This window comes from Jeotgalibacillus sp. R-1-5s-1 (genome assembly GCF_004405105.1).
Lineage (GTDB): Bacteria > Bacillota > Bacilli > Bacillales > Jeotgalibacillaceae > Jeotgalibacillus.
The window spans coordinates 312,321-361,103 of record NZ_SORW01000053.1 but is presented as its reverse complement, the minus strand read 5'-3'; the positions used below and the strand labels follow the sequence as shown (position 1 = coordinate 361,103).

The following is a 48,783-nucleotide window of genomic DNA, read 5'->3' as shown; positions in this document are numbered from 1 at the left end:
CCATCTGATCCACCTTCATTATACAAATAAAACATGTATAACAGAGGAACCAGAGAAAAATCTGGTTATCTATACTATACGAGCGCAGGGGGAGGGCGGTCCGGCTCTTTGTAAAATCCCCCACTCAATTGTTTTCAGAAAAATTAAACTTCTATCTTTTTCATGAATAACTATTGCATCTTCATAAAAACGCTGATATGATACATTCATCATAAAGAGAATAAATATACATTATTATTAATAAAAATACGAAAGAGGATGATATACATGTCAAACAAAAAAGTAGTTCTTGCATACTCAGGCGGACTTGACACATCAGTAGCAATTCAATGGTTAAAGGATCAGGGCTACGACGTAGTCGCATGCTGCCTTGACGTAGGCGAAGGAAAAGACCTCGATTTCGTAAAAGAAAAAGCATTAACGGTTGGAGCCGTTGACAGCTATGTCATTGATGCAAAAGATGAATTTGCACAGGACTTCGCATTGATTGCTCTTCAGGCACACACGATGTATGAAGGAAAATATCCACTCGTTTCAGCATTATCAAGACCGCTGATTGCAAAAAAGCTTGTTGAAGTAGCTGAAAAAACAGGTGCATCAGCTGTTGCGCATGGTTGTACAGGTAAAGGGAACGACCAGGTACGTTTTGAAGTTGCCATTAACGGCCTGAATCCTGAATTGGAAGTTCTTGCACCGGTTCGTGAGTGGGGCTGGTCTAGAGAAGAAGAAATCGACTATGCGAAAAAACACAATATCCCGATTCCGATCAATCTGGACAGCCCGTATTCCATTGACCAGAATCTTTGGGGGAGAAGTAATGAGTGCGGTATTTTAGAAGATCCATGGGCTGCGCCTCCTGAAGGATCTTACGATCTGACGGCATCCCTTGAAACAACACCAAACTCACCGGAAACGATTGAGATCACATTTGAAAACGGAGTGCCGGTTGCGTTGAACGGTCAGGGGATGGCACTGGCTGATATGATCCTGAAGCTCAATGAGGTTGCTGGTAAGCATGGAGTCGGAAGAATTGACCATGTGGAAAACAGACTCGTAGGGATTAAATCAAGAGAAGTATACGAGTGTCCGGGTGCGATCACATTGATGAAGGCGCATAAAGAGCTTGAAGATTTAACGCTTGTAAAAGAGATGGCTCATTTCAAGCCGGTCATTGAGAAAAAGCTGACTGAAATCATTTATGAAGGACTTTGGTTCTCCCCGTTAACAGATGCATTGAAGGCGTTCCTTGAAGAAACGCAGCAGTATGTAAACGGCGTTGTAAGAGTGAAGCTGTTCAAAGGACATGCCATTGTGGAGGGAAGAACGTCACCAAATTCCCTATACAACGAGAAGCTTGCGACTTATACATCAGATGATGAGTTCGATCACTCAGCTGCTGTTGGATTCATTAAGCTGTGGGGACTTCCGACAAAGGTTCACTCCATGGTTCAAAAAGAAAGCAAAAGTGTGAAGAGCTTATGAGTAAATTATGGGGAGGCCGCTTTTCTCAATCCCCTGAAGAATGGGTAGACGAATTTAATGCTTCCATCGGATTTGACCAGCAGCTTGTCATGGAGGATTTGGAAGGTTCGGTGGCCCACGTTACGATGCTTGGGGAATGCGGAATTTTAACGACAGAAGAAACAAATGAAATTTTACATGGACTGTCTGTATTGAAAGAAAAGGCAGCCGAAGGAAAGCTGCCGTTCTCGGTACAAAATGAAGACATTCATTTAAACCTTGAGCACTTTCTGATTCAGGAAATCGGACAGGTTGGTGGAAAGCTGCATACAGGACGAAGCCGGAATGATCAGGTTGCCACTGATATGCACCTGTATTTGAAGCGTCGCGTACTTGAAATTCAGGAGCTGATCCGCTCCGTACAGTCTGCGATTTTAAAGCAGGCAGGTGAGCATGTTGAAACCATTGCGCCGGGATACACGCATTTGCAGCGGGCCCAGCCGGTTTCATTTGCCCACCACCTGATGGCTTATTTCTGGATGCTTGAGCGCGACTACGGACGATTTGCCGATTCGATGAAGCGTATTGATCTATCACCACTTGGTGCAGGAGCACTTGCCGGGACAACCTTTCCGATTAACCGTCAGCGTTCAGCAGAACTGCTTGGATTTTCTTCGATCTATGAAAACAGTATGGATGCAGTCAGTGACCGCGATTTTATTATCGAATTTTTATCCAATGCATCGATGACGATTATGCACTTATCCCGTTTTGCAGAGGAAATGATTATCTGGTCCAGTCAGGAATTTCAGTTTATCGAAATGGCGGACGCTTTTTCTACCGGAAGCAGTATTATGCCTCAAAAGAAGAATCCTGATATGGCGGAGCTTGTACGTGGGAAAACAGGCAGAGTGTTTGGAAACCTGTTCTCACTTCTGACTGTGCTTAAGGGGCTACCGCTTGCCTACAATAAAGATATGCAGGAAGACAAGGAAGGCATGTTCGATACGGTTCACACACTAATGGGATCCTTAAAAATATTTGCCGGCATGATCGATACGATGAAGGTCAAGACGGAAAGACTGAGTCAGGCGGTCAACGAGGATTTCTCAAACGCGACAGAGCTTGCTGATTATCTCGCAGCAAAGGGGCTTCCATTCCGGGAAGCGCATGAAGTCGTTGGAAAGCTCGTGCTTACGTGTATTCAGCAGAATATTTATTTGAAGGACCTTTCATTGAAAGAAATGCAGGAGGCCTCTTCACTCATTGATGAGGAGGTATTTAACGTACTGGAACCTTCTGAAGCAGTGAAAAGAAGAGAGTCTGAGGGTGGCACAGGATTCAGCCAGGTGCGAAACCAGATTGAAAAAGCAAAAATCATACTGGAAGCATAAAAATGGGACAGGCATCGCGCCTGTCCCTCTGTTATTTTTAAATGTTGTATTCTTCGGTGTGTTCTTCTTTTTCAGGAGGTTCATCCGTCCGGACAACCAGCACATCGCATTTTGCAGCACGGACAATATGCTCAGAAATACTTCCTATCAGGAAACGTTCCATGGCATTTAATCCTGTGGCACCGCAAATAATCAGATCAGCTTCGACTTTCTGGGCGAACTCTTTTGGCACAAGCACTTTCGGAGATCCGTACTCTACAAAAATATTAACCTTGTTAACACCTTTGTTTAACGCTTCTTTCTTGTAATCTTCGAGCATTTCCTCTGCAAAAGATTCTGCGCGTTTTGCCACACTTCTGTCATACGCCTCAACAACGGCGAAAGAACGTGTGTCAATGACGTGAAGCAAATTCAGTGTTGCATTGTTACGTTTGGCAATCCCGATTGATTTTTTAAACGCCCACTCAGCTTCCTTAGAGCCATCAACTGCAACGAGAATGTGATCATAGCTTAATGTCATTGTTATCGCCTCCTTAGTTATATATTACCCCGGAGAGCGACAAAATTCCTGCTTATTTTTTTGAAATTACAGACATTTTGTGACTTTTTATGTTTTTCGTGATTTAAGTCCTGCATATAAAAGAGAGGCTGCGAGAAATACCGTGAAACCGGGTGATGCCTGATCAGGGATCAAGAGATAAAGTGGAATACATATGATCACGGTCAATAATGCAGGTGTATTGGCCAGTGATGTTCCTGTCATCAGTTTCAGTAAGTCATCTTCCTGAATAGCCAGACGTTTAAAAAACAAATAGTCCGTAACAATAATTGCTGACAGCGGAATAATGGCTGCCCCTAACAGTGAAATATAAAATTCTGCCTGTTCTACAATGACTGGAAAAAGGCTCAGCAGCGTAGCCGCTATGCCGAACAACATCGCACTATTGACCCGTCCAATTCTCGGAAAAGCATTCAGCAGACTGTAACCTCCCGTGTATGCATTACTGAGATTAATGGAGATCATGGAAATAACGGCGCCGGCTGCAATCAAAAGAATCAGTAGGGTGGAGTCCGTTAATTCACTTGCTGTTACAAACGGATTCACAGAACCGAGTGATGCGGCATAAAGCGTCCCGATCAGTGCAACAACTGTAAAGCCAACCGCATTTCCAATGAAGACGCCTGTAAACCCTTCGCCTGGGCTTTTAGCGTAACGGGTAATATCCGATGATGCACTGACTCCTGAAACATACTGAACAAAGGCAAGTCCTGCGAAAAATAAAAACATACCGGATGAAAACTCACCGGTGTTCATGTTAATCGCATCGGCGGAAGTCATATAGCGGATAATTAAATAAATCATCAGCCCCTGACTCAAAAAAAGTACAGGGATAAACCATTTAATCGTTTTTTTAACAGCGTCAAACCCGATCAGTGCAAGGACCGTCATCATAATTGAAAAGAGGGATGTCAGTAACAGTAAAGGAACGCTAATGTTAAAATACTCCCTCAAAATAAACTGAATCACCATTGAACCGCCGATGGTCTGGACACTGAACCAGTAAAGAGAGGTGATCGAACGGACTGGAGAAGCAAAGTACCTGGACAGTCGAGTACCAATCATCGTGCGGATGACGTACTGAGCGGGAAGTCCGTGGCGGGCTCCAGGTAAAGAGAGTAGAGAAACGAGTAAAAAAGCAAGCAATGCTCCGGACATGGTGGAAGCCATTGCCCATCCGGCTGACAGTCCTCCAGTCAAAACAGCCAGTGCAGGCACAAGGACATTCCCTGTATTGACCGAAAAAGCGATCTGGATAAACGCGTACTCATACCAGCGGGTCTGCTTCAGTGAAGAAGGGACTTCATCTAACCCGATCTTTTCGATTTGTATTTTTCGAACTGCATTTGTTTTTTGCATAAGAATCTCCGTTAAATTTAATTAGCTTGTCTAAACAATAGTTAGTTTAACACACTAAAGGAAGTACGAAAACGCCATCAAAAAGTGCGAATAATTTGTTAATTCAGAAGCGTGAAATAAGTAACGACAAGGGATTGCGGATTTGTTAAAATGGAACTGGACATTTACAGCCTGATTAATACGGGCTTTTCACACAATTTTATACAGAGAAATGAAGGAGGAACAATCATGCGTATTGGTATTCCAATGGAAATTAAAAACAATGAAAACCGAGTTGCCATCACTCCATCAGGCGTGTACAACTTCGTTAATCAGGGACACGAAGTACTGATTGAAGATGGAGCGGGACTGGGATCCGGTTTTACAAATGAGGATTATACAGCAGCAGGAGCTTCTATTGCCTCAAGTGCATCAGAAGCATGGGCATGTGACATGGTCATGAAAGTGAAAGAACCGATTGCGAGTGAATACGGATATTTCCGTGAAGGATTAATTCTTTTTACATACTTACATTTAGCACCTGAGCCGGAACTGACTAAAGCACTCATTGATAATAAAGTGGTTGCGATTGCGTATGAAACTGTTCAGCTCCCTAATGGATCTCTGCCGCTGTTAACGCCAATGAGTGAGGTTGCAGGAAGAATGGCCACTCAAATCGGTGCGCAGTTCCTTGAAAAAATCCACGGCGGAATGGGCATCCTTCTAGCAGGAGTTCCAGGCGTTGCACGTGGTAAAGTAACGGTTATCGGCGGAGGTGTTGCCGGTACAAACGCAGCTAAAATGGCAGTAGGCCTCGGCGCGGATGTAACCATTCTTGACCTCAACCCTGAAAGACTGCGCCAGCTTGATGATCTGTTCGGTAATGACGTAACCACGCTTATGTCCAATCCGCTGAATATTGCTGAAAGTGTCGCGCAGGCAGATCTTGTTGTAGGTGCTGTATTAATTCCGGGTGCCAAAGCACCTAAATTAGTCACAGAAGACATGATTAAAGCGATGAAGCCGGGGGCAGTTGTTGTTGATATTGCAATTGACCAGGGTGGAATCTTTGAAACGACTGATAAAATTACAACGCACGATAATCCGACCTATACGAAGCATGACGTTGTGCACTATGCGGTAGCGAACATGCCTGGTGCGGTTCCGCGTACGTCAACGATTGCGCTGACAAACGTGACGGTTCCGTTTGGCATCCAGATTGCGAATAAAGGATATAAGCAGGCGTGCCTTGATAACGAAGCGCTGATGATGGGGATCAACTGTCTTGAAGGTTTTGTAACGTACAATGCTGTTGCGGAAGCGCACGGCCTTGAATATGCGAATGTTCGTGATTTGCTGACTCCTTAATTTTATTTACCGGGATCTGCGCTTTGGCGTGGGTGCCGGTTTTTTATTTCAAAGCCGGGCCGAACTCATCCTACGCTTTCCGCGGCCGCGCGGTGAGCCAGCTGTGCTGCGCACATCTGTCTCACCTGTCGCTTCACTGCCGCAGGAGTCTTCGGATGAGTTCGACCCTAATGATTTTTATAAAAAATTTATAACGAATCCTTTCATCCAAATGGATGAGGTTCATAAGATTTTGTGGAAGGTTCGCAAAAAAAGCGGTCTGTTTCGCAAAATATACGGTGAGGTTCATGGGATTTTGCCTCTGTTTCACAAGATTTTGCGAGACTTTCGCAGGATCGTGTCAATTTGCTTGTGTGGGACAAACTTTATTTAGTCGTCACTTCCTCTTCACATCAATAAAACAAGCTGCCTTCACGATAAAGGCAGCTTGTTTTGTTTAAAAGACCTGTAATGTTTTCGGGAATTTAGTCAGCGTTTCATAACCGTCTTTTGTTACGAGTACGTCATCTTCAATCCTGACGCCGGCTATGCCGGGAACATAGATGCCCGGCTCAATGGTAAAGGTCATGCCTTCTTCAAGAACCAGGTCGTTTTCTGATGTGATGGACGGATATTCATGCACGTTTAAGCCTAAACCGTGACCAAGGCGGTGTGGGAAATAATCTCCGTAACCTGCTTCTTGAATTACTTTACGCGCTGCAAGATCAAGCTCTTTTACCGCAACGCCTGGCTTAACCATTTCAAGCGCCGTCATCTCTGCCTTCAATACAGTATCATAAATTTCTTTTTGTTTATCGCTGATTTCACCGAACGCAACGGTTCTGGTGATGTCAGAGCAATAGCCTCTGTACACGACACCGAGGTCAAAGAGGACAAGGTCTCCCCGCTGAACTTTCGTCAGACCAGGTGTGCCATGTGGAGATGAAGCGTTTGCTCCGGTTAACACCATGGTTGAAAAGGACATCTCTGTGATGCCTTTTTTCTTCAGCTCGAATTCAATAGTTGCGAGGATTTCAAGCTCTGTTTTTCCTTCAGCGAGCTCCCGGCAGGCTGTTTCAATTGCGAAGTCGGCTAGTCTGGCCGCCTCACGCAAATACTGGATTTCCTGTTCGGATTTAATTACGCGCATAGAATTCAGCAGGCTGGATGCATCGAGAATCTCCCCATCTCCAAATACAGTCCGGATAGCTTCAAGTCTTTCAACGGTCAGATGATTTTTTTCAATCGCAATACTTTCAGGTGCACCTGTTACTTCATACAGCATAACCAGAGGGTTTTCAGTATCACTGTAACCAATGATCTGACCTTCCCATCCAGCCTTGCGTACATCTTCTGTCTCCATTCCGGGACAGACTAAAACAGGTTCACCGGATGAAGGGACATAGACAGCCAGCCACCTTTCGTGCGGATTGCTTCTGAATCCCGTCGTATAAGCTACATTTTCAGTGGAGGTTAGAAAAGCCGCTCCGATTTTATGTTCTTTTAAATAGTCCTGAATTTTTTTATACAAAGCTGCACGATCCTTTCTGTTTATCTATTTATCAAATTAGCACGATTCCAAAAAGAAGTAAACGCATTCAGACGTTTCTCGGAAAACAGAATAGGGTATCATGAAATGGTGTAAAATACTTATCCGGGAGGAATCAGACGTGCACATATCCTATCATGGACATTCAGTTGTAAAGATCGAAACGAACGGAAAAAAGATTTTAATTGATCCATTTATCAGTGGGAATGAATTGACGGATCTCACAGCATCAGATGAAACGCCGGATTTCATTATTCTGACCCATGGGCATAACGACCACGTAGGGGATACAGTTGAAATCGCGAAAAGAAACGATTCCCTTGTTATCGCACCCTTCGAACTGGCAAACTATATGGAATCACAAGGTGTTAAAGCACACCCGATGCATATTGGCGGTGCTTATCAGTTCGAATTTGGTAAGGTAAAGTTTACTCAGGCTTTCCATGGTTCGTCCTTTACAGAGGAAAATGGTAATGTCGTTTACACAGGTATGCCTGCAGGCGTTCTCGTAATGGCAGAAGGTAAAACGGTTTACCATGCCGGTGACACAGCTTTATTCAGTGATATGAAACTGATCGGTGACCGTCATCCGATTGACCTGGCATTCCTGCCGATCGGCGATAATTTTACAATGGGACCTGAGGATGCAGCCTACGCAGCAGAATTGCTTCAGGCTAAAACAGTCGTCCCGATCCACTTCAACACATTCCCGCCAATTAAACAGGACCCGGACAAATTTGCCGCATCCCTCAAAGAAGGACAAGGCAAAGTCATGCATGCCGGAGACTCAATCGAACTATAAAAATTACAACCAAAAGACTTCCATTCACTGGGGGTCTTTTTAAATGTTCTTTGATATAAAGACTGGCTTAATAGAGACTAAAGAGTAAGTTGGGATTTATGTTGTTAATTTTGAAATCAATTAATTTTAATGGCATTATATTCGAATATCTATGTTTATAGGATTTAAAATAGATTTCCCCATATAACTTGGAAGGGTTAATGATTGCACGTAACTTTGAAAAGTAGATTAAATGTTATAAATATTATAGGGTCGGATTCCCCCGAAGACTCCTACGGCAGAGAAGCGACAGGTGAGACAGCGTATTGCGGAGCAATAGCTGGCTCACCGCGCGGCCGTGGAAAGCGAAGGGGGAATCCGAACCGGTTCTCAACATTCACATTGAACCTTCTTCCGATAAACGGTTATAATAAAAAGACGAACAAATGACCGTATGGAAAGAGAGGACGAAGCCCGTGGCAACTAAACATGAACAAATCCTGCTTCATATTCATTCGCTTCCGGTTGGAAATAAAATATCCGTCCGGCAGATCGCGAAAGATATGACCGTCAGTGAAGGGACGGCTTACCGTGCCATTAAAGAGGCGGAAAACAAAGGGCTGGTCAGCACGATTGAGCGTGTGGGAACGATCCGGATTGAAAAAAAGGAACGCGAAAATATTGAACGTCTCACCTATGCCGAAGTCGTTAATATTGTAGATGGGCATGTTGTGGGTGGAAGAACCGGACTACATAAAACATTAAATAAATTTGTAATTGGCGCTATGAAGCTTGAAGCGATGATGCGTTATACGGAAGCCGGAAACCTGCTGATTGTCGGAAACCGTACAAAAGCACATGAGTATGCGCTGAATGCAGGTGCAGCTGTTTTGATTACCGGAGGTTTTGATGCAGAGGAATCGATCAAGAAGCTTGCAGATGAGCTTGAGCTTCCGGTTATTTCAACGAGCTATGATACGTTTACCGTGGCGGCGATGATCAACCGGGCGATTTATGATCAGCTGATCAAAAAAGAAATTGTCCTTGTCGGCGATATTTTAATTCCTGTTGAAAAGTCCTACTACCTCACATCTAAATCAACAGTGAAGCAGTGGGGGGAACTGAACACTGAAACGAAGCACAGCCGATTCCCTGTTGTTGATCCAAATTCAATGAAGGTACTTGGCATGGTAACATCGAAAGATATACTGGGTCGTAAAAAAGACGAATTCATTGATAAAGTAATGACCCGGCATCCACTTACTGTCAGCATGAAGACAAGCGTGGCTTCAGCTGCTCACGTTATGATCTGGGAAGGGATTGAATTGCTCCCGGTTGTGAATGAGACAAATCAGCTTCAGGGTGTCATCAGCCGTCAGGATGTACTGAAGGCGATGCAGATGATTCAGCGTCAGCCTCAAATTGGTGAAACGATTGACGATTTAATTTTAAAGGAAGTCAAAATTGAAAAAAATGAGCAAAAGCGTCAAACCTTCCAGGTTACGCCACAGATGACGAATCATTTAGGGGCGATTTCGTACGGTGTATTTACAACACTTGTGACTGAATCAGCCAACCAGCTTTTAAAAGAATATAAGCGCAGTGATCTCGTTGTTGAAAATATGACCATATACTTCATCAAACCGGTCCAAATGGAGAGCATGATTGAAATTGTGCCAAGGCTGCTTGATGTCGGCCGCAAGTTCGGGAAGGTGGACGTGGAAGTATTCAGTGAAGGGAATCTTGTAGGAAAAGCGATGATGATGTGTCAGCTTCTTGAAAAGTAAAAAACCGGCGGTCAGCCGGTTTTACTTTTTCTCAAATTCAGCCCAATCTTTTTCTTCCTGGGCTAACAGAGGCGTATAATGTTTGTAAGCTTTAAAGCGGGCAACGGCACTCGTAAAACCGATCACCATGAATAGCAATGCAATAATGTAAGTGAAGATCAGGTCAGAAGCCAGTTCGAAATTAAAAAGAAACAATGTATTTAATCCGACTAATCCCATTCCAACTCCCAGAGCCATACCGGCCCGGCTTTTATGCCACATTTTTTCAACAGGGCGCGGAGTGCGGATCTGTTTGGTTTTAAAATAAAGATAGGCAACAGCTGACATAATAATCAGGAAAACAAAAATAGGCATTCAAATTCCTCCATCAATAAACTACCTTTTATTGTAGCGGGAGTGAACAATAAATTCCACTGTTGGATGTAAAGGAGCATATAAATGAAACAGGAAATTATTAATTTGATTAAACAATATGAAACAATTATTTTACATCGTCACGTCCGTCCAGACCCGGATGCATATGGATCACAGGCAGGCCTCGGAGCCATTATCCGTGAAACATTTCCGGAAAAAAAAGTGTATCTTGCAGGACAACCGGAGCCAACACTGAATTTTCTGGCAGAGCTTGATGAGATTAAGGATGAAACATTTGAAGGTGCGCTCATCATTGTCTGTGACACGGCCAATACGGAGAGAATTGACGATCAGCGTTATCTGAAAGGTGCCAAAGTAATTAAAATTGATCACCATCCTAATGAGGATCCATACGGTGATCTCCTTTGGGTCGATACTTCTGCAAGTTCAGCTAGTGAGATGATTTATGAATTATATTTATCAGCTGATGGTGAACTGAAAATGAGTGATGAAGCAGCCAGGCTCATTTATGGAGGCATCGTAGGAGATACAGGGCGTTTTCTTTTCCCGAGTGCGACACAGAAAACGTTTGATTATGCAGGGGAATTAATTAAGTATAACTTTGACCGTACAGCCCTTTATAACGATTTATATGAAATGGATGCGCATGTTTTGAAGCTTCAGGGATATGTCCTTCAAAACTTTGAGATGTCCGAAAACGGTGCAGCCTATTTAAAGTTAACAAAGGAGAAGCTCTCGGAATTTGGTGCACTCCCTTCCGAGGCATCATTACTTGTCAGTACATTAGGCAGTGTAAAAGGTATTAAAGCATGGGTGTTTTTTATCGAAGAGGATAAGGAAATTCGCGTACGCCTTCGCTCGAAAAAACCTGTCGTCAATGAACTGGCGAAGGAATATAACGGCGGTGGTCATCCGCTCGCAGCAGGTGCTTCCATTCAGGAATGGTCTGATGCTGATATCATTATCGAAAAGCTGGAAACACTTTGCCGTAACTAAAAAGAGGTGAGGAACGATGTCATTTGTTCATTTACAGGTTTTAAGTTCATACAGCCTCCTCAGCAGCACCATTACCATTCCGGAGCTGATCAGGCGGGTAAAGGAACAGCGGATGTCTGCTGTCGCGCTGACGGATCATAATGCAATGTATGGCATGGTTCCTTTCTATAAAGCGTGCAAAAAAGAAGGCATTAAACCGATTGCCGGATTAACAGCAGACATACAGACAGAGGATGGCCAGACATTTCCACTCGTTTTGCTTGCTGAAAATCAGGAGGGCTTCCGCAATTTAATTAAGATTTCCAGTGCCATACAGACGGCATCCGATCAGGGTCTCCCAATTAAATGGCTGAAGTCCTATCGCTCAGGACTGATTGCACTTACACCTGGAACAGAAGGGGAAATAGAACATTATCTTGAAACCGGAAACCTGGAAAAAGCGATGGAACGATCGGTCTTTTACAGTGAACTATTTGGCGAACAACATTTTTATCTCAGTCTGCAGGCACAGGCATCAGCTGAATCGAAAATAAAAATGGCAGATCTTTCGGAAAAGACGAATATCCCCTTAGCTGCTGCAGCAGAAGCGCGGAGCCTGTCAAATGAAGAGAAGACCTCCCTTGAAGCGTTGTTCGCTCTTCGGGACGGCTTACTGCTCGATGATGTTTCGATCCAGTCGGATTATTCGTTCCGGTCAGCAGAGCAGGCAGTCAGCGAGCTTGGAGATTATCCTGAAGCGCTGGAGCAGACACTGAACATTGCAGCGCGGTGCCACTTTGAAATTGATCTGGAAGGTTCTCATTTACCTGTCTATCCGTTACCTGATGATGTGTCATCCGGTGAGGTGCTGTCGCATTTATGTAAAACCGGCCTCGGGAAACGAGTGCCCGGTTTTTCTGACGTTTACCGTAAAAGGCTTGAATACGAACTGCAGACAATTGAACGGATGGGGTTTAATGATTATTTCCTGATTGTCTGGGATTTTATGAAGTTTGCAAGAGACAATCAGATCCTGACCGGACCAGGGCGGGGCTCGGCTGCGGGCTCACTTGTCGCTTATGCACTGTACATCACCCATGTAGATCCGATTGAGCATGGGCTGTTGTTTGAACGGTTTTTAAATCCTGAACGGATTACTCTCCCGGATATTGATATTGACTTTCCTGACCACAGGAGGGATGAAGTGATTCAGTATACCGCAGAGAAATACGGGATCAGACATGTCGCGCAGATTGTGACGTTTGGCACTCTTTCAGCAAAAGCCGCAGCACGTGATACAGCAAGGGTATTCGGAATGTCTACAGGTGAGATGGAAGTAATCTCAAGATCCATTCCGTCAAAACCGGGTATTAAACTCGATCAGGCTTTTGCTGAATCGGAGCCGCTCAGAAGATTTGTGAATCAGTCAGCACGTTACATGAAATGGTTTGAAACCGCCAAAAATCTTGAGGGTCTTCCCCGGCATACGTCCACGCATGCGGCAGGTGTCATCATCAGCGGGCTGCCACTTGCTGAAATCGTGCCGCTTCAAAAGGGAACCGATTACGCTCATCTCACTCAGTGGCCGATGGGAATATTAGAGGAAATCGGCCTTTTGAAAATGGACTTTCTTGGACTGAGAAACCTGACGATACTTGAGCGGGTTATTCAATCCATTAAGAAAGCTAACCCCGGCTTTACACTTGATCGAGTTCCATTTGATGACAGTAAAACCTTCGAGCTTTTGGGAAAAGGGTGGACCAGCGGCGTTTTTCAATTTGAAACAGAGGCGATGCAGAAGGTTTTGACTGCTTTAAAGCCGACGGAATTTGAGGATCTAGTGGCCGTAAATGCCTTAAACCGTCCCGGACCGATGGAATTTATCCCTCAGTATATCCGCAGAAAGTATAAGCAGGAAGAGACGGTTTATCTCCACGAAGACCTGGTGCCAATCTTAAAACCTACGTTCGGTATTATTGTGTATCAGGAGCAGATTATGAGGATTGCAGCCGTTTTTGCAGGTTTTTCACTCGGTCAGGCAGATATGCTCAGAAGGGCGGTCAGCAAAAAGAAAAAAGAAGATCTTGATCGTGAACGGAGCCGTTTTGTGGAAGGCTCTGTTAAAAAAGGCTATACAGCAAAAACAGCAAATGAGCTGTACGATTTAATAGTCCGTTTTGCTGACTACGGATTCAACCGGAGTCATGCTGTGGCATACAGTATTATTGCCTATCAGCTTGCCTACCTGAAAGCCAATTATCCGGCCGAATTTATGGCTGCCCTGATGACGACGTCTACAGGGAATGAAGATAAACTTGCAATTTATATCCGTGAGTCCAAACGGTTAAATATTCTCATACAACCACCGTCTATCAATCACAGCATGCGATATTTTAAATGTTCGGGAAACAGTATTTTATTCAGTCTGAGCGCCATCAAGGGAATCAGTTCCGCTGCTGCTGCAGAAATCATTGAAGTACGGAAGGAAAAACGATTTATTGATCTTTTTGATTTCTGTGCAAGAATGCCAGCCAAATATTTAAATAGAAAGTTTCTTGAATCACTCGTGCTGTCCGGTGCGTTGGATGAATTCGGAAAAGATCGCTCCGTTTTACTTGCCACCATCGATGTGGCGATTGAGCACGCGTCCCTTGTGCGCTCAGATGGAGACAGTCTGTTTGAAGATCTTGACATCCGTCCGAAGCATATTCAGGCTTCACCTATGCCTGCGATTGAGAAGCTCACTTTTGAAAAAGAGGTCCTGGGCATTTATTTATCTGCACATCCGTTATCCGCTTATCAGGACAGTCTGAAGAAGATGAGTACAGTTTCCATTTCTGAATTAAAAGCAGGGCAGAAGACTGTGACGGTTGGAGTGCTTGTCTCTTCCGTCAGGGTGATTCGTACGAAAAAGGGAGAAAATATGTGTTTTGCTTTACTGGGAGATGAGACAGGTGACGTTGATGCTGTTGCATTTCCCGAAGCCTTCAGAAAATATTCTGCTGTCTTACAAAAAGGGCAGCTGCTCGTTGTAAAAGCAAAGATTGAAGACCGTGATGGAAAGCTGCAGCTGATCTTACAGCAGGCACTTCCCGCTGAGCAGTTCAGGGAGATCGCAGAACAGAAAACCGTTTATCTGCGTATTCCTGCAGGTGCTGACCGCGAACAGATTAAGCTTGAAATACTGGCGCTCAGCAAAAGGTACAGGGGTAATCAGAAGGCTGTTATATTTATTGAAGAAACGGGTGAGAAAACGATTCTCCAGGGCCATAACGGAATCAGTGCTGACGCTGACAGTATCGCGGAATTTAAAAAGTTACTCGGCAGCCGTCATGTTGTTATCCAATGAATTGCAATACATTCTCTATATTTGATATAGTTAGAAAGAGTTTTATGTGGTCAGACCAATTGTAAAATACAGGTTAACTTTTTGGAGTTATGAATATTAATCTTTGTTAAAGCCATTGCTGCTGATCCGTTTCCTTTATACATTCAGCACAATTCCATTTAGCACAGCAAAATTTAGGAGTGAAAACCGTTGTCTTTAAGAGATGAAGCACTGCATATGCACAGAATTAATCAGGGAAAACTAGAATCTAAATCAAAAGTACTCGTTCGGAATGCAGAAGAACTAAGTCTTGCGTATTCCCCGGGAGTAGCTGAGCCCTGCAAGGAAATTTACGACAAACCGGAAACCGTCTACGATTATACGATGAAAGGCAATATGGTGGCGGTTGTTTCTGACGGCACTGCTGTACTTGGTCTTGGGAACATTGGTCCTGAAGCCTCTTTGCCGGTAATGGAAGGGAAAGCGGTTTTATTTAAAAGTTTTGCAGGAGTCGACGCATTCCCGATCTGTCTGAATACAACAGAGATTGATAAAATCGTTGAAACCGTTAAACTGATGGAGCCAACTTTCGGGGGAGTGAACCTTGAAGATATAGCTGCTCCACGCTGCTTTGAGATTGAGGAGCGTCTGAAAAAAGAAACGAATATCCCGATTTTCCATGATGATCAGCACGGCACAGCGATCGTTACCGTTGCAGGACTTGTGAATGCGCTGAAAATTACGGGAAGAGAATTTTCGTCAATTAAAGTTGTCATGAACGGTGCCGGCGCAGCCGGGATTGCGATTATTAAACTTTTGTACAGCTATGGTGTCCGTGACATTATTATGTGCGATTCAAAAGGTGCTATCTATGAAGGTCGTCCTTATGGAATGAACGAAGTTAAGCATAACGTCGCTAAAATTACAAACCGTGAGAAGCTTGATGGTTCCCTTGGTGATGTAATCAAAGGCGCTGATGTATTCATTGGTGTATCTGTTGCGGGAGCTCTGACTGAGGAAATGGTGTCAGAAATGAATGATGATGCCATTTTGTTTGCAATGGCAAATCCGGTTCCTGAAATCATGCCGGCATTGGCTAAATCTGCAGGCGCACGGGTAGTTGGTACCGGCCGCTCTGATTTTCCAAACCAGGTTAACAATGTACTTGCATTCCCGGGAATTTTCCGTGGGGCATTAGATGTTCGTGCTACACATATTAATGAAAAAATGAAAATTGCAGCCGTTGAAGCGATTGCTTCCCTCATTTCAGAGGATCAGCTGAATGAGGATTACGTAATTCCTGCACCGTTTGATCCGCGTGTGGCACCTGCCGTTGCGGCAAGTGTAGCCAGAGCAGCGATGGAAACGGGTGTAGCGCGTATAAAGGTTGATCCTGAAGAAATTCGGGAAAAGACGGCGCGGCTTTCGTTAATTGGAAAGAGTGAGTGAGAATAGTTTGAATCAGTCAAAACCGCAGAAAAAAGTATTTATCTCTGTTGTTCATCAGCTTAAGAGTATCATTCAGCAGGACCGTTTAACGGCTGGGGATCGTCTGCCGTCAGAACGTGAATTATCTGACCGGCTTAATGTGGGAAGGTCATCAGTCAGGGAGGCTTTACGTGCACTTGAACTGCTTGGCCTGATCGAGACCCGGCATGGAGAAGGGACGTTCCTTCGGGATTTCCGTGACCACCATCTTGTGGATCTGCTCGGCATGTTTATTCTACAGAGCGGTCGTGCTGAAGAAGATGTTGCTGAGGTTAAACGCTGGATTGAAGAACAAAGTCTCTATCAGCTTTTTCAGCTCTCTGATGAGAAAAAAAATCATTTGTTCGAACAGATATTTAGAAAGTTCGATCAGGGATCCATTCAGCATGCTTCCCAGCTTAAAGCAGAGCTGGTGAATGGTGCAGGCAATCAGCTGGCATTTAAAATCTGGCTGGTGCTTAATGACTTTTACCAGCTTCAGTACGATTCTGAAAAGCTTACAGCCGAAGATCTTCAACACTTACAAAATTATCTAATGTCAGGCACGCCTGAAGAGGCGCTGAGCCTATTATGCAGTCTGGTTAAGAAACAGACTGTCCGTTAAATCCAGATTGGGGAGGATGCTACGTTGCTGAAAGATATTTTTGCCAAAAAGAAAAAGTATGCAACAATTCCATCTGAAAACGCCAAAAATGACGTGCCGGAAGGAATTCTGACGAAATGTCCTAAATGTAAAAAGATTGTCTATACAAAAGAAATTCATAAAAACCTTAAAGTATGCCCGGGTTGCGGCTATCATCATCCAATGAACGCACAGGAGCGGATCAGCAGCCTGGCAGATGAAGGTTCCTTCAAAGAAATAAACCGTGAATTAACTTCGGGAAATCCACTTTCATTCCCTGATTATGAGGAGAAGGTTGAAAAAGACCGTGTGAAGACGGGATTGAATGAAGCGGTTGTGACAGGATCCTGCACGATTGAAGGCCATAAAGCAGTACTGACTATCATGGATTCAAACTTCCGTATGGGAAGTATGGGTTCAGTAGTAGGTGAAAAAATTGCCGCAGCTGTCAAACTGGCAGAACAGCAGCAGGTTCCATTTATCATTTTCACCGCAAGTGGTGGAGCCAGAATGCAGGAAGGCGTATTATCCCTGATGCAGATGGCGAAAACGAGTACGGCACTTAAAAAGTTCAGTGATGCCGGCGGACTGATTATCTCTGTTATGACGCATCCAACAACAGGTGGAGTGTCGGCAAGTTTTGCTTCACTTGGAGATTACAACTTTGCAGAACCGGGCGCACTGATCGGCTTTGCCGGAAGACGTGTGATCGAGCAGACAGTACGTGAGAAGCTGCCGGATGATTTCCAGACGTCTGAATTTCTGCTGGAGCATGGACAGCTTGATCGTGTTATTCCGAGAAACGATATGAAACAGCAGCTGACAACGATTTTATCACTGCATGAACGGGGGGCTAAAGCGTGGTGAATGAACTTGAATTTGAAAAGCCTCTGGTACAGCTGAAGGAAAAGATCAATGAACTGAAGGCATTCACAGCAGACTCAGACGTTGATTTATCCTCTGAAATTGAGCGTCTTGAAGAACGCCTGGCGAAACTGGAGGAAGATATTTATTCATCCATCAAGCCATGGGACCGTGTTCAAATTGCACGTCATCCGGAGCGCCCATCAACTCTCGATTACATAGAGGTGCTGTTCGATCAGTTTATGGAAATGCATGGAGACCGTTTATACGGTGATGACCGGGCGATTGTAGGCGGAATTGCTTACTATAAGGGTAAGCCTGTAACCGTAATCGGACACCAGCGTGGTAAAGACACAAAAGAAAATATTCTTCGTAACTTCGGTATGCCGCACCCTGAAGGTTACCGGAAAGCACTTCGTCTGATGAAGCAGGCTGAAAAGTTCGGACGTCCGATTATCTGCTTTATTGACACGAAAGGGGCTTACCCTGGAAAAGCGGCGGAAGAGCGGGGGCAGAGTGAAGCGATCGCAAGAAACCTTTTCGAAATGGCAGGATTGACCGTACCGGTTGTCTGTATTGTCATCGGAGAAGGCGGAAGCGGTGGTGCACTGGCACTTGGAATCGGTAATCATGTCCATATGCTTGAGAACTCCACTTATTCAGTGATTTCCCCTGAAGGAGCGGCTTCAATTCTCTGGAAGGATTCAACTCTTGCAAAGCAGGCGGCAGAATCAATGAAAATTACGGCACCTGACCTGAAAGAAATGGGTATCATAGACGAGATCATCCCTGAAGTGAAGGGCGGGGCTCATAAAGACGTTAAATCACAGGCGGAATACATCGATGCAGTGCTGTATCAATCCTTAAAGGAACTGACACAGATGGATGAAGAAACACTTGTGATGCACCGTTACGAGAAATTTCAGGAGATCGGGAAGTTTAACGAATACTCAAATGTGTAATAGATAGAAAGCAGAAGAAACAATCCTGCAGCAGCTAGAATGTACCCGGACTTATCCCAGGAGCATACTGCTGAACACCAGGATTGTTTTTCTTTTCCTGAGGTGTGACAATATTGTGACGGATACTTTCGTATAAAGCGTTTTCATTCGAATGATTATTTCGTCTTTTCTTATCCACTGGTACTAATGATTGAGAAGCGGTATGCTTCATGTTATTTTTAAGAAGATGAATTTTACTTGTACATGCAACCTGATGATTTAAAGAATGAACGAGTATAGAATGTCTATTTCTTTCTGTGAAATAGTTAACATATAAACTTAATAAAGGTGGGAACATCCATAATGAAAAAAATTGGCGTGTTAACAAGCGGAGGAGACGCACCCGGCATGAATCCGGCTGTGCGTGCAGTCGTTCGTAAAGCCATCTACCATGGTCTTGAAGTATACGGCATTTATCAGGGCTATCAGGGCCTGATTTCAGGGAATATCGAAAAGCTTGAACTCGGTTCTGTAGGTGATATCATTCACAGAGGTGGAACGAAGCTGTATTCAGCGCGTTGCGAAGAGTTCAAAACACCAGAAGGTCAGAAAAAAGGGATTGAGCAGCTGAAGAAATTTGGCATTGAAGGCCTTGTTGTGATCGGTGGAGACGGTTCTTATATGGGTGCAAAAGCACTGACAGAGCACGGTTATCCATGTGTTGGTGTTCCGGGAACAATCGATAATGATATTCCTGGTACTGATTTCACAATCGGGTTTGATACAGCTCTTAATACAGTCATTGATGCAATTGACAAGATCCGTGATACAGCAACATCTCATGAGAGAACGTTCATCATTGAAGTAATGGGACGCAATGCAGGGGACATCGCTCTTTGGGCAGGTCTTTCAGGCGGAGCGGAGACGATTTTGATTCCTGAAGATCCTTATGATATGGAAAAAATTGCTGACCGTATTCGTAAAGGTCATGCCCGCGGTAAAAAACACAGTATTATCATTGTAGCTGAAGGCGTTATGTCCGGTGGTGATTTTGCTAATCTGTTGAAAGATAAAACATCGATTGATACCCGTGTGTCTGTTCTTGGACATATGCAGCGCGGAGGTTCTCCAACAGCGGCAGACCGTGTCCTCGCGAGCCGCCTAGGTGCCCGTGCAGTTGAGCTTCTGATGGCAGGCAAGGGTGGCCGCGCGGTTGGAATCCAGCGCAATGAACTCGTGGATTATGATATTATTGAAGCACTAAAAATGGAGCACAAGGCAGATTTGGATCTGTACCGTTTATCTAAAGAATTATCAATTTAATCGAAACATCCTTCAGGAGGGTATAAACTAATGAGAAAAACAAAGATTGTATGTACGATTGGACCGGCAAGTGAAAGCGTAGAAAAACTGACACAGCTGATGGAAGCAGGAATGAACGTTGCTCGCTTAAATTTCTCTCACGGAGATTTTGAAGAGCATGGAGCACGCATTAAAAACATTCGCGAAGCAGCTGAAAAGCTAGGCAAAAATGTCGGAATCCTGCTTGATACAAAAGGGCCGGAAATCCGTACAAACACAATGGAAAATGGTGCGATTGAGCTTGTGGCAGGTAACGAAATCATCGTATCCATGCAGGAAGTTGTAGGAACAACAGACAAGTTCTCCATCACTTACAGCGATCTTGTAAATGATGTAACGACGGGATCAAAAATTCTTCTTGACGATGGTTTAATTGGACTTGAAGTATTATCTGTCGACGCAGCAGCTGGTGAGATTAAGACGAAAATTCTTAACACAGGCGTGCTTAAAAACAAAAAAGGTGTAAACGTACCAGGCGTTTCAGTAAACCTTCCGGGTATCACTGAAAAGGATGCCAATGATATTCTGTTTGGCGTTGAGCAGGGCGTTGACTTCATCGCTGCTTCATTTGTCCGCAGAGCGTCTGACGTGCTTGAAATCCGCGAGCTTCTTGAAAAGAATAACGCAGCAAGCATCAACATCATTCCTAAGATTGAAAACCAGGAAGGTGTAGATAACATTGACGAAATCCTTGAAGTTTCTGACGGATTAATGGTTGCCCGTGGTGACCTTGGCGTTGAAATCCCTGCAGAAGAGGTTCCTCTTGTTCAAAAGCAGCTGATCCGTAAATGTAACGCAGTTGGAAAGCCGGTTATTACAGCAACGCAAATGCTTGATTCTATGCAGCGTAACCCGCGCCCGACACGTGCTGAAGCATCTGACGTGGCAAATGCGATTTTCGATGGTACAGATGCAATCATGCTTTCAGGTGAAACAGCAGCAGGGGACTATCCTGTAGAATCAGTTCAGACAATGAACAACATTGCTTCACGTGCTGAAGAAGCACTCGATTATAAAGCCATTCTTTCAAAGCGCAGCAAACGTTTTGACCGCAATATGACGGATGCAATCGGACAGGCTGTTGCTCACACAGCACTGAACCTTGAAGTGAATGCCATCATTGCACCAACAGAAAGCGGACATACTGCTAAAATGATTTCCAAGTACCGTCCGGAGGCTGCTATCGTTGCTGTAACATCTGATGCAGCAGTATCACGCCGTATGGCTCTTGTGTGGGGCGTATACCCGCAACTTGGACGTCAGACGTCTACTACTGATGAAATGCTTGATATGGCTGTTTCTGAAAGCTTAAACAGCGGCTGTGTTAAACATGGTGATCTTGTGGTTATCACCGCAGGTGTTCCTGTTGGTGAATCAGGTACAACAAACCTGATGAAAATTCACATTGTCGGAGATGTGCTGGCTAAGGGTCAGGGAATTGGCCGCAAATCAGGATTTGGACGCGTTGTGACAGCTTCAAACGCTAAAGAAGCACTGGATAAAGTGACAGAAGGATCTGTACTTGTCACGATTGGTACTGATAAAGAAATGATGCCTGCTCTTGAGAAGTGCTCTGCACTGATCGTAGAAGAAGGCGGATTAACAAGCCATGCAGCAGTTGTAGGCTTGAATCTTGGACTACCTGTAATCGTTGGTGTAGACAATGCACTTTCACAGTTTACAGATGGCCAGGAAGTAACAGTAGATGCTGAACGTGGCGATGTATATAACGGACACGCAAGCGTACTGTAATTTCAAAAAACGAAGGTGGGACAGTTCAATCTGTCTCACTTTTTCTTTGAAACGGATCTTTTCAGTGTACAGTCAGGTTATGATACAATTGTCTTAACCTGAATAGAAGGGTGCAATGCTGAATGAAATGGCTTTTTTTACTGATTATAATTGTTCCTGCACTTGAAATTGCCCTCTTGATCACAGCGGGTAACTGGATTGGTGTCATTCCTACCGTGCTGTTAATCATCCTGACGGGAATTCTCGGTGCATATTTAGCGAAAACCCAGGGGATGCAGGCGTTGAGAAAAATTCAGACTCAGCCATTTACCGGCCCACCAGGAGATGCTATTATTGACGGTCTTTGTATATTAGTCGGAGGGGTTGTGCTCTTAACACCGGGTTTCATAACAGATGCAATTGGTTTTTTATTGCTAGTTCCAGCTACCAGAAAAATGTTTAAACCGCTGATTTATAAATGGATCAAAAGAAAAATGAGTAATGGCAGTATGATTATTCACCGATAAATAAAAGAGGGAGAACAACCGAATCAGGTTGTTTTACCCTCTTTTTTTATGTATTCAATCATCAGTTGAAAAATGCCCATTTTGATCGAAACGGCTGCAGTAATTAATATAGCTGGTGCCCAGAGCACCCCCTGCCAGCCCCCTGCTCGGACAGACAGGTAAAGGATAAGGAAAGCCGTAAATGGGTGTATGCCCAGCCGCTGACCAATGATCTTCGGCTCGATCAGCTGTTTTACAATAAAAATGATCACATAGACTGCCATGGCCCCTGCTGCCATGCCGGCTTGTCCAGTCAGCAGGCAGTAAATGATAACAGGAGCAAACAACAGCAGGGATCCCGCTATTGGAATAAGATCAGCTGATGCGACAAGGAAAGCTAGAAGCAGTGGATGCTCAAAATGCAAAATGATCAATCCAATCAGGCAGAGCATAAATGTAATAAGCGACAGAATCAGCTGAGCACCGACATATCCGGCTGTTTCGCGGTAAAGCTGATGAGCGGTTGTGTTAAATATTTGGACGATCTTTTTTTGGTTGGTTCCGGACAAAAATCGAATAAAGAGAGCAGGGTCGTTTGTCAGAAAGTAAGCCGTAAAGAACGTGACAACACATGTGAACGCTAAAGAAGGGAGCGAAACAGCTAGAACTGACCCCTCGTTTAACACAAAGGAACCAGCCTGAATGGACAGCTTCTCAATCATCGGGAAACTTTTATGTTTTATGTAATCTCTTGCTTCTACCGGTAGAAGTCTGAACCAGCCGGAGAGCTGTTCGGAAAAGGGGAAGTCTCCCGAATATAGCCTGATGTGAAGATCGTAAATACGTTCGGGCAGCGTTTTAATCAATGACTGCGCCTCATTGATTAAAAAGTAGCAGATGATAAAAATGATCGTTCCTGCAAACGTGACAAACAAAATGATATTCAGGAGAATACAAAGAGAAAATGGTATTCCTGTATAATGATTAATGCGCTTGGATGCAGGATATAAAAAAAATGAAAACACGATTCCGAAAAATAATGGAGTCAGCCATTTAATCAGCATGTAAAGCAGGATAAGGATGAATAATGCAGCTAACAAAACAGCCAGCAATCTTTTAATATTGAAGGAAGTCATGGCCTCACCTGATCAGTGTTTTTCTCATGATATGATGGTGAAAATAAATTATGAAAAGAGGTGATCGAATGATTGATCAGGCACTCATCTTTTTATTGTTACTGCTCGGGATCGGATTTTTTGCTAAAAATAATTCTTTGATCATTGCAGTGCTCGTTCTGGTTATTCTAAAAATAGCCGGTCTTGATGAAAAGATATTTGGTCTTATTCAGTCGAAGGGTATTAACTGGGGTGTTACCATTATCACGATTGCCGTTCTTGCACCGATTGCAAGTGGGGCAATCGGATTTAAAGAATTGACGGATGCAGTTAAGTCTCCATATGCCTGGGTTGCCCTTGCCTCCGGTATTGCTGTTGCACTGATTGCAAAAGGAGGCATTACTCTTCTCAGAGACGATCCTCACATTACAGTGGCACTTGTATTTGGGACGATTTTAGCGGTAGCCCTGTTTCGCGGAATCGCTGTTGGACCGCTGATTGGAGCGGGGATCGCATACAGTGCGATGAAGGTGTTTGAGTGGCTGGGAAAATGGTGAAATACGGTGGAATGAAGACTGCGCGGGCAGGTTCATTCCACAAATTTTTCAGTCAGAGTAAAATTAATACCAGTAAATTAATGCGTTTTCATTCACAAAGTTCAGATTATTGATTATAATGTGTTATGTAAGCGCATCCTTTGTGACAATATGTTGAAATAAGTTTTTTCCTGTCACGGAACTGAGCAGCCGCTCGGCGCAGCTGATGCGCAGGATTGTGCGTAAACTCTTCTGTATCGTGCTTATTCAGCCCGGAGCAGAAATTAATTATACGAAAAAGGAGAGATTTTGATGACAGCAACCCGGGGATTAGAAGGTGTCGTTGCGACAACCTCATCCATTAGTTCAATTATCGATGACACGCTTACATATGTCGGCTATAACATTGATGACCTCACAGACCACGCAAGCTTTGAAGAGGTTATTTACTTATTGTGGCATCTTCGACTGCCAAAAGAGAACGAGTTAAAGGAATTAAAGCAGCAGCTCGCTGAAAATATGTCTTTACCTGAGGAAGTGATTGCTCAGCTTAAAGCCATGCCTGTAAATAGCGTACACCCGATGGCGGCAGTACGTACGGCTGTTTCTGCACTTGGTCTTTACGATGAAGAGGCAGACGTGATGGAAGAAGGCGCAAACTACCGTAAAGCGATTCGTCTTCAGGCGAAGATTTCCTCGATCGTCACTGCTTTTGCACGTATCCGTCAGGGAAAAGAGCCGGTAGCTCCGAAGGAAGAGCTGAGCTATGCTGCCAACTTCCTTTACATGCTGAATGGTGAACTGCCTGAGGATATTGAAGTGGAAGCGATGAACAAAGCGCTTGTTCTTCACGCTGACCATGAACTGAATGCATCTACATTCACTGCACGTGTTTGTGTAGCAACACTTTCTGATGTTTACTCAGGTGTTACTGCAGCGATCGGTGCGCTTAAAGGGCCTCTTCACGGCGGTGCCAATGAGCAGGTAATGAAAATGCTGACTGAGATCGATTCTGTGGAAAATGCAGAGTCTGTCATCCGTAAAAAGCTTGAAAATAAAGAGAAAATCATGGGCTTTGGACACCGTGTATATCGCCAGGGTGACCCGCGTGCAAAACACCTGCGTGAAATGTCAAAGAAACTGACTGAACTTCGCGGTGAATCAAAGTGGTACGAGATGTCTGTTAAAATTGAAGAAGTCGTTACTTCTGAAAAGAAACTGCCACCTAACGTTGATTTTTACTCTGCATCTGTATACCACAGCTTAGGAATTGACCATGATCTGTTCACACCAATTTTTGCAGTGAGCCGCGTATCAGGATGGCTTGCGCATATTCTTGAGCAGTACTCAAACAACCGCCTGATCCGCCCGCGTGCAGATTATACAGGCCCTGGCATGCAGGAATATGTGCCGGTTGAAAAAAGAGGCTGATTGAAGATCGTTTACAAATCATCAATTTATTGATGTAATGAAAAGGTATGACATGCAGCGAACAGAAAAATAAAGCCATTAATTGAACAATTGAGTGAAAATCCACGAAAGCGAAAAACAACGGTTCTTTAAAGAACGGTAAGGTTTTCGTCCGCTAAGAGCGGGTGGATTTTCTCTGTGCGGTTTCAGGCTGTTTTCTTTCTGCTGAGACAAAGTTAAATCTGGAGGGAATTATTCATGACACAAGGTGAAAAAATCACAGTAACGAACGGAAATCTTAACGTACCAAACCACCCGATCGTACCATTTATCGAAGGTGACGGAACGGGTCCAGATATCTGGGCATCAGCTTCTCGCGTTTTAGATGCTGCAGTTGAAAAAGCGTATAACGGCGAAAAGAAAATTGTATGGAAAGAAGTACTGGCTGGAGAAAAAGCATTCAACGAAACAGGCGAATGGCTTCCTCAGGCAACACTTGACGCAATCAACGAATACTTCATTGCGATTAAAGGTCCTCTTACAACACCAATCGGCGGGGGAATCCGTTCATTAAACGTGGCGCTTCGTCAGCAGCTTGATCTGTTTACATGTCTTCGTCCTGTGCGTTACTTTGAAGGTGTACCTTCACCAGTAAAGCGTCCTGAAGATACTGACATGGTCATCTTCCGTGAAAATACAGAAGATATTTATGCAGGTATTGAATTCGCAGAAGGCTCTGATGAAGTGAAAAAACTGATCAACTTCCTTCAGGATGAAATGGGTGCAACAAACATCCGCTTCCCTGAAACTGCTGGTATCGGTGTGAAGCCGGTATCTAAGGAAGGTACTGAGCGTCTTGTGCGTTCAGCGATCAACTATGCACTGACTGAAAACCGTAAATCTGTCACACTTGTTCATAAGGGTAATATCATGAAGTTTACAGAAGGAGCGTTCAAGAAGTGGGGTTACGATCTTGCAGAGCGCGAATTCGGGGATAAAGTCTTCACATGGAACCAGTATGACAAGATTAAAGACGAGCAGGGCACAGACGCTGCAAACAAAGCGCAAAGCGATGCTGAAGCTGCCGGTAAAATCATCATCAAGGATTCTATTGCGGATATCTTCCTTCAGCAGATCCTTACACGTCCAGCAGAGTTCGATGTTGTTGCAACAATGAACCTGAACGGTGACTATATTTCTGATGCACTTGCTGCACAGGTTGGTGGAATCGGAATTGCGCCTGGAGCAAATATTAACTATGACACTGGACACGCTATTTTTGAAGCTACACACGGAACAGCTCCAAAATATGCAGGTCTTGATAAAGTAAATCCATCATCTGTAATCCTTTCAGGTGTACTTTTACTTGAACACCTTGGATGGAGTGAAGCGGCTAACCTTGTCACTTCAGCAATGGAAAAAACAATTGCATCTAAAGTTGTTACTTATGACTTTGCCCGTCTGATGGATGGCGCAACAGAAGTTAAATGTTCTGAGTTCGGAACAGCTTTGATCGAAAATATGTAAGTCACCTGAATGAGCCGTCCTGTACGGCTCATTCTCGTACATAAAAAAATCCAGAGCACGTTCAAGGAGGAGTTTTTGATGGGCTTTACACGTAAAAAAATCTCAGTAGTAGGTGCCGGTTTTACGGGAGCAACAACAGCATTATTCCTTGCACAAAAAGAACTTGGAGATATCGTTCTGGTTGATATTCCTCAAAATGAAGGGCCGACAAAAGGGAAAGCACTCGATATGCTTGAAGCAGGTCCTGTTTTTGGCTATGACGCACATATTAAAGGGACCTCGGATTATGCAGACACTGCAAACTCCGACCTTGTCATTATTACGGCCGGTCTTCCTCGTAAACCGGGTATGAGCCGTGATGATCTCGTTCAGACAAATGAAAAAATCATGAAGTCAGTAACAGCTGAAATCGTGAAACATTCACCTGAAACAACGATTCTTGTTCTATCCAATCCTGTAGATGCCATGACCTATACCGTTTTTAAAAAATCCGGTTTTTCAAAAGAACGTGTTATTGGACAATCAGGCGTTTTGGATACCGCACGTTTCAATACATTTGTGGCAGAAGAACTGAATCTTTCTGTTAAAGATATTCAGGGATTTGTTCTCGGTGGTCATGGCGATGACATGGTGCCGCTCACCCGCTATTCAAATGCGGGAGGCGTGCCACTGGAAACACTGATTCCTAAGGACCGCCTTGATGAAATCATTGAACGCACAAGAAAAGGTGGCGGCGAGATTGTTGCCCTTCTCGGGAACGGCTCCGCCTATTACGCACCTGCAGCAGCCCTGATGGAGATGGCAGAAGCAATTTTAAAGGATCAAAAACGTATTCTGCCATCCGTTGCCTACCTTGAGGGTGAATACGGCTTCGATGGCATTTACCTAGGTGTCCCGACCGTGCTTGGCGGAAATGGTATTGAAAAAATCATCGAGCTTGAACTGACAGACGATGAAAAATCCCAGCTTCAAAAATCAGCTGACTCCGTTCGCAACGTGATGGGTGCATTATCCGGTAACGAACAGGCGTAATAAGAGTAAGCTGATCATTTTACTTAAAGTGCCGGTGATATCCAAAGACTGCGGTAGGGAAGCGACAGCTGACGCAACGCGAAAAAGTGAAGGATGTCACCGGCACAGCTTTAAATAAAGTGTAAGCGGTTTCTTTTAGCTGCAGATAAATTTTCTGAAAAATGGTACAATAAATCAACAACAGTCAAGAGGGGGAGTTACGGATGCTTCTTGGTAAAAAGAGAAAGCTCGGCAGACAAATAGAAGATATGTCGATTGGTGAGAAACTGACATTAACTGAAAAAATAGAGGATAAAGACCTTCTCCTGTTTCTTGGATTAACCAACGATTCTAATCCTTTATATATTCAACATGATTATGCATCACAGACGCCATACAAAAAACCGATTGTTCCATCTATCATGCTCACAGGTTTTGTTACTTCTGCGGTTTCAAAATATATGCCTGGTCCTGGATCGCATTTAAAAGAACAGAATCTGCGTTTCCCAAAACCGCTTTATCACTATGCGACGATAGACTATACATTTGAAGTTAAGTCCATTGACCGCCCGAATTACGAAGTTGAAATCGCCGTACAGGCGGTTGACGAAAGCGGAGACTTAGTATTGAAAGGAACCGTCATCGTCTGCCCGCCACATAAACTCGAACGCTTTGAGGGCTCAGCGCTCGATAATTTTTAGTATTAGTTTTATACAGAAAATGCAGGGTCATTCCCGCAACCATGACTGTATCAACACGAATCAAAGTGTTGATACAGTTTTTTTATTGTGATAAAGACTGAATTTGCAGCTTGAAAGATTCCTTATCGCCTCACGAAACAGTTTATACTATAATAAAGTTGGGTGAATGGATCGAAATATAGGGGTTAATTACGTTCCTGGAGGTTTAACATGAGTAAAAGAGTCCTTGTAGTAGACGATGAACAGTCAATCGTAACACTTCTAAAATATAACCTGGAGCAGTCCGGGTATGAGGTGTTGACCGCTCTTGATGGCGAGGAAGGATTCAATCAGGCGCTTGAAGGTAATCCGGATCTGATCGTTCTGGATCTGATGCTGCCTAAAATGGACGGGATTGAAGTCTGTAAAAAACTTCGTCAGGAGCACGTGGATATTCCAATCATCATGCTCACAGCTAAGGATGATGAATTTGATAAGGTGCTTGGGCTGGAGCTTGGCGCTGATGATTATATGACAAAACCGTTCAGTCCCCGGGAAGTTGTGGCTCGTGTTAAAGCCATTTTAAGAAGAACGAAACATGCTGAAGTGAAACAGCCGGAACCGGATGAAGCTTCACATTCCATTGGTGAGGTAAAAGTATTTCCGGATCAGTATGAAGCGTATTTCCGGGATGAACCGATTGAATTAACGCCAAAGGAATTTGAGCTGCTTGTTTATCTGATTGAAAACAAAGGACGTGTCCTGACAAGAGATCAGCTGCTTCAGGCCGTATGGAATTATGATTTTGCCGGTGATACGCGTATCGTAGATGTTCATATCAGTCATTTGCGCGAGAAAATTGAAGAAAACACAAAGAAGCCTGTGTACATCAAAACAATTCGTGGCCTTGGCTATAAAATGGAGAAACCAAAAGAAGCGTGAAGATTTCATCCTTTCGCGGAAGGCTTCTCTTTGCGCTTATCACACTCATTTTTCTTGTGCTGATCGGACTCGGCATTTTAATCGGCGAGCTCGTGAAATCATATTATTTAAACGCTTTGCATTCAAGGCTTGAGCGTGAAGTTGATATTGTTATTGACCAGACAGAACGGCAGTCATCTTTTGAAGAACTGAGCTTATCGGAGTTTAATCAGCTGAGCGATGTTCTCGATACCCGGATCTCTATTTTGGATCAGGAGGGTGTCATAATCTATGATTCCGGCACGGGTGTATCCGAGACGGTAAACCATGAGGAAATATTGGAAGAAATCAGTCAGTCATTCCCGGATCGCGAAGAAGGAATTGTTCAGTTTCCGCAAATTGACCAGACCTTTTATTATGCAGGGGCAGTTGAGACGGCAGGAGAAAGCGGTTATGTGATCATGGCAACCTCCTTTAATGAACTTGGGGATGTCTATAGACAAATTTGGATCATTTTGGCCATCACGCTTGGAATCGCGATGCTCATCATCATTTTCCTTGGTGCCAGAATTACTAGTCAATATACGAAGCCGATTGAATCAGCAACCAAAGTGGCGATTGAGCTCGCTAAAGGCAATTATAAAGCGAGGACTTTCGAGGACCGTGTAGATGAAACGGGCATGCTGAGCAATGCGATTAATGTTCTTGCCCGCAATCTTCAGGAGATGGTTAACGATCAGGCAGTACAGCAGGACCGGCTTCAAACCCTGATTGAAAATATGGGAAGCGGACTGATCATGATTGATAAGCAGGGGTATATTGTGCTTGTAAATCGTCCGTTTTTATCATTCTTTCAGATGGATTTGACGGAAATCTTAAATGAACGCTATAAAGATGTGTTTCATGATCCGCGTGTCAGGGAAATCGCAGAAGAGGTTTTCATGACAGAGCAGCGCGTCAGAAAACAGGTCTATACTGAAAGTACGATCCCAAAAAGACATCTTGAAATCTACGGAGCTCCGATCATCGGTGAAAGAAGTGCGTGGCAGGGGATTGTACTCGTCTTCCATGATATCTCTGAGTTGAAAAAACTAGAACAGATGAGAAAAGACTTTGTCGCAAACGTATCCCATGAGGTTAAAACACCGATTACCTCAATAAAAGGGTTCACTGAAACATTACTCGACGGTGCAATGAATGACCGTGACGCCCTTGATTCATTTCTGACAATCATCCTGAAAGAAAGTGATCGTCTGCAAATGCTGATTCAGGACCTGCTTGACTTATCTAAGGTTGAACAGCAGGGCTTTAAACTATCACTTTCTGAGGTGAATTTGGCAGATCTGCTCGAAGAGGTAAAAATGGTCATCGGTCAGCGCGCGGCAGAGAAAAAGATGCATATTGTATTGGAACTCGATCCGAAGTCTGTTATTGAAGGAGATTTTGACCGGCTGAAACAGGTATTTATTAATCTTCTGAACAATGCTATTACCTATTCTTACAATGAAGGCGAAATAAAAGTCAAAACCGTAAGACGCGGTGACAGAATGCTGATTCATGTCATTGATAATGGAATAGGGATGGAAAAACAGGAGATATCCCGAATCTTTGAACGTTTTTACAGAGTGGATAAGGCAAGAAGCAGGAACTCCGGCGGGACCGGACTGGGACTTGCTATTGTTAAGCATATTGTAGAAGTGCATCATGGAGAAATCCAGGCAGCGAGTCAGGTTGGAAAAGGGACCACTTTCACGATTGATCTGCCAGTTGAACAGGATAAATGGAATTAAACGTTCTTTACGTTAAATTTACATCTTTAAGACATTTTCTTAATATTCAATTGATAAGATACAAAGTGAAAACCCCTTCATCCAAGGAACCCCGAAAAAAGCGTGAACAGACCCCGTTCACGCTTTTTTCATGTCCTTTTTTGGAAATCTGTGATTCATTTATCTAGTTATCATCAGTTTTGACATTTTTCTGAAACCTTTCTGTTACATAATCGTATTATAGGCAGTACATAAAGAAAGGAAGAATGAGATGAGCATAAGACGAATAATGGCCGGGATCGGGATTGTGTTTGGTTCTGTCATCCTCCTTATTATATTGTTTACATCCTGGTACACCGTTGATGAATCCGAGCAGGCACTCGTTTTAACATTTGGTGAAGCCAATGAAACCATCACCGAGTCAGGCTTGAAGTTCAAGCTGCCGTGGCCTATACAGCAGGTGGAGGTATTGTCGAAGGAAACCTTCAGTCTGCAGTTTGGATATGAACAGGAAGGCGGAGAAATTCAATCATTTCCTGAAGAAACCGTGATGATTACAGGTGATGAAAACATTGTATTAACGGATCTGGTTGTTCAGTGGAAAATTACTGAACCGCGTGATTACCTGTTCAATGCGGAGGATCCGCGGGAGGTTTTATACGATGCAACGTCCGCTTCCATCCGGAGTATTATCGGAAGCTCCACCATTGATGAAGCGTTGACATCCGGAAAAGCGGAAATTGAAGCAGAGGTTCGGGAACTGCTGGCATCATTGATGGAGAAGTATGAGGTAGGGATTTCAGTGCAGGCAGTCCAGCTGCAGGACGTAGAACTGCCGAATCAGGAAGTGCGTCAGGCATTTACGGCTGTTACGGATGCGCGTGAAACGATGATTACAAAAGAAAATGAAGCTGAAAAATATAGAAATCAGAAAGTGAATGAAGCGCAGGGGGAAAAGGATGCGATTGAATCCCGTGCTCAGGGTGAAAGAGCAGCCAGGATCGAACAGGCACGTGGAGACGTTGCGATTTTTAACGAAATCTTTACCGAGTACCAGAACAATCAGGAAATCACCCGTCAGCGTCTGATCCTCGAAACACTTGAAGAAGTACTTCCGGGAACGAAGCTGTACATTATGAATGACAATGGAGATACGCTGAAGTACCTTCCACTGCAGCCTGACAGTCAGCAGCCGGTTCCGCCACCAGCTGAAGAGAGTGAGGGGTCGTCAAATGGACAATAATGATCAGAATAAAGTTTTTGATTTTAATAAAAAGCCAAAACAGACTAAAAAACATATCGATATTGACTGGAAGAAATACCGTAAAGCAGGGATCATTTCATTTCTTCTCATCTTCCTTCTGATCATTGCCCTTTTGAATGTGTTTATCGTAAAAGAAGGGGAATACCGGGTAATCCGGCAGTTTGGAGAGGTTGTTAATATTATAGAAGAGCCGGGATTACACGCAAAAATTCCATTTGTGCAGTCCGTCACTACACTTCCTAAATATCAGATGACTTACGATGTATCTGAAGCAGAAATTAATACGATGGATAAAAAGCGTATTATTATCGATAATTACGCTGTCTGGCGCATTACAGAACCGATCAGCATGATCTCTAATGCAGGTACGATGGTCAATGCAGAGTCAAGGATGGAGGAATACATTTATTCAGTCGTCCGGTCCGAGCTTGGCCGGTTAAATTACGATGAAATCATTAATGATGAAAACTCTTCAAGAGGAAGTTTGAATGACCGTGTAACGGAACGGGTCAATGAACTGCTCGATCAGGAACAGTTTGGTATTGAAGTTGTGGACGTAAGGATGAAGCAGACGAACCTGCCTCAGGCGAATGAAGAGTCCGTCTATACGAGAATGATTTCTGAGCGTCAGTCAACTGCCCAGGAGTATTTATCGATGGGGGATGCGAATAAAAACCGGATCGAAGCGAATACGGATCGTGAAGTGAGGGAGCTGCTGGCAAAAGCAAATGCCGAAGCCGACGTAATTCGTGCGGAAGGTGAGGCAGAGGCCGCCAGAATCTATAATGAAGCCTTCTCGAAGGATCCTGAGTTTTATGAGCTGTTCAGAACGCTTGAGTCCTATAAAACAACGGTGAATGATGAAACGATGATTATTTTACCTTCAGACTCACCGTACGCTTCCCTCCTTCAGGGAATAACTGAATAAAAGTGTGCAGGTGCCGCTGTTTTCCCTTTCATTTTGGAAATGCTAAAATGAAGGAAGGACAGCGGCTTTTTGCTGTAATTGAACCGGAAAAGGAGTGGATCAGCGTGTCAAAAAAGTTGATGCTGATTGATGGGAACAGTATTGCATACCGTGCTTTCTTTGCTTTACCGTTACTGAATAATGATAAAGGAATACATACGAATGCCATTTACGGCTTCACAACCATGCTAATGAAATTGCTCGATGAGGAAAAACCGACTCACTTAATGGTTGCTTTTGATGCAGGGAAAACGACCTTTCGGCATAAAACCTTCTCAGAATATAAAGGAGGACGTCAGAAAACACCACCTGAATTGTCTGAGCAATTTCCTTTTATCCGCGATCTGCTGGATGCCCATAGTATCGAATATTATGAGCTTGATCAGTACGAAGCGGATGATATCATCGGAACACTGTCGGCACAGGCTGAAAAAGAAGGCTTTGAGACGGTGGTTGTATCAGGAGATAAAGACTTAACGCAGCTCTCCTCTGATAAAGTCAGAGTGGATATAACGAAAAAAGGAATTACAGATCTGGAAAAATATACGCCTGCACATATTGAAGAAAAGTACGGGCTGACACCGGATCAGATCATTGATATGAAGGGACTTATGGGTGACGCATCCGATAACATTCCAGGCGTTCCCGGGGTCGGTGAAAAAACAGCGATAAAGCTCTTAAAACAATTTGGCACGCTGGAAAAAGTATTCGAATCGATCGATGAGGTAAGCGGGGCGAAGCTGAAAGAGAAGCTCGCAGATAATGAGCAGCAGGCAGTCATGAGTAAAAAGCTTGCGACGATCACAAGAACCGCTCCTGTCACAGTAAAACTTGATCAGCTCGGAAAAAAAGAAGCAGACGCTGCGAAGCTGATTAAGCTTTATAAGGAGCTCGGTTTTAATTCACTGCTAGAAAAGCTTGATGGTCCGGCAGAAGAAAAAGTGGAGCTGAAGGAGATAAAGTGGGAAACCGTTTCTGACCTTGATGAAAACAGCCTGCCTGATGAGGCAGAATTATATGTAGAAATGTTCGGAGAGAACTATCATACTGCTCAAATTCTCGGTATATCTCTGCATTTTGATGGAAAGACTTTGTTTATTTCTCCGGAAGACGCTGCAGCATCCACTCATTTTAAGGCGTGGGTTGAAAATGACGCAGTGAAAAAGTCTGTCTATGATGCGAAGCAGTCGATCGTAGCGTTTGGTCGTTTAGGGATGCAGCTGAAAGGAATTGATTTTGACCTTCTCATCGCTTCCTACGTCATTGACGCTTCTGAAGCGGCTGATGATTTTGCCTCCATCGCAAAACGTCACGGAGCCGATGCTGTTCCAACGGATGAATCGGTCTACGGAAAAGGAGCTAAAAAAGCAGTACCTGACAATGAGACGCTTCAGCAGCATGTGGCGAGAAAGGCTGCTGCGATTGGGAACATTAAGCAGACTTGTATTGAAGCTTTAAAGAAAAACGAGCAGTACAGTCTGTTTGAGGAGCTTGAGCTGCCGCTGGCCACGGTTCTCGCTTCCATGGAACAAAAAGGGGTCAAGGTGGATATCGGCCGCCTGAAGGAGATGGGCGTTGAACTGAAGGAAAAGCTTGAAGAAATAGAGCAGAATATTTACCGGATTGCAGGGGAGGAATTTAATATTAATTCCCCAAAACAGCTCGGTGTGATTCTGTTTGAAAAAATGGGGCTCCCTGCACTTAAGAAAACGAAAACAGGATATTCCACTTCTGCAGACGTGCTTGAGAAGCTGAAGCCTGAACATGAAGTGATTGAACACATTTTACATTTCAGGCAGCTTGGCAAACTTCAATCAACCTATATTGAAGGTTTGCTGAAGGTCATTCATGAGGATACAAATAAAATTCACACCCGTTATAATCAGGTGCTGACTCAGACCGGACGACTGAGTTCAACGGATCCAAACCTGCAGAACATTCCGATCCGGCTTGAGGAAGGCCGTAAAATCCGTCAGGCTTTCGTGCCATCTGAAGACGGCTGGGTGATGTTTGCAGCAGATTATTCACAAATTGAATTGCGTGTACTTGCCCACATTTCAGATGATGAAGGGCTGAAGGAAGCATTCCACCAGGGAATGGATGTTCACACTAAAACCGCCATGGATGTGTTTGGAGTGACTAAAGAAGAGGTTACATCCGGCATGCGTCGTCACGCGAAAGCGGTCAATTTCGGTATTGTGTACGGCATCAGTGATTACGGTCTTTCACAAAGTCTCGATATTCCAAGAAAAGAGGCTGCTGAATTTATCAAACGCTATCTGGAGAGCTATCCGAAAGTAAAGGAATATATGGATGATATCATTCATGAAGCAAAGCAAAAGGGCTATGTGGAAACGCTGCTTCACCGCAGAAGATATATTCCTGAAATCACAAGCCGTAATTTTAATGTAAGAGGTTTTGCTGAACGTACGGCGATGAATACGCCGATTCAGGGAACAGCAGCAGATATCATCAAAAAAGCAATGATTGAAATGGATGAAACATTAAAAAACGAAAATCTGAAAGCGCGTATGCTGCTTCAGGTGCACGATGAACTTATTTTTGAATGTCCGAAGGATGAGATAGAGAAGCTTGAAAAACTTGTACCTGAAGTGATGGAAAAAGCTGTTGAATTATCCGTTCCCCTAAAGGTGGATTACTCATATGGCGACACCTGGTACGATGCAAAATAAAGTGGAAGGAGCGGGTAAGGATGCCGGAACTTCCCGAAGTAGAACATGTAAAAAGAGGACTCGCACCTAAAATAACGGGATTGAAAATTGTGGAAACCGTGTTTTCCGATACGGTCATCAACGCCCATGAATCAGGTAGAAAAGCGGTTGTTAAAGGAGAAGGTCTTGACTATTTCAGAAGCTCAGTTATGAATGCCGAGATTGAAACAGTAGACCGGAGAAGTAAATATTTATTATTCAGGCTGAAAAAAGAAGAACGTACTGAATGGATTTTATCTCATTTAGGTATGACCGGCGCCTGGTTTGTCGTGAATACGGTGGAGGAGATTGGGGAAATCAGGTTCCGGAACCATGTTCATGTTATTTTTACGCTCTCCAATGAACAGCTGCTGGTGTATTCGGATATCCGAAGGTTTGGGGAAATGAGGCACCTTAAAAATCAGTCAGATCATCCACCTTTACTGGCTATTGGACCGGAGCCTTTTGATGCCGATACAGAAAGCCGGTTTTTAACCGCACTCGAGTGGCCAAGGTTCAGCCAAAAGCCGATTAAGGAATCGATCATGCATCACTCTGTCATTGCAGGGTGCGGTAATATATATGCCACAGAAGCACTGTTCAGAGCGCGGGTGAATCCGAAAAGAAAAACAGAGCGGTTAAGCCTGCAGAAGAAAAAAGAGCTGTTCCATCATATAGTGGACGTTTTGAAAGAAGGAATCGAAGCGGGAGGCAGCAGTATTTCGGACTACCGTAACGTCAATGGAGAAGCAGGCGGAATGCAGGAAAGGCTGCAAATGTATGCAAAACAAGCGTGTCCATTATGCGGATATGGGGTCAAAAAAGCCGTTATCGGGGGGCGTACCTCTCATTACTGCCCGAAATGCCAGCGTTAACAGAAAGGGTTGTGTCACATGATTATTGGTCTGACCGGAAGTATCGCCACCGGTAAAAGTACGGTAGCAAACGAATTAATGAAAAGAGGTTTTACCGTGATTGACGCAGATCAGTCAGCTAAAAAAGTCGTGGAACCTGGACAGGAAGCAAGCCTGAAAATCAGGGAAGTGTTTGGTAATGATTTTTTCCTTGAAAACGGCGAACTGGATCGTGTCAAAATGGGAAATGAAATTTTCAGTAATCCTGATCAGCGTCAAAAGCTTAATGAGATTGTTCATCCAGCTGTCAGGCAGGACATGCTCAGACAAAAGGATGAAGCACTTGCTTCAGGTAAGACCACGATCTTTTTAGACATTCCATTGCTGTTTGAGAGTGAACTGCAATGGATGGTTGAAAAAATCCTTGTTGTGTACGCGGAAGCGGCTGTGCAAAAAAAGCGTCTGATGGATCGCAATGGATACTCAGAGCAGGAAGCACTGGACCGGATACAGTCACAGATTCCGGCTGAAAAGAAAAAACAGCTGGCAGATGCTTTTCTTGATAATAGCGGTAGTCTGTCTGAGACGATCAGACAGCTGGATGAAGTGATTACGCAGTGGGATCTGCAACCATAATATTGAGATTTGGATTTACGCACATTTAAAAGCCGGAGCCGACTCTTTTTGAGCGGTTCCGGCTTTTTTAATTGCGTAGCATAAGATTGGCAAAATCGTGAAAAATACCAATTAGGTCTTTGCAAACGCTTTTAATATGTTATACTATTTTTAGTTATTTTGATTATAAGTATAACATTATTAGGGGGATCCTCATGAAAAAAACGAACATTGCCATTAATGGATTTGGCCGAATTGGCCGAATGGTGTTTAGAAAAGCGATTATGGAGGACAATTTGAATCTTGTAGCCATCAATGCCAGCTACCCTCCGGAAACACTTGCGCACCTCATTAAATATGATTCCACTCATGGAGCGTTTGCGGCTGAAGTAACCGCTGACGAGGATTCATTAACTGTAAACGGAAAGAAAATACTCCTTGTAAATGACCGTAACCCGGAAAATCTTCCGTGGGCACGTCTTCAAATTGATATTGTGATTGAGGCTACCGGTAAATTTAATGCGCGTGATAAAGCGGCTCTTCATTTAAACGCTGGCGCTAAAAAAGTTGTATTAACAGCACCTGGTAAGCAGGAGGATGTCATGATTGTGATGGGCGTTAACGAAGACGCACTTGATGTTCACCAGCATGATGTCATTTCAAATGCTTCCTGCACGACAAATTGTCTTGCTCCAGTAGCAAAAATTCTCGATGAAGAATTCGGTATCGAAAACGGTCTGATGACGACTGTGCATGCCTACACGAACGACCAGAAAAACATTGATAATCCGCACAAGGATCTTCGCCGTGCACGCTCATGCGGTCAATCTATCATTCCGACTTCAACAGGTGCAGCTAAAGCTTTAGGAAAAGTTTTGCCGAATCTTCAGGGTAAACTTCACGGAATGGCACTGCGCGTTCCAACACCAAACGTATCGCTCGTTGATCTTGTTGTAGATGTAAAACGGGAAGTGACGGTGGATGAAGTGAACGCTGCGTTTAGACGGGCTGCTGAAAACGAGCTTAACGGAATCGTGGCATTTACAACAGAACCACTTGTATCCATTGATTTCAACACAAATCCAAACTCAGCGATCATTGACGGTCTGTCCACAATGGTAATGGGCGCTACAAAAGTTAAAGTACTTGCATGGTACGATAACGAATGGGGTTACTCATGCCGTGTAGTTGATCTGGTTCAGCATCTGGCACACCAGATGGATCAGTCACATAGAGAAGTAACAGCTTCATAAGGTGAAACTCCTGCCAAACGGCAGGAGTTTTTTAATGAATTGATTTATTGGTGTGAGAAGAAATTTTCTCCTGAGACAACCGGTGATTATGGGGTACATGAACCAATGTGATATTCCTATCAACAGACAAAAATAACCTTCAAATATCTCTGTTTCAAAACAAGTTATTGCAAAACCCTTCAAAAAAACGTATACTGTTTTTCGTGATCTTATTTCGGTTCCACACAACATAACTTTCTGCTTAAAGGGTTAGGACCTCATCGGACTAACTTTCCCCCGTGGCAGTCAGTGTCTGACCAACCGGATGAGTTCAAATTTTGTTAAGGGGGAACGATCAATGGAAACTATGGGTCGTCATGTAATTGCAGAATTATGGGGCTGTGACTTTGAAAAGTTAAACAGCATGGAGTTAATCGAACAGACATTTGTCGATGCTGCTCTAAAATCAGGAGCAGAAGTCAGAGAAGTGGCATTTCACAAATTTGCACCGCAGGGAGTAAGTGGCGTTGTGATTATTTCAGAATCACACCTTACAATTCACAGCTTCCCGGAGCATGGTTACGCGAGTATTGACGTATACACATGCGGGGATCTGGATCCGACAATCGCAGCAGATTATATTGCTGAAGCGCTTGGTGCACAAACGCGTGAAACCGTTGAAGTGCCAAGAGGCATGGGTCCTGTTAAAGTTGGTAAACCTGCTATTAGTGCCGTTTAATAGAATATTGACCGTTCATGAGGATGCCTTTGTGCATCCTCTTTTTATATATTGATTAAATGGTGAAGCCGGGCTGGACTCACCCTACGCTTTCCGCGGCCGCGCGGTGAGCCAGCTAGTGCTTTGCACTACGCTGTCTCACCTGTCGCTTCTCTGCCGCAGGAGTCTGCGGGTGAGTCCAGCCCTCTTTGAGGCGTATTTCATTTTCTTAAGACAGAGGTGGTAATAGAAGAATAAAAGGCCGACTCTTGTGGAATCTTCAAATCTCCTGAATTTAAGAAAAGGTGAGGGGGAAAACGGACAAGCAATGATTTTTAACCGTACATATAATTTGAAATGGCTTTTGTGGAGTTTTGACGTCTGTTTTTATTTATTCGACAAAAACTGATAGAATGGATATACAGAGTTTAGAGGAGGAATGACGTTGGCGGGTTTAAAAGGAATGTTTAAACGATTCAGTTCTGAGTGTGAGACGCATGATACGCATGCGGATAAAGAGCTGGAAACGCGTTATTACAAAGCATCATTTGACAAAGTATATGATCAGGTTAAAAAGTATTTTTCGGGTGAAGGATACGAAATTTCGTCGGAATCGAAGGATCACGGAGAGATAATGATCAATCGTACAAAGAAGCCTTCGATGTTTATTATTGCGACTGTTGTGAGTACAAGACCGATTCACACTGCGCTTGACTTAAAGATTTCCACGGACCAGACGATTGTCGGAGGGGCTTATCCGAAATTGAAAGAGGAAGTGCTTGCCTGTTATCAGGCGATGTCAAAAGAATTGAGGGAATCAGATCGTTAAGGGCACCTTGTGATTTCCGTCCATTTTGGCTATCATAGTAAGAAATAGACCCAATTTGGAGCTGGTGAAATGAAATGTCCTTCGTGCCATGAAAATAATACGAGAGTAATTGACTCCCGTCAGATTGATGAAGGCAGATCAATCCGGAGAAGAAGAGAGTGCGAATCGTGTCACTACCGTTTTACGACGTTTGAAAAAGTGGAGGAAGTTCCGCTCATCGTTGTGAAGAGAGATGGCATACGTGAAGAATTCAGCCGCGATAAAATTCTCAGAGGTCTGATTAAAGCATGTGAAAAGAGACCGGTGCCGTTTGAGAATCTGGAGAAGATTTCAGGAGATATTGAACGGGAGCTGCGCAATCAGGGGATTTCAGAGATCCCGTCTGTTGATATCGGCGAGATGGTCATGGACCGGCTGTCAAAGGTTGATGAGGTTGCCTATGTCCGGTTTGCATCTGTCTACAGACAGTTTAAGGACATCAACGTGTTTATTGAGGAATTGAAAGAACTGATGAATAAAGAACGTACATAAGAGAGTGAGAGGTCTTCCTCTTCTCTTTTTTTGTCTGAAAGGAAAGGGTCTGAGTGTATGACAAACAGATGGAAAGAGATACAGCCTTCAGATGAATATAAAGTCCAGCTGAACGGACAGCTGAACAGTCATGATCGGGAAATCCTTACATTTTTGTATCAGCCGCTGGTTGGGCCGGCAGCAGTCAGCCTTTATAATCTTTTATGGATGGAAGTAGACAAAAATCAGCTGGAGAGTAGTGGCTATAGCCATGGTTCTCTGATGGCTATGCTGTCATTTTCCATTGATGAGGTATTTCAGGCAAGAATGCGTCTTGAGGGGATGGGACTGTTGAAAACCTATCGTCATGGAACGGCTGACAGGAAATCCTACCTTTATCAGCTTCAGCCACCTTTAAGTGCACGTCTATTCTTTGAGGATCCGATGCTGAGTGTTTTTCTTTATAAACAGATTGGCAGTACCCAGTTTCAACGGCTCAAAAAGTACTTTTCCGTTCCTTTCGAAAGTCTTGATGGTTATACAGAAATTACGAGGAGTTTTCAGGATGTTTTTGAATCGGATATGAAGCTGTCCCCTGTAAAAGCTGAAGCTCCTGATAAAAACACAACGGTAGTTTACAGGGCTGAAAATGATGGGGTACCTGCAGATTTTCAGGGATTTGATTTTCAACTGCTGCTGGCAGGTTTATCAGAAGCGATGATTCCCCGGAAAGCACTTACTTATGAAGTAAAACAGATGATCGTGAAGCTTTCCGTCCTTTACGGCTTATCTGAAACTGACATGAAAAATCCGATATTATCTGCGCTGAATGAAGAGGACCGGGTTGATGTACATGAACTGCGTAAGGCTTGCCGTGACGTCTTTCAGCTACGGAATAAAGGGACTTTGCCCGGAATTAAAGCAAAAACAGCTGAAAACACTGCGCACGAACCTGTTGAGGAACTGAATACAGAAGACAGTCTTTTGCATTATCTTAAAACGACATCTCCTGTAAAAGTGTTATCAGATGCCTCGAAGGGAGTGGACCCGACAAGATCAGAACTTGAATTGATCGAGACGCTTCTTTACGAAAAAAAGCTTCCTCAGGAGGTCGTAAATGTCCTTCTCCAATTCGTCCTGCTCCGAACAAATATGAAGCTGACGAAAGGCTTCGCTGAACAGATCGCCAATCACTGGGTAAGATCGGGGATTCAGACAGCGGAAGCAGCAATGGATGAAGCAAAAAAAGAGTATAAAAGCTATATGACCTGGAAAAAGTCGGGAGGAAAACAGCCGGCTAAAAAAGGCAAGACAATCCGCAAAGAGAAACTTCCGGACTGGTTTACTTCAAAAGCTGATTCAGAAGAAGATGAGGCCGATCCGGAATTCTTAAAAGAGCGGGAACGGTATTTAAAAGAGCGTGAAATGAAAAAACGCATGGCAGGTGATGAATAATGGATCCAATTAACCGGACGATCAGGCGCCTGTCAGGTTCCGATCAGTTCCAGCAGAGATATGAAATGATGAAAAAAGAGATTGCAGCCAATCCCGAGGTTCAGCATTTTCTTCAGCAAAATGAAGAAAATCTGTCACCGAATGCTGCGGATCAGGGGATGATCAAGCTTTACGAATATATGAATCGCTCTGTAAAATGTGCGGATTGTCCGAGCCTCGGGGAATGTAAAAATACGATGCAGGGATATGAGCCGAAGCTGATCATCCAGAATGGATTTATTGACCTTCAGTATGCACCATGTCCAAGACAGCTGGCAGCCCGGGAGCAGAAGGAAACGGAAAAGCTGATTCAAAGCATGTACGTTCCGAAAGATGTTCTGAAGGCAACCTTTGATCAGGTGGATATAGACAGTCCATCCCGAATGAAGGCGCTGCAAATGGCTGAAGATCTTGTGAAAAGGCTGACAGAAGACCCTGAACATTATAAAGGTCTCTACCTTTATGGACAGTTTGGTGTGGGGAAAAGCTATCTGCTTGGGGCAATCGCCAATGAATTGAAAAATAAAAATAAAGCAAGCTTCATTTTATATTTCCCGGAGTTTCTGAAGGAAATGAAACAGTCATTAGGAGATCAGTCGTTTGCAGGTAAAGTAGATGCCGTGAAAAAAGCATCGATTCTTATGCTGGATGATATCGGTGCTGAATCAATTTCAAGCTGGGCGCGTGATGAGGTGCTCGGTACGATTTTACAATACAGAATGGCAGAGGGGCTTCCGACTTTCTTCACCTCCAATTTCGATTATGAAGGGCTTGAACATCACCTGACATTCTCACAGCGTGGAGAGGAAGAGCCGGTTAAGGCAGCGAGAATCATGGAAAGAATTAAATTTCTCTCTATACCTGTTGAAATGAAAGGGAAAAATAAACGCAATTCTTAAAAAAAGCCTCTTGCTTTTGGAAAAGGACTGCTCTAAAATGTCTTTATACATTTGAATTAGATATTTCTAAAGGCACTGATGGGGACATGAATCATTTTGGCTGATTTTCAGAGAGAGAGGACATGGCTGCAAGCCTCTCATGAAGCGGAATGACTTTACCACCCTTGAGCCGTACGAGTGAACCTTACAGTAATTTGTACCGGATGCAGCCCGTTAGCTGAACCAGAGATTCTGAATGCAGTCTGTTCAGAAAAAAGGGTGGAACCGCGGGTTTGATAAAACTCCGTCCCTTTCCAGGGATGGGGTTTTTTTATATGCATAAAAAGCATGAAGGCGAGAATCCATGCAAAATGAAAAAGGAGTGTTAATGATGGAAGAAAACATGCTGATTACATTTCCAGATGGTAATAGTCGGGAGTATCCGAAAGGAACATCTGTTGAGAAAATTGCTTCCTCCATTTCTTCAGGACTGAAGAAAAAAGCGGTTGCAGGTAAAGTGAATGGGGACCTGATCGATCTTCGCACACCGATCGAAGAAGATGCGACAGTCGCAATCTTAACGCCTGATGATGAAGAGTCTCTTGAAGTCATGCGTCACAGCGCGGCCCACTTGATGGCACAGGCTGTTAAACGTCTGTACCCGGATGCGAAGCTTGGTGTCGGTCCTGTGATTGAAGGCGGATTCTACTACGATATCGATACAGAGTCATCAATTTCAACAGAAGACCTTCCGCGTATTGAAAAGGAAATGAAAAAAATCGTCGGCGATAACATTGATGTGGAGCGTGAAGTGGTCAGCCGCTCAGAAGCGGTTCGCCGTTTTGAAGAGATCAATGATCCTTACAAGCTGGAGCTGATTGAAGCGATCCCGTCTGATGAAGACGTGACAATCTATAAGCAAAGTGAATTTTTCGATCTTTGCCGCGGTATCCACGTTCCTTCAACAAAGCATATTAAAGAATTTAAGCTGTTAAGCGTTGCCGGTGCCTACTGGAGAGGAAACAGCGATAATAAAATGCTTCAGCGTATTTACGGTACGGCTTTCTTTAAGAAAGAGGATCTTGATCACCATCTTCAGATGCTTGAAGAAGCAAAGCAGCGTGATCACCGTAAAATCGGGAAAGAGCTTGACCTGTTTACAAGTTCTCAGCTTGTTGGTCAGGGGCTCCCGATCTGGCTGCCAAAAGGTGCGACCATCCGCCGTACAATTGAACGCTATATTGTCGATAAAGAAATTTCGCTTGGCTATGACCACGTGTACACACCTGCATTAGGCAGTGCTGAACTCTACAAAACAAGCGGTCACTGGGATCATTATGAAGAAGGCATGTTCCCGCCAATGGAGATGGATAATGAAACACTTGTCCTTCGTCCGATGAACTGCCCTCACCATATGATGGTATACAAGCAGGATATTCACAGCTATCGTGAGCTGCCAATCCGTATTGCTGAACTTGGTCTGATGCACCGTTATGAAATGTCAGGAGCCTTATCCGGACTTCAGCGTGTGCGTGCGATGACATTAAATGATGCGCATATTTTTGCGCGTCCTGATCAGATCAAGGAAGAATTCCAGCGCGTTGTGCGTCTGATCGAAGAAGTGTATAAGGACTTCGGCTTAAATGAATATAAATTCCGTCTTTCATACCGTGATCCTGAGGATACAGAGAAGTATTTTGATGACGATGAGATGTGGGAAAAGGCTCAGGCAATGTTGAAGGAAGCCATGGACGATATGGGCCATGACTACTTCGAAGCAGAAGGTGAAGCAGCATTCTACGGGCCGAAGCTTGATGTTCAGGTGAAAACAGCGATCGGTAAGGAAGAAACGCTTTCAACTGTTCAGCTTGATTTCCTCTTACCGGAACGTTTTGATCTGAATTATATCGGGGAAGACGGTAAGCAGCATCGTCCGGTCGTGATTCACCGCGGAGTTGTCTCCACAATGGAACGATTTGTTGCCTTCCTGATTGAAGAACATAAAGGAGCACTTCCAGTATGGCTGTCTCCAGTTCAGGTTCAGGTCATTCCGGTTTCACCATCGATCCACCTTGATTATGCGAAAAAGGTACAGGAACAGCTTCAACTTGCGGGTGCACGTGTAGAGGTGGATAGCCGTGATGAAAAGATGGGCTACAAGATCCGTGAAGCTCAGATGAAGAAGATCCCTTACATGCTTGTTGTGGGAGATAAAGAAGCGGAAAATAACGAAGTGAATGTCCGTAAATACGGAGAACAGGATTCTGAAACAGTTTCCTTAGAGGCGTTTACAGAAGTTATTAAAAGCGATATTAGAAAATAATAAAGGTTTGACACATAAAACCCGGCACTGAACTTGATCAGTCAGCCGGGTTTTTTTTATGCTTCTCGTTCATAATCTTTTTCTGTACCGTCTTCGAATTTAATTTCAATTTCGATAGACTGGAAGCCTTCTTCAATCTCAAACCCTTCGATCACAGCATCTATCACTTCCTCATCGGGTGTATCTACTGTAAATTCAAATCCGCTTAATACAGGCTGCATTTCTTGAAATGCGTCATCCCCTGAGAGCATCATCATATTCTGTTCATCTTCAAAGGAAGCCTCAATCGTTTCACCCTCAGCGTCATAGGTTGTTTCAAAGTCGTTGTCATTACCTTCATAATCCACATCAACATCGAATTCAAGATAAGGGATGTCGGTGTTATCCTGTGGGGTTCCGCCGTCTGTCTGCTGATCGGATTGGCCGTCTTCTGCAGGTTCGGGATTGCTGACAGTTTCATCATCACCGCAGGCTGCAAGAAGAAAAGTCATGGTAGCAATAGTGGTAAAGGTGTATGTTAATCTCAATTGTGTGCCTCCGTTCTGGTTGGTTTACAGTCAGTTTAGCCTGTTTCAGCAAATTTAAACGCAGTTTGAGAAGGAAGACAGATCATCCATCATGATTTTAAGAACATGATAGATCAACTTATGAAAGACTGCTCAAATATCTGGAACACCCTTCGTCAAAAAAATCCAAAAAACTATTGCGTGACCTGAAATGATTTGATATGATCAATCATGTTGATTTAATTACGAACAAGGATTGACAGCAGACTTTTGCTGCGTTACAATAGCAAGAGTGAATTGAATACGAATTTGTGTACAAGAAGAGGCACCCGCTTCTCACCTGACCGGCACAGCAGTAGCTGACAGGTAACACGCAGTACGTGCATACATGAAGTATGTATCGGCATGCATGGATGCGGGGAACTAATGTGGTTTCCGGCTTTTTTTATGTCTTAAAGCACTTATCTTATACGCAAACCGAGTATTCTCAAATCAATCCGGAGGTGGATTACTATTAGCAAAGACGTAATGGTTAACGAAGGAATCCGTTCACGCGAAGTACGCTTAATCGATCAAAACGGCGAACAGCTTGGTATCAAATCCAAGAACGAAGCCCTTGATATTGCAGCGCGTGTAAACCTTGATCTGGTTCTTGTTGCACCAAATGCGAAGCCGCCTGTTGCACGTATCATGGATTACGGTAAATTCAAGTTCGAGCAGCAGAAGAAAGACAAAGAAGCACGTAAAAATCAAAAAGTGATCAATCTGAAGGAAGTTCGTCTAAGTCCTACGATTGAAGAGCATGATTTTAACACGAAGCTTCGTAATGCACGCAAGTTCCTTGAAAAAGGGGATAAAGTAAAAGCGTCCATCCGTTTCCGCGGACGTGCGATCACGCACAAGGAAATCGGACAACGGGTTTTAGAGCGTTTCGCTGAGGAATGTAAAGACGTTTCAACAATCGAGACGAAGCCTAAAATGGACGGCCGCAGCATGTTCTTAATGCTTGCACCAACGAACGAAAAGTAATGATTTAAGGAGGATACTACTCATGCCAAAAATGAAAACTCACCGTGGATCAGCTAAGCGTTTCAAAAAGACTGGATCTGGAAAGCTTAAGCGTTCACGTGCATACACTAGTCACCTTTTCGCTAACAAGTCTACAAAAGCTAAGCGTAAGCTTCGCAAAGGTTCTCTTGTGTCTTCAGGCGATTACAAGCGCATCAAAAACATGATCTAATTTTAAAATACAGAACAAAGATTTATTAGGAGGTAATCACTATGCCACGTGTTAAAGGTGGAATCGTTTCTCGTAAACGTAGAAAAAGAGTTCTTAAACTCGCTAAAGGATATTATGGTTCAAAACATACGCTATACAAAGTAGCTAACCAGCAGGTAATGAAGTCAGGAAACTATGCTTTCCGTGACCGTCGCCAGAAAAAGCGTGATTTCCGTAAGCTTTGGATTACTCGTATCAACGCAGCAGCTCGTACAAACGGACTTTCTTACAGCCGTTTAATGCACGGACTTAAGCTTGCAGGTATCGAAGTAAACCGTAAAATGCTTGCTGAGCTTGCTGTAGCTGACGAAAAAGCATTCACACAGCTGGCAGACGCTGCAAAAGCTGAACTTAACAAGTAATAATGTCAGGGACTGTTCCGATTGATGGAGCAGTCCTTTTTTATTTTAAATGCCTGGTGATCTGTTTTATACTAAGAGAGGTTAAGGCGCATTGATTATATATAAAGAAAGGGAAAATAAATGAACCAGCTATTCTTTGGATACTTAATTTTAATGAATATTGTGGGCTTTGCCACCATGGGGATCGATAAAAAGAAGGCTCAGAAAAATGAGTACCGTATTTCAGAAAAAACATTGTGGCTTGTTGCATTCGCAGGAGGAGCACTCGGCAGCTGGCTTGGTATGCAGCAATTCCGTCATAAAACCAAACACCGCACCTTTTCCATGGGACTTCCATTTCTTGTGATCGTATATGGAGGACTTGTGATTTATACTTACTATTGGCAGTAAAAAAGATAGGAATTTGACGATGTATCAAGTCAAATTCCTATCTTTTATTTTGTGTAATGAAATTGCAGAATGTGATTATATAGATGTGTAGTCTCTTATAAATAACAGACTGAGATGGATCTTTATTACATAAACCTCAGGTTCGCTTTTGGAGAACCGAATGCTGAATGATCTATTGACAGATTGTCAGATGCTATCAATGGATTTAAAAGTGCGATCAGCAGTAATCAAAGATCTATCGACATGATTTTAAGTGCTATCAACAAATCAAGCCGGGACAAGAATAAGGCGAAGATGAAAAGAGGGCTGACCTTTGCCTTCGTTCAGCTTTGACTTATGACCTCGAGAGGCTAGTCGCCGCAGCTGGACAAAGGAAAGAGAAAGGGGAATACGTCCCGTTTTTTAATCCATGTGATCCTTTTCAAGCAGCTCCCTGATTGGACTTTTCCAATCAATCCTGGCATGGGGATAATT

The 48,783-nt window shown here is 43.7% G+C and carries 44 protein-coding genes and 1 other annotated feature (1 of these 45 cut by a window edge); of the genes, 37 read left to right on the top strand and 7 right to left on the bottom strand.

Going from position 1 to position 48,783, the window contains the following annotated elements:
• The first annotated feature begins 267 nt into the window (after nt 1-267).
• The gene (locus E2491_RS17215) at nt 268-1,482 is read left to right on the top strand and encodes an argininosuccinate synthase (protein WP_134376854.1); all 1,215 of its coding nucleotides are present in this window, start codon (nt 268-270) and stop codon (nt 1,480-1,482) included.
• Nucleotides 1,479-2,855 carry an argininosuccinate lyase gene (argH, locus tag E2491_RS17210; RefSeq protein WP_134376852.1) on the top strand — a complete coding sequence of 459 codons (1,377 nt, stop codon included), beginning with the start codon at nt 1,479-1,481 and terminating at the stop codon, nt 2,853-2,855. The genes E2491_RS17215 and argH overlap by 4 nt, the downstream gene beginning before the upstream one ends.
• Nucleotides 2,856-2,892: 37 nt before the next feature.
• Here the strand turns inward: argH and E2491_RS17205 are convergent, their stop codons facing one another.
• Complete coding sequence (locus E2491_RS17205) at nt 2,893-3,375, bottom strand: universal stress protein (protein ID WP_134376850.1); 483 nt, start codon at nt 3,373-3,375, stop codon at nt 2,893-2,895.
• Between the two features lie 87 nt (nt 3,376-3,462).
• On the bottom strand, nt 3,463-4,773 hold the full coding sequence (locus E2491_RS17200) for a cytosine permease (RefSeq protein WP_134376848.1): 1,311 nt from the start codon (nt 4,771-4,773) through the stop codon (nt 3,463-3,465).
• Between the two features lie 228 nt (nt 4,774-5,001).
• Here E2491_RS17200 and ald point away from each other — a divergent pair, with 228 nt between their 5' ends.
• Nucleotides 5,002-6,120 carry an alanine dehydrogenase gene (ald, locus tag E2491_RS17195; RefSeq protein WP_134376846.1) on the top strand — a complete coding sequence of 373 codons (1,119 nt, stop codon included), beginning with the start codon at nt 5,002-5,004 and terminating at the stop codon, nt 6,118-6,120.
• Nucleotides 6,121-6,556: 436 nt separating this feature from the next.
• Here the strand turns inward: ald and E2491_RS17190 are convergent, their stop codons facing one another.
• On the bottom strand, nt 6,557-7,630 hold the full coding sequence (locus E2491_RS17190) for a M24 family metallopeptidase (RefSeq protein ID WP_134376845.1): 1,074 nt from the start codon (nt 7,628-7,630) through the stop codon (nt 6,557-6,559).
• A gap of 139 nt (nt 7,631-7,769) precedes the next feature.
• On the opposite strand from E2491_RS17190, the gene E2491_RS17185 reads away from it, so the two are divergent.
• Nucleotides 7,770-8,450, top strand: a complete 681-nt coding sequence (locus E2491_RS17185; protein ID WP_134376844.1) for a metal-dependent hydrolase — start codon at nt 7,770-7,772, stop codon at nt 8,448-8,450.
• Between the two features lie 455 nt (nt 8,451-8,905).
• On the top strand, nt 8,906-10,216 hold the full coding sequence (locus tag E2491_RS17180; RefSeq protein ID WP_208528092.1) for a DRTGG domain-containing protein: 1,311 nt from the start codon (nt 8,906-8,908) through the stop codon (nt 10,214-10,216).
• A 21-nt stretch (nt 10,217-10,237) separates the two neighbouring features.
• Here E2491_RS17180 and E2491_RS17175 read toward each other — a convergent pair whose 3' ends face one another.
• The gene (locus E2491_RS17175) at nt 10,238-10,570 is read right to left on the bottom strand and encodes a YtpI family protein (protein WP_134376841.1); all 333 of its coding nucleotides are present in this window, start codon (nt 10,568-10,570) and stop codon (nt 10,238-10,240) included.
• 84 nt (nt 10,571-10,654) lie between these two features.
• On the opposite strand from E2491_RS17175, the gene E2491_RS17170 reads away from it, so the two are divergent.
• The 9 genes from E2491_RS17170 to E2491_RS17130 all read left to right on the top strand — a co-directional run bounded on the left by E2491_RS17170 (nt 10,655) and on the right by E2491_RS17130 (nt 22,429).
• Nucleotides 10,655-11,587, top strand: a complete 933-nt coding sequence (locus E2491_RS17170; protein ID WP_134376840.1) for a DHH family phosphoesterase — start codon at nt 10,655-10,657, stop codon at nt 11,585-11,587.
• Between the two features lie 16 nt (nt 11,588-11,603).
• Nucleotides 11,604-14,915 (top strand): DNA polymerase III subunit alpha, encoded by a 3,312-nt coding sequence (dnaE, locus tag E2491_RS17165; RefSeq protein ID WP_134376839.1) that lies wholly within the window; start codon nt 11,604-11,606, stop codon nt 14,913-14,915.
• A gap of 189 nt (nt 14,916-15,104) precedes the next feature.
• The gene (gene ystJ, locus E2491_RS17160) at nt 15,105-16,343 is read left to right on the top strand and encodes an NADP-dependent malic enzyme (protein WP_134376838.1); all 1,239 of its coding nucleotides are present in this window, start codon (nt 15,105-15,107) and stop codon (nt 16,341-16,343) included.
• Between the two features lie 7 nt (nt 16,344-16,350).
• On the top strand, nt 16,351-16,986 hold the full coding sequence (locus E2491_RS17155) for a FadR/GntR family transcriptional regulator (RefSeq protein ID WP_134376837.1): 636 nt from the start codon (nt 16,351-16,353) through the stop codon (nt 16,984-16,986).
• 24 nt (nt 16,987-17,010) lie between these two features.
• Entirely contained in the window at nt 17,011-17,871 is an 861-nt protein-coding gene (gene accD, locus E2491_RS17150; protein ID WP_134376836.1) for an acetyl-CoA carboxylase, carboxyltransferase subunit beta, read from the top strand.
• Complete coding sequence (accA, locus tag E2491_RS17145) at nt 17,865-18,830, top strand: acetyl-CoA carboxylase carboxyl transferase subunit alpha (RefSeq protein WP_134376835.1); 966 nt, start codon at nt 17,865-17,867, stop codon at nt 18,828-18,830. The genes accD and accA overlap by 7 nt, the downstream gene beginning before the upstream one ends.
• Before the next feature lie 342 nt (nt 18,831-19,172).
• The gene (pfkA, locus tag E2491_RS17140) at nt 19,173-20,132 is read left to right on the top strand and encodes a 6-phosphofructokinase (RefSeq protein ID WP_134376834.1); all 960 of its coding nucleotides are present in this window, start codon (nt 19,173-19,175) and stop codon (nt 20,130-20,132) included.
• A gap of 30 nt (nt 20,133-20,162) precedes the next feature.
• Nucleotides 20,163-21,923, top strand: a complete 1,761-nt coding sequence (pyk, locus tag E2491_RS17135) for a pyruvate kinase (RefSeq protein WP_134376833.1) — start codon at nt 20,163-20,165, stop codon at nt 21,921-21,923.
• A 122-nt stretch (nt 21,924-22,045) separates the two neighbouring features.
• The gene (locus E2491_RS17130) at nt 22,046-22,429 is read left to right on the top strand and encodes an FxsA family protein (protein WP_134376832.1); all 384 of its coding nucleotides are present in this window, start codon (nt 22,046-22,048) and stop codon (nt 22,427-22,429) included.
• Nucleotides 22,430-22,452: 23 nt separating this feature from the next.
• Here the strand turns inward: E2491_RS17130 and E2491_RS17125 are convergent, their stop codons facing one another.
• Nucleotides 22,453-23,544 carry an AI-2E family transporter gene (locus E2491_RS17125; RefSeq protein ID WP_134376831.1) on the bottom strand — a complete coding sequence of 364 codons (1,092 nt, stop codon included), beginning with the start codon at nt 23,542-23,544 and terminating at the stop codon, nt 22,453-22,455.
• Nucleotides 23,545-23,612: 68 nt separating this feature from the next.
• Between E2491_RS17125 and E2491_RS17120 the strand changes: the two genes are divergently transcribed.
• From E2491_RS17120 to thrS, 19 genes are all read left to right on the top strand, one after another.
• Complete coding sequence (locus E2491_RS17120) at nt 23,613-24,080, top strand: DUF441 domain-containing protein (protein WP_134376830.1); 468 nt, start codon at nt 23,613-23,615, stop codon at nt 24,078-24,080.
• A gap of 291 nt (nt 24,081-24,371) precedes the next feature.
• Nucleotides 24,372-25,490, top strand: a complete 1,119-nt coding sequence (citZ, locus tag E2491_RS17115) for a citrate synthase (RefSeq protein WP_134376829.1) — start codon at nt 24,372-24,374, stop codon at nt 25,488-25,490.
• Nucleotides 25,491-25,727: 237 nt separating this feature from the next.
• The gene (gene icd, locus E2491_RS17110) at nt 25,728-26,996 is read left to right on the top strand and encodes an NADP-dependent isocitrate dehydrogenase (RefSeq protein WP_134376828.1); all 1,269 of its coding nucleotides are present in this window, start codon (nt 25,728-25,730) and stop codon (nt 26,994-26,996) included.
• Nucleotides 26,997-27,074: 78 nt separating this feature from the next.
• On the top strand, nt 27,075-28,028 hold the full coding sequence (gene mdh / locus E2491_RS17105; RefSeq protein ID WP_134376827.1) for a malate dehydrogenase: 954 nt from the start codon (nt 27,075-27,077) through the stop codon (nt 28,026-28,028).
• 203 nt (nt 28,029-28,231) lie between these two features.
• Nucleotides 28,232-28,708, top strand: a complete 477-nt coding sequence (locus E2491_RS17100) for a MaoC/PaaZ C-terminal domain-containing protein (protein WP_134376826.1) — start codon at nt 28,232-28,234, stop codon at nt 28,706-28,708.
• Between the two features lie 210 nt (nt 28,709-28,918).
• A complete protein-coding gene (locus tag E2491_RS17095) occupies nt 28,919-29,629 on the top strand; it encodes a response regulator transcription factor (protein ID WP_134376825.1) in 711 nt (236 codons plus the stop codon).
• A gap of 2 nt (nt 29,630-29,631) precedes the next feature.
• On the top strand, nt 29,632-31,398 hold the full coding sequence (pnpS, locus tag E2491_RS17090) for a two-component system histidine kinase PnpS (RefSeq protein ID WP_134376918.1): 1,767 nt from the start codon (nt 29,632-29,634) through the stop codon (nt 31,396-31,398).
• Nucleotides 31,399-31,648: 250 nt separating this feature from the next.
• Nucleotides 31,649-32,620 (top strand): FtsH protease activity modulator HflK, encoded by a 972-nt coding sequence (gene hflK, locus E2491_RS17085; protein ID WP_134376824.1) that lies wholly within the window; start codon nt 31,649-31,651, stop codon nt 32,618-32,620.
• Nucleotides 32,610-33,569, top strand: coding sequence for a protease modulator HflC (hflC, locus tag E2491_RS17080; protein WP_134376823.1), 960 nt, complete (start codon nt 32,610-32,612; stop codon nt 33,567-33,569). Before hflK ends, hflC begins: the two co-directional genes overlap by 11 nt.
• 104 nt (nt 33,570-33,673) lie before the next feature.
• Nucleotides 33,674-36,301 carry a DNA polymerase I gene (gene polA / locus E2491_RS17075; RefSeq protein ID WP_244093984.1) on the top strand — a complete coding sequence of 876 codons (2,628 nt, stop codon included), beginning with the start codon at nt 33,674-33,676 and terminating at the stop codon, nt 36,299-36,301.
• 20 nt (nt 36,302-36,321) lie between these two features.
• Nucleotides 36,322-37,194, top strand: coding sequence for a bifunctional DNA-formamidopyrimidine glycosylase/DNA-(apurinic or apyrimidinic site) lyase (gene mutM / locus E2491_RS17070; protein WP_134376821.1), 873 nt, complete (start codon nt 36,322-36,324; stop codon nt 37,192-37,194).
• Between the two features lie 18 nt (nt 37,195-37,212).
• A complete protein-coding gene (gene coaE / locus E2491_RS17065; RefSeq protein ID WP_134376820.1) occupies nt 37,213-37,809 on the top strand; it encodes a dephospho-CoA kinase in 597 nt (198 codons plus the stop codon).
• A 194-nt stretch (nt 37,810-38,003) separates the two neighbouring features.
• Entirely contained in the window at nt 38,004-39,041 is a 1,038-nt protein-coding gene (locus E2491_RS17060) for a glyceraldehyde-3-phosphate dehydrogenase (protein ID WP_134376819.1), read from the top strand.
• A 337-nt stretch (nt 39,042-39,378) separates the two neighbouring features.
• Nucleotides 39,379-39,759 carry an adenosylmethionine decarboxylase gene (speD, locus tag E2491_RS17055; protein WP_134376818.1) on the top strand — a complete coding sequence of 127 codons (381 nt, stop codon included), beginning with the start codon at nt 39,379-39,381 and terminating at the stop codon, nt 39,757-39,759.
• Nucleotides 39,760-40,183: 424 nt separating this feature from the next.
• Nucleotides 40,184-40,567 (top strand): cytosolic protein, encoded by a 384-nt coding sequence (locus tag E2491_RS17050; RefSeq protein ID WP_134376817.1) that lies wholly within the window; start codon nt 40,184-40,186, stop codon nt 40,565-40,567.
• Nucleotides 40,568-40,636: 69 nt separating this feature from the next.
• Nucleotides 40,637-41,098: a transcriptional regulator NrdR gene (gene nrdR, locus E2491_RS17045; RefSeq protein WP_134376816.1), complete on the top strand. Its 462-nt coding sequence runs from the start codon at nt 40,637-40,639 to the stop codon at nt 41,096-41,098.
• 57 nt (nt 41,099-41,155) lie between these two features.
• Entirely contained in the window at nt 41,156-42,532 is a 1,377-nt protein-coding gene (locus E2491_RS17040) for a replication initiation and membrane attachment family protein (protein ID WP_134376815.1), read from the top strand.
• Nucleotides 42,532-43,470: a primosomal protein DnaI gene (dnaI, locus tag E2491_RS17035; RefSeq protein WP_134376814.1), complete on the top strand. Its 939-nt coding sequence runs from the start codon at nt 42,532-42,534 to the stop codon at nt 43,468-43,470. The genes E2491_RS17040 and dnaI overlap by 1 nt, the downstream gene beginning before the upstream one ends.
• 66 nt (nt 43,471-43,536) lie before the next feature.
• Nucleotides 43,537-43,764, top strand: a binding site (T-box leader).
• A 76-nt stretch (nt 43,765-43,840) separates the two neighbouring features.
• A complete protein-coding gene (thrS, locus tag E2491_RS17030) occupies nt 43,841-45,772 on the top strand; it encodes a threonine--tRNA ligase (RefSeq protein ID WP_134376916.1) in 1,932 nt (643 codons plus the stop codon).
• 56 nt (nt 45,773-45,828) lie between these two features.
• On the opposite strand, the gene E2491_RS17025 is transcribed toward thrS, so the two are convergent.
• A complete protein-coding gene (locus E2491_RS17025) occupies nt 45,829-46,299 on the bottom strand; it encodes a YusW family protein (RefSeq protein WP_134376813.1) in 471 nt (156 codons plus the stop codon).
• A 507-nt stretch (nt 46,300-46,806) separates the two neighbouring features.
• Here E2491_RS17025 and infC point away from each other — a divergent pair.
• The 4 genes from infC (at nt 46,807) to E2491_RS17005 (ending at nt 48,309) form a co-directional block, all read left to right on the top strand.
• Complete coding sequence (gene infC / locus E2491_RS17020) at nt 46,807-47,307, top strand: translation initiation factor IF-3 (protein ID WP_134376812.1); 501 nt, start codon at nt 46,807-46,809, stop codon at nt 47,305-47,307.
• A 22-nt stretch (nt 47,308-47,329) separates the two neighbouring features.
• Nucleotides 47,330-47,518: a 50S ribosomal protein L35 gene (rpmI, locus tag E2491_RS17015; protein ID WP_134376811.1), complete on the top strand. Its 189-nt coding sequence runs from the start codon at nt 47,330-47,332 to the stop codon at nt 47,516-47,518.
• A gap of 41 nt (nt 47,519-47,559) precedes the next feature.
• On the top strand, nt 47,560-47,919 hold the full coding sequence (gene rplT / locus E2491_RS17010; RefSeq protein ID WP_134376810.1) for a 50S ribosomal protein L20: 360 nt from the start codon (nt 47,560-47,562) through the stop codon (nt 47,917-47,919).
• Between the two features lie 120 nt (nt 47,920-48,039).
• The gene (locus E2491_RS17005; protein ID WP_134376809.1) at nt 48,040-48,309 is read left to right on the top strand and encodes a DUF1294 domain-containing protein; all 270 of its coding nucleotides are present in this window, start codon (nt 48,040-48,042) and stop codon (nt 48,307-48,309) included.
• 402 nt (nt 48,310-48,711) lie between these two features.
• On the opposite strand, the gene E2491_RS17000 is transcribed toward E2491_RS17005, so the two are convergent.
• Nucleotides 48,712-48,783, bottom strand: the 3' end of a protein-coding gene (locus E2491_RS17000) for a sigma-w pathway protein ysdB (RefSeq protein WP_208528091.1). The gene runs 324 nt beyond the window's last position; only the last 72 of its 396 coding nucleotides appear in the window; the start codon falls outside the window, past its right edge; its stop codon occupies nt 48,712-48,714.

Excerpts from the sequence above, each read along its gene's own strand:
- dnaI (WP_134376814.1), top strand. The coding sequence starts at position 42,532 with ATGGATCCAATTAACCGGACGATCAGGCGCCTGTCAGGTTCCGATCAG.
- E2491_RS17120 (WP_134376830.1), top strand. The coding sequence starts at position 23,613 with ATGATTGATCAGGCACTCATCTTTTTATTGTTACTGCTCGGGATCGGA.
- coaE (WP_134376820.1), top strand. The coding sequence starts at position 37,213 with ATGATTATTGGTCTGACCGGAAGTATCGCCACCGGTAAAAGTACGGTA.
- E2491_RS17215 (WP_134376854.1), top strand. The coding sequence starts at position 268 with ATGTCAAACAAAAAAGTAGTTCTTGCATACTCAGGCGGACTTGACACA.
- E2491_RS17095 (WP_134376825.1), top strand. The coding sequence starts at position 28,919 with ATGAGTAAAAGAGTCCTTGTAGTAGACGATGAACAGTCAATCGTAACA.
- E2491_RS17100 (WP_134376826.1), top strand. The coding sequence starts at position 28,232 with ATGCTTCTTGGTAAAAAGAGAAAGCTCGGCAGACAAATAGAAGATATG.
- speD (WP_134376818.1), top strand. The coding sequence starts at position 39,379 with ATGGAAACTATGGGTCGTCATGTAATTGCAGAATTATGGGGCTGTGAC.
- E2491_RS17175 (WP_134376841.1), bottom strand. The coding sequence starts at position 10,570 with ATGCCTATTTTTGTTTTCCTGATTATTATGTCAGCTGTTGCCTATCTT.
- hflC (WP_134376823.1), top strand. The coding sequence starts at position 32,610 with ATGGACAATAATGATCAGAATAAAGTTTTTGATTTTAATAAAAAGCCA.
- mutM (WP_134376821.1), top strand. The coding sequence starts at position 36,322 with ATGCCGGAACTTCCCGAAGTAGAACATGTAAAAAGAGGACTCGCACCT.
- rplT (WP_134376810.1), top strand. The coding sequence starts at position 47,560 with ATGCCACGTGTTAAAGGTGGAATCGTTTCTCGTAAACGTAGAAAAAGA.
- infC (WP_134376812.1), top strand. The coding sequence starts at position 46,807 with ATGGTTAACGAAGGAATCCGTTCACGCGAAGTACGCTTAATCGATCAA.
- argH (WP_134376852.1), top strand. The coding sequence starts at position 1,479 with ATGAGTAAATTATGGGGAGGCCGCTTTTCTCAATCCCCTGAAGAATGG.
- E2491_RS17205 (WP_134376850.1), bottom strand. The coding sequence starts at position 3,375 with ATGACATTAAGCTATGATCACATTCTCGTTGCAGTTGATGGCTCTAAG.
- ald (WP_134376846.1), top strand. The coding sequence starts at position 5,002 with ATGCGTATTGGTATTCCAATGGAAATTAAAAACAATGAAAACCGAGTT.
- E2491_RS17130 (WP_134376832.1), top strand. The coding sequence starts at position 22,046 with ATGAAATGGCTTTTTTTACTGATTATAATTGTTCCTGCACTTGAAATT.
- E2491_RS17005 (WP_134376809.1), top strand. The coding sequence starts at position 48,040 with ATGAACCAGCTATTCTTTGGATACTTAATTTTAATGAATATTGTGGGC.
- mdh (WP_134376827.1), top strand. The coding sequence starts at position 27,075 with ATGGGCTTTACACGTAAAAAAATCTCAGTAGTAGGTGCCGGTTTTACG.
- nrdR (WP_134376816.1), top strand. The coding sequence starts at position 40,637 with ATGAAATGTCCTTCGTGCCATGAAAATAATACGAGAGTAATTGACTCC.
- hflK (WP_134376824.1), top strand. The coding sequence starts at position 31,649 with ATGAGCATAAGACGAATAATGGCCGGGATCGGGATTGTGTTTGGTTCT.
- icd (WP_134376828.1), top strand. The coding sequence starts at position 25,728 with ATGACACAAGGTGAAAAAATCACAGTAACGAACGGAAATCTTAACGTA.
- E2491_RS17200 (WP_134376848.1), bottom strand. The coding sequence starts at position 4,773 with ATGCAAAAAACAAATGCAGTTCGAAAAATACAAATCGAAAAGATCGGG.
- pfkA (WP_134376834.1), top strand. The coding sequence starts at position 19,173 with ATGAAAAAAATTGGCGTGTTAACAAGCGGAGGAGACGCACCCGGCATG.
- E2491_RS17170 (WP_134376840.1), top strand. The coding sequence starts at position 10,655 with ATGAAACAGGAAATTATTAATTTGATTAAACAATATGAAACAATTATT.
- rpmI (WP_134376811.1), top strand. The coding sequence starts at position 47,330 with ATGCCAAAAATGAAAACTCACCGTGGATCAGCTAAGCGTTTCAAAAAG.
- citZ (WP_134376829.1), top strand. The coding sequence starts at position 24,372 with ATGACAGCAACCCGGGGATTAGAAGGTGTCGTTGCGACAACCTCATCC.
- pyk (WP_134376833.1), top strand. The coding sequence starts at position 20,163 with ATGAGAAAAACAAAGATTGTATGTACGATTGGACCGGCAAGTGAAAGC.
- E2491_RS17040 (WP_134376815.1), top strand. The coding sequence starts at position 41,156 with ATGACAAACAGATGGAAAGAGATACAGCCTTCAGATGAATATAAAGTC.
- dnaE (WP_134376839.1), top strand. The coding sequence starts at position 11,604 with ATGTCATTTGTTCATTTACAGGTTTTAAGTTCATACAGCCTCCTCAGC.
- E2491_RS17060 (WP_134376819.1), top strand. The coding sequence starts at position 38,004 with ATGAAAAAAACGAACATTGCCATTAATGGATTTGGCCGAATTGGCCGA.
- E2491_RS17125 (WP_134376831.1), bottom strand. The coding sequence starts at position 23,544 with ATGACTTCCTTCAATATTAAAAGATTGCTGGCTGTTTTGTTAGCTGCA.
- thrS (WP_134376916.1), top strand. The coding sequence starts at position 43,841 with ATGGAAGAAAACATGCTGATTACATTTCCAGATGGTAATAGTCGGGAG.